The organism is Pseudoalteromonas sp. SR45-4, from assembly GCF_014163535.1.
Taxonomy (GTDB): Bacteria; Pseudomonadota; Gammaproteobacteria; order Enterobacterales; family Alteromonadaceae; genus Pseudoalteromonas; species Pseudoalteromonas nigrifaciens.
The window spans coordinates 1-57,671 of the sequence record NZ_JACJDO010000020.1 but is presented as its reverse complement, the minus strand read 5'-3'; the positions used below and the strand labels follow the sequence as shown (position 1 = coordinate 57,671).

At 39.7% G+C, this 57,671-nt stretch carries 45 protein-coding genes and 1 pseudogene (1 of these 46 running past the window's edge); 29 read left to right on the top strand and 17 right to left on the bottom strand.

Annotated features, from left to right (window positions below):
- The 5 genes from H5058_RS10265 to H5058_RS10245 form a co-directional block, all read left to right on the top strand.
- On the top strand, nt 1-911 hold the 3' portion of the coding sequence (locus tag H5058_RS10265; RefSeq protein WP_011329947.1) for a hemolysin family protein. 391 nt of this gene lie to the left of the window's left edge; the window shows 911 of its 1,302 coding nt (coding positions 392-1,302); its start codon lies beyond the left edge, outside the window; its stop codon occupies nt 909-911.
- A gap of 909 nt (nt 912-1,820) precedes the next feature.
- Entirely contained in the window at nt 1,821-2,984 is a 1,164-nt protein-coding gene (locus H5058_RS10260) for an efflux RND transporter periplasmic adaptor subunit (RefSeq protein WP_182677987.1), read from the top strand.
- Between the two features lie 12 nt (nt 2,985-2,996).
- A complete protein-coding gene (locus H5058_RS10255; RefSeq protein WP_182677985.1) occupies nt 2,997-6,128 on the top strand; it encodes an efflux RND transporter permease subunit in 3,132 nt (1,043 codons plus the stop codon).
- Nucleotides 6,128-7,540 (top strand): efflux transporter outer membrane subunit, encoded by a 1,413-nt coding sequence (locus H5058_RS10250; protein ID WP_182677983.1) that lies wholly within the window; start codon nt 6,128-6,130, stop codon nt 7,538-7,540. Before H5058_RS10255 ends, H5058_RS10250 begins: the two co-directional genes overlap by 1 nt.
- 151 nt (nt 7,541-7,691) lie before the next feature.
- Nucleotides 7,692-8,327 carry a TetR/AcrR family transcriptional regulator gene (locus tag H5058_RS10245; protein WP_011329955.1) on the top strand — a complete coding sequence of 212 codons (636 nt, stop codon included), beginning with the start codon at nt 7,692-7,694 and terminating at the stop codon, nt 8,325-8,327.
- A gap of 70 nt (nt 8,328-8,397) precedes the next feature.
- Here H5058_RS10245 and H5058_RS10240 read toward each other — a convergent pair.
- Nucleotides 8,398-8,751, bottom strand: a pseudogene (locus H5058_RS10240) (HupE/UreJ family protein); the annotation flags it as partial.
- 309 nt (nt 8,752-9,060) lie between these two features.
- Here H5058_RS10240 and H5058_RS10235 point away from each other — a divergent pair.
- Nucleotides 9,061-10,689: a diacylglycerol kinase family protein gene (locus tag H5058_RS10235; RefSeq protein WP_182677981.1), complete on the top strand. Its 1,629-nt coding sequence runs from the start codon at nt 9,061-9,063 to the stop codon at nt 10,687-10,689.
- Between the two features lie 42 nt (nt 10,690-10,731).
- Here H5058_RS10235 and H5058_RS10230 read toward each other — a convergent pair whose 3' ends face one another.
- Nucleotides 10,732-11,040 (bottom strand): VF530 family DNA-binding protein, encoded by a 309-nt coding sequence (locus H5058_RS10230; protein ID WP_182677979.1) that lies wholly within the window; start codon nt 11,038-11,040, stop codon nt 10,732-10,734.
- 54 nt (nt 11,041-11,094) lie between these two features.
- Nucleotides 11,095-11,397 (bottom strand): YnjH family protein, encoded by a 303-nt coding sequence (locus tag H5058_RS10225; RefSeq protein ID WP_182677977.1) that lies wholly within the window; start codon nt 11,395-11,397, stop codon nt 11,095-11,097.
- 206 nt (nt 11,398-11,603) lie between these two features.
- Here H5058_RS10225 and H5058_RS10220 point away from each other — a divergent pair, with 206 nt between their 5' ends.
- Complete coding sequence (locus H5058_RS10220) at nt 11,604-11,837, top strand: TIGR02647 family protein (protein ID WP_011329965.1); 234 nt, start codon at nt 11,604-11,606, stop codon at nt 11,835-11,837.
- A 35-nt stretch (nt 11,838-11,872) separates the two neighbouring features.
- Here the strand turns inward: H5058_RS10220 and maiA are convergent, their stop codons facing one another.
- Complete coding sequence (maiA, locus tag H5058_RS10215) at nt 11,873-12,505, bottom strand: maleylacetoacetate isomerase (RefSeq protein ID WP_089369210.1); 633 nt, start codon at nt 12,503-12,505, stop codon at nt 11,873-11,875.
- Nucleotides 12,506-12,511: 6 nt separating this feature from the next.
- Nucleotides 12,512-13,813 carry a homogentisate 1,2-dioxygenase gene (hmgA, locus tag H5058_RS10210; protein ID WP_182677975.1) on the bottom strand — a complete coding sequence of 434 codons (1,302 nt, stop codon included), beginning with the start codon at nt 13,811-13,813 and terminating at the stop codon, nt 12,512-12,514.
- Nucleotides 13,814-13,979: 166 nt separating this feature from the next.
- On the opposite strand from hmgA, the gene H5058_RS10205 reads away from it, so the two are divergent.
- Nucleotides 13,980-14,411, top strand: a complete 432-nt coding sequence (locus H5058_RS10205; protein WP_182677973.1) for a MarR family winged helix-turn-helix transcriptional regulator — start codon at nt 13,980-13,982, stop codon at nt 14,409-14,411.
- A gap of 53 nt (nt 14,412-14,464) precedes the next feature.
- Here H5058_RS10205 and H5058_RS10200 read toward each other — a convergent pair whose 3' ends face one another.
- Nucleotides 14,465-17,626 (bottom strand): TonB-dependent receptor, encoded by a 3,162-nt coding sequence (locus H5058_RS10200; RefSeq protein WP_182677971.1) that lies wholly within the window; start codon nt 17,624-17,626, stop codon nt 14,465-14,467.
- Between the two features lie 234 nt (nt 17,627-17,860).
- A complete protein-coding gene (locus H5058_RS10195) occupies nt 17,861-18,727 on the bottom strand; it encodes a S1/P1 nuclease (RefSeq protein WP_182677969.1) in 867 nt (288 codons plus the stop codon).
- Between the two features lie 212 nt (nt 18,728-18,939).
- Between H5058_RS10195 and H5058_RS10190 the strand changes: the two genes are divergently transcribed.
- Together H5058_RS10190 and H5058_RS10185 are read left to right on the top strand one after the other, a co-directional pair.
- A complete protein-coding gene (locus H5058_RS10190) occupies nt 18,940-19,830 on the top strand; it encodes a PhnD/SsuA/transferrin family substrate-binding protein (RefSeq protein ID WP_182677967.1) in 891 nt (296 codons plus the stop codon).
- Nucleotides 19,827-20,774, top strand: a complete 948-nt coding sequence (locus tag H5058_RS10185) for a hypothetical protein (protein WP_182677965.1) — start codon at nt 19,827-19,829, stop codon at nt 20,772-20,774. The genes H5058_RS10190 and H5058_RS10185 overlap by 4 nt, the downstream gene beginning before the upstream one ends.
- A 32-nt stretch (nt 20,775-20,806) precedes the next feature.
- On the opposite strand, the gene ushA is transcribed toward H5058_RS10185, so the two are convergent.
- Nucleotides 20,807-22,423 (bottom strand): bifunctional UDP-sugar hydrolase/5'-nucleotidase UshA, encoded by a 1,617-nt coding sequence (gene ushA, locus H5058_RS10180; RefSeq protein ID WP_011329974.1) that lies wholly within the window; start codon nt 22,421-22,423, stop codon nt 20,807-20,809.
- An 82-nt stretch (nt 22,424-22,505) separates the two neighbouring features.
- Complete coding sequence (locus H5058_RS10175; RefSeq protein ID WP_041454917.1) at nt 22,506-22,685, bottom strand: hypothetical protein; 180 nt, start codon at nt 22,683-22,685, stop codon at nt 22,506-22,508.
- Nucleotides 22,686-22,934: 249 nt separating this feature from the next.
- On the opposite strand from H5058_RS10175, the gene H5058_RS10170 reads away from it, so the two are divergent.
- Nucleotides 22,935-23,675 carry a peptidylprolyl isomerase gene (locus H5058_RS10170; RefSeq protein ID WP_182677963.1) on the top strand — a complete coding sequence of 247 codons (741 nt, stop codon included), beginning with the start codon at nt 22,935-22,937 and terminating at the stop codon, nt 23,673-23,675.
- Between the two features lie 71 nt (nt 23,676-23,746).
- Here H5058_RS10170 and H5058_RS10165 read toward each other — a convergent pair whose 3' ends face one another.
- Nucleotides 23,747-24,166: an MAPEG family protein gene (locus tag H5058_RS10165; protein WP_086995727.1), complete on the bottom strand. Its 420-nt coding sequence runs from the start codon at nt 24,164-24,166 to the stop codon at nt 23,747-23,749.
- A gap of 176 nt (nt 24,167-24,342) precedes the next feature.
- Between H5058_RS10165 and H5058_RS10160 the strand changes: the two genes are divergently transcribed.
- The gene (locus H5058_RS10160) at nt 24,343-27,225 is read left to right on the top strand and encodes an insulinase family protein (RefSeq protein WP_182677961.1); all 2,883 of its coding nucleotides are present in this window, start codon (nt 24,343-24,345) and stop codon (nt 27,223-27,225) included.
- A gap of 89 nt (nt 27,226-27,314) precedes the next feature.
- Here H5058_RS10160 and H5058_RS10155 read toward each other — a convergent pair whose 3' ends face one another.
- Nucleotides 27,315-28,697, bottom strand: coding sequence for a Na+/H+ antiporter NhaC family protein (locus H5058_RS10155; protein ID WP_011329979.1), 1,383 nt, complete (start codon nt 28,695-28,697; stop codon nt 27,315-27,317).
- A gap of 338 nt (nt 28,698-29,035) precedes the next feature.
- On the opposite strand from H5058_RS10155, the gene H5058_RS10150 reads away from it, so the two are divergent.
- The gene (locus H5058_RS10150; protein ID WP_089369217.1) at nt 29,036-29,542 is read left to right on the top strand and encodes a GNAT family N-acetyltransferase; all 507 of its coding nucleotides are present in this window, start codon (nt 29,036-29,038) and stop codon (nt 29,540-29,542) included.
- A gap of 16 nt (nt 29,543-29,558) precedes the next feature.
- Here H5058_RS10150 and H5058_RS10145 read toward each other — a convergent pair whose 3' ends face one another.
- The 4 genes from H5058_RS10145 to H5058_RS10130 form a co-directional block, all read right to left on the bottom strand.
- Nucleotides 29,559-30,173, bottom strand: a complete 615-nt coding sequence (locus H5058_RS10145) for a PqiC family protein (RefSeq protein ID WP_182677959.1) — start codon at nt 30,171-30,173, stop codon at nt 29,559-29,561.
- Nucleotides 30,173-31,828 carry an intermembrane transport protein PqiB gene (gene pqiB / locus H5058_RS10140; RefSeq protein ID WP_179807142.1) on the bottom strand — a complete coding sequence of 552 codons (1,656 nt, stop codon included), beginning with the start codon at nt 31,826-31,828 and terminating at the stop codon, nt 30,173-30,175. Before pqiB ends, H5058_RS10145 begins: the two co-directional genes overlap by 1 nt.
- Nucleotides 31,825-33,054 (bottom strand): paraquat-inducible protein A, encoded by a 1,230-nt coding sequence (locus H5058_RS10135; protein ID WP_011329983.1) that lies wholly within the window; start codon nt 33,052-33,054, stop codon nt 31,825-31,827. Before H5058_RS10135 ends, pqiB begins: the two co-directional genes overlap by 4 nt.
- A 157-nt stretch (nt 33,055-33,211) precedes the next feature.
- Nucleotides 33,212-34,027 carry an acyl-CoA thioesterase II gene (locus H5058_RS10130; RefSeq protein ID WP_089369220.1) on the bottom strand — a complete coding sequence of 272 codons (816 nt, stop codon included), beginning with the start codon at nt 34,025-34,027 and terminating at the stop codon, nt 33,212-33,214.
- Nucleotides 34,028-34,281: 254 nt separating this feature from the next.
- Between H5058_RS10130 and dnaK the strand changes: the two genes are divergently transcribed.
- The 10 genes from dnaK (at nt 34,282) to H5058_RS10080 (ending at nt 46,275) form a co-directional block, all read left to right on the top strand.
- Nucleotides 34,282-36,198 (top strand): molecular chaperone DnaK, encoded by a 1,917-nt coding sequence (gene dnaK / locus H5058_RS10125; protein ID WP_011329985.1) that lies wholly within the window; start codon nt 34,282-34,284, stop codon nt 36,196-36,198.
- 189 nt (nt 36,199-36,387) lie between these two features.
- On the top strand, nt 36,388-37,530 hold the full coding sequence (dnaJ, locus tag H5058_RS10120) for a molecular chaperone DnaJ (protein WP_182677957.1): 1,143 nt from the start codon (nt 36,388-36,390) through the stop codon (nt 37,528-37,530).
- A 76-nt stretch (nt 37,531-37,606) separates the two neighbouring features.
- Nucleotides 37,607-38,068, top strand: a complete 462-nt coding sequence (gene ybaK / locus H5058_RS10115; RefSeq protein ID WP_086995751.1) for a Cys-tRNA(Pro) deacylase — start codon at nt 37,607-37,609, stop codon at nt 38,066-38,068.
- A 56-nt stretch (nt 38,069-38,124) separates the two neighbouring features.
- Nucleotides 38,125-38,376 (top strand): hypothetical protein, encoded by a 252-nt coding sequence (locus tag H5058_RS10110; RefSeq protein WP_041454920.1) that lies wholly within the window; start codon nt 38,125-38,127, stop codon nt 38,374-38,376.
- A 164-nt stretch (nt 38,377-38,540) separates the two neighbouring features.
- Entirely contained in the window at nt 38,541-38,804 is a 264-nt protein-coding gene (locus tag H5058_RS10105) for a hypothetical protein (protein WP_041454922.1), read from the top strand.
- A 149-nt stretch (nt 38,805-38,953) separates the two neighbouring features.
- Complete coding sequence (locus tag H5058_RS10100) at nt 38,954-40,684, top strand: ATP-binding protein (RefSeq protein WP_089369224.1); 1,731 nt, start codon at nt 38,954-38,956, stop codon at nt 40,682-40,684.
- Nucleotides 40,677-42,041: a sigma-54 dependent transcriptional regulator gene (locus H5058_RS10095; RefSeq protein WP_011329990.1), complete on the top strand. Its 1,365-nt coding sequence runs from the start codon at nt 40,677-40,679 to the stop codon at nt 42,039-42,041. Before H5058_RS10100 ends, H5058_RS10095 begins: the two co-directional genes overlap by 8 nt.
- 187 nt (nt 42,042-42,228) lie before the next feature.
- A complete protein-coding gene (locus H5058_RS10090) occupies nt 42,229-43,188 on the top strand; it encodes a porin (protein ID WP_182677993.1) in 960 nt (319 codons plus the stop codon).
- 11 nt (nt 43,189-43,199) lie between these two features.
- The gene (locus H5058_RS10085) at nt 43,200-44,675 is read left to right on the top strand and encodes a DASS family sodium-coupled anion symporter (protein ID WP_089369226.1); all 1,476 of its coding nucleotides are present in this window, start codon (nt 43,200-43,202) and stop codon (nt 44,673-44,675) included.
- A gap of 178 nt (nt 44,676-44,853) precedes the next feature.
- A complete protein-coding gene (locus H5058_RS10080; protein WP_089369227.1) occupies nt 44,854-46,275 on the top strand; it encodes a coniferyl aldehyde dehydrogenase in 1,422 nt (473 codons plus the stop codon).
- A gap of 118 nt (nt 46,276-46,393) precedes the next feature.
- Here the strand turns inward: H5058_RS10080 and H5058_RS10075 are convergent, their stop codons facing one another.
- Complete coding sequence (locus H5058_RS10075) at nt 46,394-47,119, bottom strand: tetratricopeptide repeat protein (RefSeq protein ID WP_086995764.1); 726 nt, start codon at nt 47,117-47,119, stop codon at nt 46,394-46,396.
- A 511-nt stretch (nt 47,120-47,630) separates the two neighbouring features.
- Here H5058_RS10075 and H5058_RS10070 point away from each other — a divergent pair.
- A complete protein-coding gene (locus tag H5058_RS10070; protein ID WP_089369229.1) occupies nt 47,631-48,494 on the top strand; it encodes a DUF6279 family lipoprotein in 864 nt (287 codons plus the stop codon).
- A gap of 131 nt (nt 48,495-48,625) precedes the next feature.
- The gene (locus H5058_RS10065; protein WP_182677955.1) at nt 48,626-49,657 is read left to right on the top strand and encodes a diguanylate cyclase; all 1,032 of its coding nucleotides are present in this window, start codon (nt 48,626-48,628) and stop codon (nt 49,655-49,657) included.
- A gap of 3 nt (nt 49,658-49,660) precedes the next feature.
- On the opposite strand, the gene H5058_RS10060 is transcribed toward H5058_RS10065, so the two are convergent.
- The gene (locus H5058_RS10060; RefSeq protein WP_011329997.1) at nt 49,661-50,599 is read right to left on the bottom strand and encodes a LysR family transcriptional regulator; all 939 of its coding nucleotides are present in this window, start codon (nt 50,597-50,599) and stop codon (nt 49,661-49,663) included.
- 118 nt (nt 50,600-50,717) lie between these two features.
- On the opposite strand from H5058_RS10060, the gene H5058_RS10055 reads away from it, so the two are divergent.
- Genes H5058_RS10055 through H5058_RS10040 form a run of 4 tightly spaced genes read left to right on the top strand, consistent with a single transcriptional unit; the run spans nt 50,718 to nt 57,492 of the window.
- Nucleotides 50,718-51,887, top strand: coding sequence for an efflux RND transporter periplasmic adaptor subunit (locus H5058_RS10055; RefSeq protein WP_086995775.1), 1,170 nt, complete (start codon nt 50,718-50,720; stop codon nt 51,885-51,887).
- A gap of 9 nt (nt 51,888-51,896) precedes the next feature.
- Complete coding sequence (locus H5058_RS10050) at nt 51,897-55,049, top strand: efflux RND transporter permease subunit (RefSeq protein WP_182677953.1); 3,153 nt, start codon at nt 51,897-51,899, stop codon at nt 55,047-55,049.
- The gene (locus H5058_RS10045) at nt 55,042-56,454 is read left to right on the top strand and encodes a TolC family protein (RefSeq protein WP_182677951.1); all 1,413 of its coding nucleotides are present in this window, start codon (nt 55,042-55,044) and stop codon (nt 56,452-56,454) included. The genes H5058_RS10050 and H5058_RS10045 overlap by 8 nt, the downstream gene beginning before the upstream one ends.
- Nucleotides 56,455-56,463: 9 nt before the next feature.
- Nucleotides 56,464-57,492 carry a zinc-binding dehydrogenase gene (locus tag H5058_RS10040; RefSeq protein ID WP_182677949.1) on the top strand — a complete coding sequence of 343 codons (1,029 nt, stop codon included), beginning with the start codon at nt 56,464-56,466 and terminating at the stop codon, nt 57,490-57,492.
- Nucleotides 57,493-57,671: the final 179 nt, after the last annotated feature.

Sequence of the window (57,671 nt, the reverse complement as noted above, 5' to 3'; positions counted from 1 at the left end):
TTGCTGTGCGCGTGGTAACAATAATGCGCTGGGTTACCTATGCCTTAACGCCCTTGGTATTATTTTTTAATGGTTTAACAAATATTATTTTGCGTATTTTTAAAGTACCAAGCGAGCGCGAAGATATTGTAACCACAGAAGACATTGTTGCCATGATGGATGCAGGTGCAGAATACGGTAGCCTACAGCAACAAGAATACGATTTAATCGGTAACGTATTTGACCTAGAAGCGCGCTTTATATCGAGTGTGATGTCGCCGCGAGACCAAATAGTTTATTTTGATATTAATGAGTCGAGCCATGATATTGCTAACAAAATAATAGAGCATCCACATAATCACTTTTTAGTGTGTAACGATAATTTAGATAAATTAATCGGCTCTGTAGAATCAAAAGATATTTTACGCCAAGTACTTAAAGGCGATGCAGCGAATATTAATAGCGAAATGCTCGAAAAAGATATTTTTTATCTGCCCGAAACCCTCAGTTTATCAGAGGCATTAAATGCGTTTAAAACAGCCGTACAGCCTTTTGCTGTGGTAGTTAACGAATACGCATTAGTGGTAGGCATAGTAACGGTAAAAGATTTAATGAAAGGCTTTATGGGCGACTTAATTACTCACAGCGATGATGAGTTAATTGTTGAGCGCGACCAAAACTCCTGGTTAGTTGATGGTTTAACCCCCATAGTTGAGTTGGCTAAAGTACTTGATATTGATGAGTTTCCTCATCAAAGTCATTACGAAACCGTGGCCGGATATTTAATTTATACCATGAAACGCATTCCAAAACGTGCAGAATACATTCAATACGCCGGCTTTAAATTTGAAGTGGTCGATGTTGAAGGCATTCGGGTTGAGCAGTTACTGGTATCAAAAATAGTACCCACGCCCGAGCCACCGCAAAGCTAAGTACAAACTAAGTTAGCTCGCTATTAGCAAGTAAAAAGTAGCAAGTAAACAGTCAAAATCACAAAGTAAAAACACCTTATTTTATTATTTTAAGGTGTTTTTACTTGGGTTGGTTTGAGCGCAGAGAAGCCCAACGAAAAAAGGCAGCCTCAATTAACATTAGCGTTTTGTATTATCGATTACCTAAAAAGTACCGAATGTAGGTCGGATAAGCGAAGCGCCATCCGACACAGTAAAATACCTTTCCAATTATTATCAGCATTTTATATTGTCAAATTGCTAGAAAATGCCATGAACGGGCCTTCAAGGCGTGAATCTGAAACTTTGTTGGGTGGCGCCTTCGGCTTAACCAACCTACCTTTTGACGTTGATTGAGGTAGGTTGGTTTGAGCGCAGCGAAGCCCAACGAAAAAAGCAGCCTCAATTAACATTAGCGTTTTGTATTATCGATTACCTAAGGAAGCACCGAATGTAGGTCGGATAAGCGAAGCGCCATCCGACACAGTAAAATATCTTGCCAATTATTATTATCATTATGTTATCGAATGGCTTGAAAGAGAATCGAAGGGGTCAAATCTTGACTTCAGAATCGAAGGGGTCAAATCTTGACTTCATACATCACAATTCTTGACTGACCGTTTATCGTTCTATGCAGCTCAACTAAATGTCTATACCAATCACCATTCAAAGCATAACCACGCTGAATTCAGCCCTATTTGGGCTTTACCCAATGCCCTCGGGGAGTTTTGACTGTAAGCAAATAGTCGCTTTAGTCAACCAAATTTACATATGTTTACAGCATTAAATCTAGTTAAAAATAATTCTTAATTAGCATTGGAAAGTGCATGCAAATAATTTAGAATGAACGTTCATTCTAAAGTTTAAATTCAAGTTAAAAGGTAATTTAATATGCAGCGTTCCCGCATCGCGCTATTGGTATTTTCGGCCCTCGTTGGTTCTGTCGTTTTAACTGGTTGTGATCAGGCTGCTGAGCAACCTAAAGCTACTGCTTCTCAAGGCACTCCAGTAGGTGTAGTTACGATAAAAAGCCAAACACTTACACTTAAACAAGAATTACCAGGGCGTGTAAGTGCATATCAAATAGCAGAAATTCGTCCTCAAGTTAGCGGTATTGTGCAATCTCGTTTGTTTACAGAAGGTACGCAAGTAGAAAAAGGCCAAGCGCTATATCAAATAAATCCAGCCATTTTTGAAGCTGAGCTTGCAGCAAGTGAAGCAGCTGTAGCCCGTGCTGAGGCGAGTATTTCCAGCAGTAAATCAAAAGCTGCGCGTTATAAAGAGTTATTGGCAATTAAAGCTGTAAGTCAGCAAGACTTTGACGAAGCAGATGCAACTGCTAAACAGGCAAAGGCTGAGTTACTTACTGCGAAAGCGCAATTACAGGCTGCACAAATTAATTTAGATTACAGCCATGTGGCATCGCCTATTAATGGTCAAATTAGTAAATCGAGTGTGACTGTTGGTGCTTTGGTAAGTGCTAATCAAGCAATGGCATTGGCAACAGTCACGCAGCTTGATCCAATTTATGTTGATTTAACACAATCGAGTAATGAGTTAACCAAGCTTAAAAAAGCGTTGTCGTCGGGCTCGTTAAGTGTTGATGCAGATATTCAAACCGAGGTTGAGCTTTATATGGAAGACGGTTCGGTTTATCCGCATAAGGGCACCTTACAGTTTTCAGAAGTAACGGTTAATCCAAGTACGGGTTCGGTAACATTGCGAGCTAAATTTTCTAACCCTGAGAAACTACTTTTACCGGGTATGTATGCCCGTGCATCTATTGTTGAAGGGGTTCAAGAAAATGCTGTTTTGGTTCCGCAGCGTGGTGTAACGCGTAATACCAAAGGCCAGCCAACGGCTATGGTGGTAAGTGAAAATAATACAGTAGAGAGCCGAGTACTAGAAGTTGATAGAACAATAGGTTCGAACTGGTTAGTGACTAAAGGTTTATCTGCTGGTGATAAGTTAATTGTTGAAGGCTTACAAAAAATTCGTCCTGGCGCGCCAGTGATTGTCACTGAAGCAACACCTTTAGCCACTCAAGCGCAATAACGGAGAGTTTAAATGTCACGATATTTTATCGATAAACCGATATTTGCTTGGGTACTCGCTATTATTGTTATGTTAGCGGGTATTTTAGCAGTTAAAAGTTTACCTATTGCACAGTATCCTTCTATTGCACCGCCTGCGATTAGTATTACTGCAAATTACCCAGGTGCATCAGCGCAAACCTTAGAAGACTCTGTAACTCAAGTTATTGAGCAAAAAATGAAAGGGCTAGACGGCTTGTTATATATGTCGTCAACGTCAGAGTCGAGTGGCTCAGCAACGCTTACATTAACGTTTAATGCTGATACAGACCCTGATATTGCTCAGGTTCAAGTACAAAACAAATTAGCAACCGCAACGCCGTTGTTACCAGAGGAAGTACAACGCCAAGGTGTTGTAGTAGCCAAAGCGGCGCGTAACTTTTTATTAGTATTAGGTTTTGTGTCTAAAGATGGCAGCATGACTAATATTGATATTGGTGATTATGTAGCCTCAAACGTGCAAGATATTGTTTCTCGTGTTGATGGTGTAGGTGAAGCGCAGTTATTTGGCTCGCAGTACGCTATGCGTATTTGGTTAGATCCAGCAAAATTACAAAACTTTAAGTTAACGCCAAACGATATTGGCGCGGCAATTACTGCACAAAATGCGCAGGTTTCTGCCGGCCAACTCGGTGGTATGCCTGCGATTGCAGGGCAGCAGTTAAATGCGACAATAACGGCACAAAGCCGTTTGCAAACACCTGATCAGTTTGAAAACATTTTAGTTAAAACCAATAGTGATGGCTCAGTAGTACGACTAAAAGATGTAGCGAGAGTAGAGCTAGGCGGTGAAAACTATGGTGTAGTCGCACGTTTTAATGGAAAACCCGCATCGGGCTTAGGGATAAAACTGGCCAGTGGTGCGAATGCGCTAGATACGGCAAATGGTGTTAAAAAAGCCCTTGAAGAGCTTAAACCGTTTTTCCCTCAGGGCTTAGAAAGTGTTATTCCTTACGACACCACACCATTTGTATCTTTGTCGATAGAAAAAGTAGTACACACGTTAATTGAAGCTGTGATACTTGTGTTTGTTGTAATGTATTTGTTTTTACAAAACTTTCGTGCGACGTTAATTCCGACTATTGCAGTACCTGTTGTATTACTGGGTACGTTTGCAATTTTGTATACCTTTGGTTATTCAATCAATACGTTAACTATGTTTGCTATGGTACTTGCCATTGGCCTGTTGGTTGATGATGCGATTGTTGTAGTAGAAAACGTAGAGCGTTTAATGACTGAAGAAAAACTCTCGGCATTAGATGCAACACGTAAATCAATGGACGAAATTAAAGGCGCATTGGTAGGTATTGCTATGGTGCTGTCGGCAGTATTTATTCCGATGGCGTTTTTTAGTGGCTCTACCGGTGTTATTTACCGTCAGTTCTCTATTACTATTGTGTCGGCAATGGGCTTGTCGGTATTAGTGGCGCTTATTTTAACGCCTGCATTATGTGCAACCTTACTTAAGCCAAGCCATGTACACGATAAAACATCATTTATTGGACGTTTTTTCTCTGGCTTTAACCGTGGTTTTGATAAAACAAACCGCGGTGCACAAGGTATTGTTGGGCGTATGATCAGCCAATCAAAGCGCTACTTACTTATTTATGGTGTGCTTGTGGGTGGTATGGTATATGTGTTTTCAAGCTTACCAACTGCTTTTTTACCAGACGAAGACCAAGGTATATTATTTAACCAAGTAATGTTGCCTGCAGGCTCTACCATTGAGCAAACGTTAGGTGTAGTGGAAAAAGTAGAAAACCATTATTTGAATGATCAAGCCGAAGCGGTAAGTTCTATCTTTACGGTAACAGGCTTTAGTTTTGCCGGTTCTGGGCAAAACTCAGCAATTGGTTTTGTGAGCTTAAAGCATTGGGATGAGCGCCAGCGTGACGACTTATCGGTAAATGCAGTAGCAGGTAAAGGGATGGGGTATTTTTCAACCATAAAAGAAGCGTTTGTATTTGCTTTCCCACCACCGGCAATTGTAGAGCTTGGTACAGCTAATGGCTTTAATATGTTTTTACAAGACCGCGTAGGCTTAGGCCATGACGAGCTATTAAATGCACGTAATATGCTATTGGGTATGGCAAGTAAAAGCCCTGTTTTAGCGGGTGTGCGTCCAAATGGCCAAGAAGACATGCCAGAGCTGCAACTTGATATTGACCTTGCAAAAGCGGAAGCATTGGGCGTTACTCAAACCGATATAAATAGTACTTTGTCTACCTCATGGGGTAGCCGCTATGTCAATGACTTTATTGACCGCGGCCGCGTGAAAAAGGTATACATGCAAGGCGAAGCTGATTCGCGCATGGTGCCAGAGGACTTAAATAAGTGGTACGTGCGTAATAATAATGGCGATATGGTGCCGTTTGCAGCATTTGCTAGTTCGCACTGGTCTTACGGCTCACCACGCTTAGAGCGCTACAATGGTTTTTCTGCGATGGAAATTCAAGGTAGTGCAGCACCTGGCTATAGTACAGGGCAGGCTATGGATGAAATGGAGCGTTTAGTTAAGCAATTGCCAAACGGTATTGCTTCTGAGTGGTCGGGTATATCTTATCAAGAACGCTCAAGTGGTGGGCAAGCGCCTTTACTGTATGGCTTGTCGCTGTTGTTTGTATTTTTATGTTTAGCTGCGTTATACGAAAGTTGGTCAGTACCATTTGCTGTAATGATTATTGTGCCACTGGGTATATTTGGTGCGATTATGGCGGCATTAATTGGTAACTTATCAAACGATATTTACTTACAAGTAGGCTTGTTAACCACCATAGGTTTGGCTTCTAAAAACGCTATATTAATAGTTGAATTTGCTATTCATAAAATGGAAGAAGGCCTGAGCTTAGTGGATGCTGCAATAGCTGCTGTTAAACTGCGTTTACGCCCAGTATTAATGACCTCGCTGGCCTTTATTTGTGGTGTTGTACCTTTGGCTATTGCGTCGAGCGCAGGGTCGGGTGCACAAAATGCGCTGGGTATCTCTATTATTGGTGGTACATTAGCTGCCTCTACCTTAGTGGTGTTATTTGTGCCTTTGTTTTTTGTTTTAGTACGTAAAACATTCTCAAGTAAATCGGCAGTAGCAACGAAGGAGAGCGAATAATGAACTTAAAAACATTAGGTTTAAACGCACTTACTTTAGCTGTATTAACGGGGTGCCAACTTGCCCCAGAGCAACAAGAAATAGCTTTACCTGTGCCTGATGCGTATGCATCGGGTGCAGAGCAAGCGCAAGCTATGCAGCTAAATTGGCAACAGTTTTTTAACGATGAAAAACTGCAAGCGTTAATTGCACAGAGCCTTGAGCATAATAAAGACTTACAAATTGCTGCATTAAATGTGCAGCGCGTGCGTGGCTTATATCAAATAGAAGACTCGGCATTATTTCCATCGCTTGATATAAATGGCTCTGGATCGCGTCAGCGCTTGCCGGGTGATTTATCGAGTACTGGTGAGCCGCGTATTAATTCGCAGTACAGTGCTACCGTAGGTATTACCTCGTATGAGCTTGATATATGGGGCAAGGTGCGCAATCAGTCAGCGCAAGCACTGCAAACCTTATACTCTACGCAGCTGAGCCAATACAGTATGCAAGTGTCGCTTATTGCTGAGCTTGCTAATGCCTGGCTTAACTATGCAACCGACCAGCAGCTATTAGCACTGGCCGAGGAAACCCTAACGTCGCAACAGTCGTCGCTATCACTTACTCAACAAAGTTTTGATTTAGGTGCTGCATCAGCAATTACCCTAGAGCAACTTAAAAGTACGGTTGCTACAGCTAAAGTTGATATAGCAAAGTATAAGCGTTTATTAAAACGCGATAAAAATGCGCTTGATTTACTAGTAGGTAATAGCGTTGCCAGTGATTTACTGCCAAATGCGTCACTTAATCATTTACTCGACTTACCAGAAGTACCAGTTGGTTTACCGTCTGATTTACTCACGCAACGCCCTGATATTAAAGCGGTTGAGCATCAGTTGTTAGCGGCTAATGCAAATATTGGTATTGCGCGTGCTGCGTTTTACCCAAGTATTAGTTTAACCGCTAATGCGGGTACTGCATCAAGCGACTTAAGTGGTTTATTTGATGGTGGCTCGGGTACGTGGAGTTTTGTACCTACTATTAATTTGCCTATTTTTAATATGGGCCGTAACCAAGCTAATTTAGATGTTGCTAAAGCGGCGCAACAAATAGCGCTTACCACCTATCAGCAAAAAATTCAGCAAGCGTTTCGTGAAGTTGCTGACGTACTTGCAGATAGAGAAGGTTATAACGCCCAGCTAAGCGCACTTGAGCAGTTAGTGCAAAGCCGTCAAGCAACCTTTGATATTTCGCAAGCGCGTTACGACAAAGGTGCCGACAGTTACTTGCAAGTTCTTGATTCGCAAAGAACTTGGTACAGTGCCCAACAGCAGTTAATTACGGGTAAGCAGGCATTACTTGCCAGTAAAATTAACTTATACAAAGCAGTTGGCGGCGGCTGGCAAATTACCTCACCAGCGGTGCAAGATTAAGTAGTCTATATGGTCTATAGCTTTTGCTATAGGCCATCACTAGAATGTTAAATTTATAATACTTCTAATTTAACAGCGCTTTATTTGCTGTAACTAAATATTTAGATGCAATTGGTTTTTATGATAGACAGGTTAAATAGTGGAGTTGTAAGTGACCCATAAAAGTAAAAGACATGCAGATCCTGCATTAGTCGAAGCACGGCGCACACAAGTACTAGATGCTGCAGCAGACTGCTTTCGTCGCAAAGGCTATCATGGGGCAGGCATGGCTGAAATTGCAAGAACTGCGGGTATGAGTGCCGGCCATATCTATAACTACTTTGAAAGTAAAGAAGCAATAATAGAGAGTATTATTGAGCAAGATATGCAAGAAATGTTTTCTATATTTCAAGAATTTGAAGAGCAGCCTGGCGATATCCTCACAATACTTTTAGGCAGTTTGCACAAAGGAGTGCAAAGGCATATGGATACCGGGGCGTGTGTAATCGATTTAGACATGATGGCAGAAGCGGCCAGAAACAATAAAGTGGCTACGTTACTACACGAGGCTGATACCCAAGCGCGCGATAGAATGAGACAGTTATTAATTAGCGATAGAAGCTTGTTAAAATCACACTCAGAGCAAGAACTCGATAGCCGTATTAATGTTATTTTTTCGATGATGGCGGGCTTATTTCTTCGAAAAATGCTCTACCCAGAACTCACCGAAGAAACAGTATTAATAGCACTTCGCCCAGCGATGAAAACGCTACTCATGCCTTTTGAAGTGCATGACGAAGTACTGTAAAAAGTACTGTAAAAAGTACTGTAAAAAGCACTATAAAAAGTGCTCAAATTGGTATTAGGGCGGTTACAGGTTAAAACCGCTCGATTGACCATTGTAATGCAATCAGTGCTATAGCAAATGAACCCACCGGCATTAACCATTTCTTATACCACTGATAGCCTCTTATGCTGATTAACACCGGCAATGCTATGAGTAAAATACTGAGCTGACCAATTTCTACCCCTAAGTTAAATGCTACAATACTCAATAGCTGATAATCGCTCGACAGCCCCAACTCACCCAATACACTGGCAAACCCCATGCCGTGCAATAAACCAAATGCAAATGTTACCCAGCCTAAGCGCAATATCAGTGGCCACACATTATTAAGTGCAGCAAAAAGTACTGACAGGGCAATACCTAGCTCTACCCAGCGGCTATTAGGGTATGTGTTTGATAGGGTGCGTTATGGCAAGTTTTTATAAATGCTTCTACAATCCAGCCCAATACAAGTAAACAAAGTGTATTGCTGTTACTTTATACCAGTGTGAACAATTAGCCTACTATAGTGTAAAAACAGCAACGTTTTATAAGTGGACTAAAAAAGGCTTAATAAATAAAAATTAAAATGTTAATTATCAATAATATAACTAACGAGGAGTAAGTAAATGCTGGCGTGAAATTTGCTTTTACAATATTAAGGCATGATTAATAAATATAACAACAACGAGCATATATTATAAAAGGAGAACATATGTGGGCTGCAATTAGTTACTTACTATTGGCATTTATACTCATATTTATTGGCTGGGAAGTTAACTCAATTTACTTTTCGATTGTATTTTATTGGAGTGCATTGTCAGTACTTTTAGTGGGGGGCGCTTATATATTCGATATAGCAAAAGTGTTTAGAAAACGAGAAAACGGCGTTATCCCTTTTTATATTCGCTGGGCGTTTATTCCTTTTTTATTTGGCGCACAATTATACAATGCGTGGGCTCGTAAGCACGATAAAGTGCCGCCTATTCAAAAGATTAATGAACATTTGTTTTTGGCATGTCGATTATTTCCCTCTGACATAGATACACTAAAAGAAAACGGTATTACCGCAATACTCGATGTAACGTGCGAGTTTGACGGTTTAGAGTGGAGCTCTACGCAAGAAAACATTAATTATTTAAACATTCCGGTACTCGATCATAGCGTTCCTACGCATTCGCAGTTAAACCAAGCAATTAATTGGATCCATCATCATGTACAAAAAGATCGCCGTGTGGTGGTGCATTGTGCTTTAGGGCGCGGGCGCTCTGTGTTTGTAATGGCGGCCTACTTGCTTAGCCAAAATAAAGATGCCGATGTGCATCAAATACTGGCACAAATAAAAGAAACTCGCGAGACAGCTAATCTTAATAAACGCCAATTACATCACTTAGCTAAGCGCCATAAAAAAGGTGAGTTAGTAATTAAAAACAAAGCATTTTTGATTGCAAATCCAGTGTCGGGCACAAAAATGTGGCAAGACAAACAACACCTAATTATTGCTAGTTTATCGGCTTATTACGACTTAACCGTATTAACAACCTCAAAAGAAGTTAACGGCGTAGCGCTTGCTAAACAGGCAATAAAAGAGCAGCCAGATATTATTATTGCTTGTGGTGGTGACGGCACAGTGACAGAAGTGGCCAGTGTATTAGTGCACACTAAATGCAGGTTGGGTATTATTCCGCTAGGCACGGCTAACGCATTAGCGCATGTGTTAATGGGCATAAAATCAAAATTTATCCCTGTTGAACAAGCCTGTGATTTAATTATTGATGGGCAAACAAGTTTAATCGACACAGCTTATTGTAACGACGAGCTAATGTTACTACTGGCAGGAATTGGCTTTGAACACTCCATGATTGAAAAAGCCGACCGTGAAGCTAAAAACAAATCTGGGCAACTGGCCTATTTAAATGGTTTTTTACAAGCTTTTGGTGAACAAAAAGCACAAGTATTAACAATAAAGCTTGATGATAACGAACCAACGCAAGTAAGTACCAATAGTTTTATTGTTGCTAATGCCGCACCCTTTACTACTTTGCTAGCTCAAGGTGGCGGGCAGCCTGATCATAGTGACGGGCTTCTTGATGTGAATTGGTTAATACCCAATAAAGAAAATGGCACTACAGTACTGAGTATTGCCGAGCTGATGTTTAGCAGCATTACACAAACACATTTAGCTATTAATTCGCATCATACAAATGCTAAAAGAGTGGAAGTAAGTGCAGAGCAAGAGATTAAATACGTAGTAGATGGAGAGGTGAAAACTTCTAACAAATTAGTTATTACAATCTCACCTGGATCATTAAACGTTATTTGCAAAGAACAGCTAGATAAATAATACACGGCTATAAAACGGCGTTATTACACGCCGTTTTATTATTTATTTTTTCATCGAAGGCCAAACAAAGCCCGATGTATCAGGTGCTCTATCGGAAGTGGGCCTTGGTGCACTTTTGGGTCTACGAATTGGCTTGTTATTTATGGTATGAATATAAAGCGCTTCTACTTTATCTCGTGCCCATGGGGTTTTACGCAAAAATTTTAAGCTCGATTTAATGCTTGGTGCATCAGTAAAGCATTTAATTTTAACCTGTTCACCCAAAGTTCTCCAGCCAAGTCGTTGCTCTAACTCAACAAGTATTTGTTCTAACGTTACCCCATGTAAAGGGTTTTTAGGTTGATTATCCATAGCTACACTACTTATTTAAACTGCGCATAGTGTAACTTAATTCACTCGTAGAGGCTAATTCACTGTAATTGTAGTGGGCTTAGTAGGGTAAATTGCATTGCCTTGTTTATCGAGTTTAAGCCAAATTAGTTGACTGTTGTTATGTTGTACAAATTTAGCCCCGCAAATAAGCGTAAATGAGTGTATTTGTATTAACGCTCCTTCGCTGTAGCGTTTATTGTCGTACCAACAACTTGTGTCGGTATTTACAAACTGATTAGCATCGATAACAGAGTGGGTTTTAATTGTATTAGCATGGCTGAGTAGCGAATAGCTTAAGCAGCTAATATAAAAACATAAGATTAATAAATGGCGCATTTTAGTCTCAAATTGTCGAGGGTTTAAAAATAATACACTAAGCTAAAAAACATGCTAGGGTAAGGTATACACAAACACCATAAAAATGCGTAATTGGGTATTTTATAGCACCTTAACATTAGACAGCTGCTTATAAAAAAGGCGCTTTCTTGATTTGGGTATATTTATATTTAGTAAAACACAGAACAATAAATAGGTGAAAATATATGCAATTTAACCAAACAATGATCGATGAATTTACACTATTAGCTAAATTTCCGCGTGAAAGTAAAATGCAGGGAATTAAACTTCATTCAGACGCAGAGCCTAGCTTGTTAAGCGCCGCACAACGTTTATTTGATAAAGGAATTATAGATAGCCCAGATGGCGGTTATTTAACTGATCTGGGCTTAGAATTAATTGACCATGTAACTGTGGTGCACAGTGCCTTACAAGGCTAATTTTCTGGGTTAATTACCTAGGCTAATTATTTAGACTAGGTTGCATCAGGTTGATTTTGTGGTGCGGCATCAATAAATGCATCGAGCTTATTACAACGCTCATAAATGGCTGCTATTTTAGGATATGCGGCCATATTTACATTAAAACGAATAGCATTAAATACCTGCGGTACTAAGCACACATCGGCAAGGCTTGGTTGCTCACCCACACAAAAAGCGTTATTACGATCAAGTAGATGCTCTACTTTTTCAAACCCTACTTCTACCCAGTGGCGATACCAAGTGTTTTTAGCCTCATCGTCTACCCCTAGTTCGTTACTTAAATACTTGAGTACGCGTAAATTATCTAACGGATGAATGTCGCAGGCTATGGCGTAACTTAAATTACGAATTTGTGCTTTTTGCCACGCGTTACCAAATAATAATGGCGTTGTGTTTGGATGGCTTTCTTCAAGATACTCTAAAATAGCCAGAGATTGCCCAAGCACACCGTCAGCTGTTTCAAGTGCTGGGAGGAAACCTTGTGGATTTTTATCTAAGTAGGCTGCACCTAATTGTTCAGACTTTAGTAAATTAACACCAACCAATTCGTGATCAATGTTTTTTAAGTTAAGCGCAATACGCACCCGGTATGCGGCAGATGAGCGAAAATAACTATAAAGTTTCATGGTTTATTATCCTTGTGATCCAGTAAATTGCTTTTTAATTGTGCGCCAGCAATCAGTGTAGTTAGTTTGGCGCTCTTTGCCCTCAAGAGCGTATTTAGTTGGGGATATGACATAACGTGATTCAAACATAAATGCCAGCGTATTATCATAACGTTGTGGCTCAAGCTGGGCATTAGAGGCTTTGTCGAACACGTCGGCTTCAGGTCCATGTGGCGACATACAATTGTGTAGACTCATACCCCCGGGAACAAAGCCATGCTCTTTAGCATCGTAAACGCCTTCTATTAAGCCCATAAATTCACTCATTATATTGCGATGAAAGTAAGGAGGGCGAAAGGTGTTTTCGGCCACCATCCAACGTGGAGGAAAAATAGCAAAATCAATATTAGCCACGCCTTCAGTACCTGATGGCGATGTAAGTACGGTAAAAATAGAAGGATCTGGGTGATCAAAGCTCACTGTATTCATTACATTAAAACGTGCTAAGTCATATTTATACGGCGCACTGTTACCGGTCCACGCAACTACATCTAGAGGCGAGTGGCCGATATCACAACGAAACATGTTGCCGTTAAATTTAGCCACTAATTCAAACTTACCTTCTATATCTTCAAAAGCAGCAACTGGGTATTGAAAGTCACGATCGTTGGCAAAACCGTTAGAGCCGACCGGGCCACGCTCAGCTAATTCATACTGATGGCCATAGTTTTCACAAATATAACCGCGCGCAGTCGCTGTTAATAGTTGTACCTGAAACTTTATACCACGGGGAATAACCGCTATTTCGCCCGCTTTTATGGTTAAATTACCACACTCAGTTTTGAGCAATAATTCACCTTGCTGCGGTACAAACAACATTTCGCCATCGGCATTATAAAAATAACGTCCGTCCATCGATTTATTAGCAACATAAACATGAATACCAATACCGGTTTGGCCATTTGCACTACCATTAGCGGCCATAGTAATTAAGCCATCAATAAAATCAGTTGGTTGCTGCGGAATATCGATAGGGTCCCAGCGTAGCATAGTTGGTGGAGTTACTACTTCGGTAATAGGCGCAGTGCGAATTAAGCCATTATCCATTGCGATATAATCGCCTTGAATAACAGAGGGACGAATACGGTACAGCCAACTACGACGGTTTTGTGCACGCGGCGCAGTAAACGCGGTTGTACTAAATTGCTCTGCATATAAATCGTACTTTACTTTTTGCGGACTAAATTGTCCGATAGGCAATGCACCAGGCAAAGCTTCGGTTTCAAACTCATTACCAAAACCAGTCATGTATTTTAATTCGGTAGCCATTAGTAACTCCTGTGAGAGTGGGGTAGTTTAATCTTGTTATTATTTAGGTTAAGATACTCTCAAGTGAGACTAATTTCAAATTGCGTAAGTTAATTCACTGTAAATAATAATGAACAGTCATTTCCAGTTGAATTAAAACGCAGGCCCAACAAGTGATGCCACAACGATGAAGATCAATTTAGATACGTTTTTACCTTATCAATTAACCAATATAGCTACGCTTGTGAGTAACGACTTTGCCAAAGTGTATAAACGTGAATTTGGCTTAAATATTCCGCAGTGGCGCATACTCGCTAACTTAGCGCAATATGGGCAAAGCACAGCTAAACAATTATGCACGCAAGCTGATATGGATAAATCAACGGTATCGAGAGCGGTAAAAGCATTGATTGAAAAGCAATTGATCAGCAGTAAAACCAATCAACAAGATAAACGCGCAGCGTTACTTATGCTAAATGAACAGGGGAAACAGTTGTATGCTGATATTGCAACTCAAGCACTTGAGTGGGAGCAGCAATTTCTAAGCGAACTGAGTTGTGATGAGTACCTTACTCTCATGCGCTGCTTCGATAAGTTAACCATTAAACTACAGCAATAAAAAAAGCCCAGCTAAAGTAGCTGGGCTTTAATATATACTAACCAATGGTTAGGTTAGAACGTGTAACGAACACCAAGCTTAATTTTATAAGTTGAATCTTCAGCTTCAAATGTATAGTCATCATTGATTGGTTTACCGATAATGTACTGCCCAGTATCTTTATCGATATCCATTTCAATTACATTGCGAGTGCCAAAATCTTGGCGATATACTTTACCTTTAGACGAATCGATTAAATTTAAAAGGTTATCTACAATAAAGTAAAATTCACCGCGGTGGCCTTTAGAAAACCCTGGTACTTCTTGAGCGACGTATAAGTCCATCGTTGTTACCCAAGGTGATTGACTTTGACTTCTATCTACAAAACCTCCAGCATAACCAGAAAGTCCTAACTGTTCAAAATGCGCTAGTACTTCTTCTTCAGTTGCGCCATTTTCATATCGTACATTAGGATCATTAGCGGTAGGAACATATGCTAAATAGTTACCACCATAGGTATTACCACCTGATGGCTGAATAAGATCTTGGTCAAAGAATCTGCCACCGGTTAAGTTTCTTAGGTTTGCTAAGTGACTATAAGCAGAGCCAGAACGACGTTCTAAGAATAGGTTAAAGCTTGTTTTATAATCTTCAATAAATTCTGTAGAGTAGCCTAAGTTAAGTACAAACCTGTGCTCAGTCTCATAACTTGAAGTACCAATTTGAGTTTGTTGGTGATCACCAAAATGGCCATAACGATAGTTACTTCTTGCAGTTGAAGATCCACCAGGGTTACCTTCAGTAACGTCTTGATAAGTATATGAAGCATCAAACTTGAAGCCATTTAAGTATGATTTTGAAATGCCTGTACTTAAAATAATAGAGCGCCCATCTTTATCAGCATTTTTCAGCATGATTTCAAGCTCTCTAGTATCATAGAAAGGCAGTTGACCATCAATGGTCGAGCCTACAACATCACCTTCTTGCAGGAGTGCTGCATTAACCCACTCAGCAGTGTTCTCTTTCTTTGTATAAATAGCTGTTGATGTCCAAGCAAAGCCATTACCAAGGTATGGAATATCGAGTGTTACATCAGAATTCAACATATATGTCCACTGAGATGGTATGTCAAAATTAGGGTCAATAAAATTCGATGGTGAACCACTTGTACCACTATTAATTGCATCAATAGCTTCTGGTGTTGGTGTTGTTAGAGCATTGGTAGGAAGCGTAACATTTCTATCGGAGTAGCTTTGAGAACTGATACCATCATTAGAGTATGAGTTTGAAATCCAAACATTAGGATTGCCGCCAGCATATCGGCCTGCGCTACCACGTATTGTGACATCATCAGTAGCTCTATAAGTAAAACCCAGACGCGGTAATAATATATCTACACCATCAAGATTATTAGTATTGCTATACCCTGTTCTATCAAAAACATCTTGGTTAAATGTTGGTTTATCATCAGAGCCTAAGCGTTCATAACGTAAGCCTGCTGTTAGCGTTAAGTCATCGCTATAGTCCCAAGTGTCATTAATATATAAAGCGATATCTTTTCTTGTAAACTCAGCAGCTACAGCTAGTGGATCGTTTCCTACACCATTTGCATAGTTATATGTTGATGCGATTCTGTTCTGAAAATCGTCTAGGCTATCGAAGGCAATAACCCCTTTTGATTGAGGTAAGTATTGATTTTCAATATCTAACACATCATATTTAATACCAAATTCGAAGGTGTGTTCTTCAAATAAATAGGTACCATCAAATTTAATAGTTAAAAGGTCGTTTTCTAATGAATTTGAATGACGCGACTCATCAGAACCAAATGCAATAGATCCTTCTTCACCATCGCCATCAACATCAAGGTTTCGGATTGTGATATCACTAAGGCCTAGCTCACTATTTAAAGAAACTTGGCCTGTTTCTACAGACTTTTTAGTAATGCTAACTTGAGTAGTGAATTCATTAGTCCAGTCAGAATATAAGGTTGTACTAAAGTTGTTTAGCTTTTCAAATTTATTATACCAATGCGTATCAAGCTTTAATTCTCTACTACTACTTGTCATGTTGCGAGTATTATTACCTTCACTATGCATATAAACCAAATTAGCACGGTGGTTGTCATTTATATTCCAATCAATTTTTGCAATGTATTTTTCATCTTCTAGTTCAGGTTGAGTGTCAGTATTACCAATGTTATCGACACCATAAACTTCTTTTGCAATTTTCCTTACTGCTTCTAAATCGCTACTAGTTACAGTTGTTTTATTAGTACCAACATTACTTCCCGCTACGCCATATTCTAATTGTTGTGGTGATTCAAATTTTTCATATGCGCCGAAGAAAAATAATTTATCTTCGATTAATGGGGCTCCGAATGAAAAACCATAGTTTTTTTCTTCAAAATCCAGTTCTAGCTCTTCACCATCTGAATTTTTGGGAGTGCCAGCCCAATCACTACTTAATTTTTCATAAAAAACCTTACCATGTAATTCATTAGTACCTGACTTAAATACAGCGTCAACATTACCACCTGTGAAGCCACTAGACTTGGCATTAACAGGAGCAACTGACACTGAAACCTGATCTAAAGCATCTAATGGGAAAGGGTTACGTTGAGTTGGGTAACCATTATTATTAAGGCCAAAATCATCATTTAACGGTATACCATCTACCGTAATTGAGTTAGTACGTGGGTTTGAACCTGCAATAGTCATTGAGCTTTCACTGCCAGGCTGTACAACAACTAAAGGATTGTTTCTTACAATATCTTTAATGTCACGACCAATACTTGGTACTGATTGAATAGCATCTTCACCAAAGTATGAATCATTAGCAGATGAATTAAATAAAACAGCCGTACCAGTTACAACAATTGATTCTATCTCATTGCTGGCCAGTTGTTGATCTAAACGTCTAGTTTCACCTAGAGAAAGGTATACATCATTAATTTCAACGTCGCGGTAAACATCAGAATCTATTGTGATTTTATATGGGCCACCTACCCGAAGGCCTGCGGCATTAAACGTACCAGTATCATTTGTAGTTACAACACGTTTTGTACCGGTTGGCTCATGCACAATTATTAACTTAGTATTGATAGCGGGTGCGCCGTTAGGACCTGATATTTGCCCTTTCACTGATGATGTCGTGTTTGCCATTGCTGCGCCACTAACACCAACACATGCAGCGATAGCAAGTGAGAGTGCTGTTTTACGAAGTTGAATTTTCATGTTTATTCCCGTGTAGTTAAATTAAACTGTTTATATTTTGTTGACGTAATGTTATGCGACTAAAATATTATCAAGTCGCATAATGCTTTTATAGCTAATATACCTAAATATATTAGCTATAAAATATGGTTAACTTTTAAGGCTTGTTTACTTGCTTAAAGTCTAATAGCAAGTAGCCCTTATAAAAGTGGTATTATATAACGCTTGCTAGGCGTTCGGTACTTTAACGCTTATTTAATATATTGCTTTTGCGTTAGTTTGCATCTTAAGTACACTGACTAACGGTGTTGCTGATTCATCAAATAAACTATTTAATAAACCGGCGAGTCTTATTCCGCTTTGTTGCAGTCGAGTTTTAATTATTGGCATATGGTTAAAAATGTAACTATAGCTAATATCTGTTTCATTTTTATTATAGATTGATTCTGCTAAGTTGTTTGATTCTACTAGCCAACTAGTAGGGGTACTGGTTAGGTACTCACTAATTAAAGTTTGATTATTAGTATTGATAAAGTCAGCAAATTCAGTATATGAGAGGTTTTCGCCTTCAATTAACTTACTGTCCCACAAACTGTGTAGGTTGGTTTCTTGACCAAAATATTGCACCTTTATACGGTTACCGCCGCGGTCATCTGCACGCCCAGCATGAAAAGGCTGATGGCTGTCGCCTACCAGATGCACTAAAAAGCGTAAACTAAACTGCTTAGCATCTAATGAACTTTGCTCGTTTTGAAGTACTTTAATTGAGTAATGAATGCCTTCAAGGATGTTGGTAACAGATTCTTTATTTTTTGTATGAGAATGATTGAGTGAAATAGGTTTGTTTGCAGATGTATTTATATAATGCCAGCGTGATGATTTTCTTTGCCAAAAATCACCAGGAGCAGAGCGCATTTCATCTGGCCAAGTAGAAACTTGTGCTAAAGATTCATTATTTAATAACGGCAAAAGTTTTGTTTTTGTTGTTTCACTAAGGTGAGACTCTGCAATTTTAGCTATGATCCTGTGTCCATTTTGACCCCATGCATGAGCATTAGTACAAACAAGTACAGCGCTGACGACCAGCGTTGCTTTAACTGAGGACATTAAGTTGTTACGCATTTGGTTTCCTTCAAATTATTATAGGGTCAAAATCACTAATCCGGTCAATTGTCCTTGTTTATTTGGAATATAGAAAGGTGTTAAGAGCATTCATATTAACTAGTAGGTAAATTAATTAAATCAGCTACTTATAGTTAATAGGTAAAATTACTTATTGCAATAAGTAATTAAAATTGTTCAAATAGGCTAATAATAATATTAGGATGTTTTGTTTGAACATTAAATACGTCATTTATAATAAAATGCTGTTAATTGTATTTTTATATTTGTTAATTGTTTTGGTGTGGGTGTGTGGTCAACTAAGTGTTGATAGCAGTGAGTTACGCTTTGCAAAATTAATAGAAACATCAATTGAATGCCAAACATCTGCAATTAAAAATGAAAACCAGTTAATCATCTTCGCGCCATCAAAAAAAATAGCAGGTACATTAGCACATAGCTTATGTACAGATGATGTGGTAGCTAAGCAGTACGGGGCGGTTGTAAGTTACTGGCGCTATAACACGACGGAAAGCTTTGAATTTGTAGGAAAAGGCATTGCCGATCTCATTTTAACTAAAAACAATATTATGGATGCATTTAAAGCCGAGACTACCTATAGCTACCAGCCTGTAGTTGGGTTTTCTGATTACACTGCATTTTTTATTTCGGCTAAAGAAAAACCTAAAATAACAAAAGAATACTTTTTGGGTAAGCGCATTGGATTATTAGATTATCCAACCAGTCGCTCAGGGCATATATTGCCTAAGCAAGTATTTAAAGAGTTGGATATTAACCTCGAAAACTTAAATATTGTTTATGCTAGCTCTCACGATGCCTTACGTGATTTATTGGCTAACGGAAAAGTAGATATTATAGCTTCATTTTGGCAAGAAAGTGATGCAAAACGCTTTTCAAAAAACTATATTACACCGCTAAAAAATAATATTTCAGGCACGCGGTGGTATTTAAAAATGCCACATAATAATACCGATCTATTATGCTCGGTACAGGCGCATTTATTAGCCATGTCGCAAGAGCAATCTCTTCATTACTATAAAGGTGCGCAGTCATTTTGGCAGTGTGATAATGACGTTGTAACTTATAAGCGAGATGAAATATGAGTAAGCAGTTATTTTCATTTATTACGCTATTCATTTTTTTATTACTTTGTAGCGTATTTTATTACTCAGTAAGCTATAAACAACAGCAAGTGCAAAAGCTTAATATAGCCACGATAGAAAAGCAGATAGCGCTGGACTTACCTTTACTCGAGCTATCTAATGAACTGCTTAAGTACTCCAGTAATATAGATAATATAAATAGTTATTTAGAGCAGTTAAATTCGCAACTAATCGGCACTAATTTGTTATTGTTAAATATTGTCGCTGATAAAAAGCTATCAACCACATTAACCGGAGCGCAGTTTTTTACGCGTTTAACGACTAGTATTGGCCCTGTTTTTTTAGTTTTTGATATAAAACCACAGCCATGGCCGTGGCGTTATATTTATTATTATGTCGCTATTTTTATGTTAAGTGCTTTTGTTAGCCACTGGCTGAAAACGGTTATTACAATAGAGCAAAAAAGTAAGCAGTTAGCTACGCTGCAGCCTGAACCTGTTGAGGAAAGTAAATCACCCGTGTTAGTTATTAATCTAAATACTAAAACGGTGTCAGTTAATATTAATCCGCAATACCAAGTATGTTTAGCAAATAAACCACTTAGTTTTTATTTAGCGCTTATTGAATTTTGTAACAGTAATAGCGATGTTGTGCTCAGCCATAATAAAGATGTGCCTGATGAGCTAATTGAATTAGCTAATAAATATTTTTATCGATTAGTAGAGCTGGGACACACGATCCGCAAGCGCCCTAACTTTAATAATAGCCTTGAAAAAACATTGAGCGAAATACGCGCGGCGTTAGATGAAGTGTTGAGTGAATACCCGCAACAAAAAGAAATTTTTTATCCGCCTAAGGCATTTGGAGAGGGTTCTCGTTCGCGGCTACACAGTTACGGGTTAGTTAATATTGCTAAAGGCGATGTAGAAATAGTAGGCAAGTAATATACTCGTTCCTACTATCTCCAAAAAATAGATTATTTAGGGGCAAACTGGGCCGCATCTATCGGGCTGTGCTCTGCAAAAAAACGCTTTAATGCGTTAGAGTCTGTTTCATCAGTAACTACAAAACCTTTTGCTGTGGTTAGTGCAGGGTAGCCATCACCACCTGAGGCGTTAAAGTTATTAATGCTCATACGGTAAGTTTTACTTTTATCTAATGCTTGCCCATTTATTAATACCTTTACTAAGGTGTTGTTTTTATGCTCAAACGATAATTTGTGGTACTGCATGTAAGCGCCTGAATCAGGCGGGAAACGCGTTACAACTTCTAAATATTGCCATAAATCTTCTCCTGCAATATCGATATAAGCCACTCGATTTTGAAACGGTTGGGCTTTTAAAATATCTTTATAACTTACTTCGCCTGCAGCAATACTGTCGCGTACACCGCCGCCACTCATAATGCCAAAGTCAGCATCGGTACTGTTCATTTGCGCTTGAATAATCACGCGAGCTAAATTTGTTTGTTGGTAGCGTACTTTATTGCGATCGCCCTCAAGTCTGGCATTTACATAACCAATTTTACCTTCAATTTGTTTAGCGCCTTTTTCCTGATACTCGGCTAAAAATGCGTTTAACTGTGGATTAGGCGTAATGTACTCGTTAGCTAATACACTAGAAGTTGTGCCATCCGCGTGTTGTTTATCAACATATAAATTAACGGGTAGCAGTTTATAATTTAAGAGGGTTAGCTGGCCATTTTCAAGTTTAAATTCGGCTTTACCAACATATTTACCCCATTCGTGGGCTTGCATTATCCAAGTGCCATTTTGTTGATCGGGCGTGCAGGCTAGGCCGGGTTTAAAGTTATCGTCATTTACGTTTTTAGCCGCCATACATACAGGCTCTTGAGAGTGACCACCGATGATCATATCTAAGGTGTTAGTTGGCAGTGAGCGCGCAAGTGTTACATCTCCAGGCGCATTAATTGCGTGGCTGGCATCCACATAATGCCCCATATGAGTGAGCGCAATAGTAATGTCGGGGTTATATTGTGCTTTAATTTTTTGTGCTAATTGTGCCGTGATTTCGATTGGATCTTTAAACTCTAATTGGCGAATATATTCGGGATTACCTATTTTGGCTGTATCAGTGGTGGTTAAACCTATAACAGCAATACTCAGCCCATTTTTATTAAATACTTTATAGCTATCAAATACATTTTTACCGGTCGATTTTTCAAATATATTTGCCGATAAAAAAGGAAAGTTAGCCCATTGCTGTTGCTTTTTAAGCACGCTCATCGGGTTATCAAATTCATGATTTCCAAGGGCCATTGCATCATAGCCAATTAACGACATGCCTTTAAAGTCAGGTTCAGCGTATTGTAAATCTGACTCTGGAATGCCGGTATTTATATCGCCACCAGAAAGCAGCAGTACTGCATGTCCCTGCGCGATTGCTTTATTGCGTAGCGAGTCAATCAGGGTTTTACGGGCAGCCATGCCATACTCACCTTTTTCATTGTGCCAAAAGCGACCATGATTATCGTTAGTATGCAGTACGGTTAAATATTGTGGGGTGGGGCTAGTGAGTGTAGTACTACACCCAAGTACACTAAAAGCAATGACAAACAAAAAAATTATGCGCATAAAACACCTATTGATTAAAAGCACTTACGTTTATTGGCGCATAGTTTAACTAGTTTGCTACAAAAACACACTTTTACATTCTTTAATCACACTTTAATTTTTTAGTAGCAGCTAACTCTCTGCGTTTTAGCTCTTCGCTGGCATATCTGGCTTTTTGATGATTAATACCTACCATCCAGATTAAAAAACTAGCGGGTAAGCGTGTGTAGGGCTCTCCCTTATGTAAACCAAAATCACAAATTTGGTTGTTTTTTTCTGACATTACAATTCTCCATTTACGAATTTGCAGAGGAATCATAACAAAAATAAAACAATTTATAAGTGCATTTTCATTAAACAGCGTTTTTACAAGGACAAGCTCAGTAGGAAGGTGATGAAATGTAATTAAGTTGTAACCGACTTGGTTTGAATTGTATCAGGGGCTATTTTGCAGTCGATTTTTAGTCTTACTCGCATTACTCTAAGTATCACTAAACTTTACACTTAAATAAAATAATAATAGGGAAAAACGATGAAAAAGCTTTTATTAGCCTCGTTACTTAGCGCAGTAAGCTTTGCCAGTTCAGCAACCATTGTAGAAGTAAGTACCAGCCAAGGTGTTATTAAAATTAATTTATTTGATCAACAAACACCAAAAACTGTAGAAAACTTTATGAGTTATTTAGATGATGCAGCGTATAACCAAACAGTGATTCATCGCTCAGTCAAAGATTTCATAATCCAAGGTGGCGGTTTTACCTACTCAGATGATTTTGATCGAATTACAACCAAGCCAGCAGTCATTAACGAACCTATTTACTCTAATGTTAAAGGCACGATTGCCATGGCTAAACTAGGTGGAAACCCAAACAGTGCAACTAGCCAGTGGTTTTTTAACTTAAAAGATAATAGTGCCAACTTGGATGTGCAAAACAGTGGTTTTACTGTGTTTGGACAGATTACGGATGATAGCCAAGCGACTTTAGATAAAATAGCTGCTTTAGTACATTGTGGTGAAATACCGGTAGTTGGTATCACTACAGAGCAGTGCTTAAAAAGTGATGTAACCATTAGTAATGCTAATTTAGTGACTATTCAAAGCGTATTAGTTATAGATGACGATCCTAATTCAGCGCAAAACCTTACACCGGCTAAAAACACATTAATTAGCCAAGTAGTGCCACCTTCGCAAAAAGAAGATTCAAGCGGTAGTATGGCTTGGTTACTAGGGGCTTTATTATTAGTGTTACCACGTTTAGAACGCGCTAAATAACAAATACTCAAAATAAAGAAACCCCGCTATGGGTGTTAAATAGCGGGGTTTTTAGTTGTTTAATGTAAGAGTTAAAACAGTAATACCCGCCAAATTATTACCAGCCATAACGCAAATACACTACCACAGCCTATTAAGAATAGATTAAAGCGTATTCTTATTTTATTACTGCCTAAGTGAACAACGCTATGTAAAATACGCGAAATCACAAATAGCCAAGCTAAAACAGCCACCAAAATGCTTGCACTATTGAGTTGCATTGCAAGTAAGCACCCAGCATAAAACAACACGGGTATTTCAAATTGATTGGTAAAGTTTCTATCAGCAACACGCACATTGTCACCTGCATTATCTAAACGCATAGTGGCAAAGTCGGTTAAATTTATGTGTTTATTTTTAGCTGCGGCAAAACGTCTTTTACCCATAATAATCATTACAATGAGTGAGAGTAAAACTTGGGCGAACATAGCTAAAATGATCAACTTTTCCATGGTTTTTCCTTATTATTATTTGAATTAGTTGCAGTATGCAGGTGTTTTTCACAATGTGTTACACAATTAACGGATAAATTGTGGCAAAACATTAATCTAAAATGTTAATTTAGGCTGTAAATAGCTTTTTAAATAAGCGTAGATCGCAGTTGCGACATACTTTTAATGGAAATAAAATGAAAAAAATTATTGGCTTTAGTGCCATTGCACTTGCTGTACTAAGCGGTTGTTCAAATACATCATCTGTATCTCAGGCACCTCAAACTGTTTTATTATCAGACTCGCTGGTTGTAAGCCCTAATGATAATCGCGAATATAAAACGCTTAAATTAGCTAACGACATTGAAGTTATTTTAGTATCAGACCCCAGTGCTGAAAAATCAGCCGCGGCATTAAGTGTTGGAGTGGGTTTATTACATGACCCAATGAGCCAACAAGGCATGGCCCATTATTTAGAGCATATGCTGTTTTTAGGCACAGAGCGCTACCCAGATACTAAAGGGTACTCTGACTTTATGACCAAAAATGGTGGCGCACACAACGCCTATACTTGGCTCGATATTACCAACTATATGTTTAAAATTAACAACGATGCGTTTGATGAAGGGTTAGACCGTTTTGCTGACTTTTTTAAAGCCCCTAAGTTATACCCTGAATACACAGACAAAGAAAAAAATGCAGTAAATGCAGAGTGGTCAATGCGCCGCGAAATGGACTTTTTTGGGCAGTTTAAACTAGCGCGTAAAATGATGGGTGAACACCCAGCTAACCGTTTTTTAATTGGCAACCTAGAAACCTTAGGTGACAAAGAAGGCAGCTCATTACACAAAGAAACAGTTGATTTTTATAATAAATACTACTCTTCAAATATTATGAAAGTAGCGCTTATCTCTAATTTGCCAATTGCGGCAATGGAGCAAAAAGCACAAAAATACTTTGCTGATATTAAAAATAAAAACATCGAAAAACCAACAGTAACCGCCAAGCTTAACTTTGATAATGCCGGTGGTAAGCGCGTGTTCTATGCCCCTAATGAAGATGTAAAACAGCTACAACTTGATTTTACCATTAGCAATAACAATAACGAATTTGCACTCAAGCCTAATCGCTTTGTGGCCTACTTATTAAGTAATGAAATGCCTGGCAGTCCAGCGCAAATATTACGTGATAAGGGGTGGGTATCGCAATTGTCAGCATCGGCAGCGCCAACCCACTATGGCAACTACGGGTCGTTAAACGTTAACGTAGAGCTTACAGATACAGGTATGCAAAATCGTGAAACGATAGTGGCGACTATAATGCAGTATATTGAATTGATTAAAAAAGAGGGCGTTGATAGTAAATACTTTAACGAAATTCGTACCTCGTTAAATAATCAATTTAAGTTTTTAGAAAAAGGCGATGAGTTTAACTACGTAAGTACATTGACTCAAAGCATGCAAGATTATCCATTAAATCATGCCATTAATGCGCCTTATTATTACGCTAAGTTTGATGCAGACTCAGTAAATAAAGTGCTTAAACAATTAAATGCCGACACTTTACGCATTTGGTATGTATCGCAGCAAGAAGAAACCGACTCACAGCTACACTTTTACGACGGTAAATACCGCATTAGTGACATAAGCGAGCAGGAAGTTGCAAGCTGGAACAAAAAAAGCCAGTTTAATTTAGCGCTCCCTAGCGTAAATAACTTACTGCCAGAAAATTTTGCTATTAAAACCCAAACATTTAAACAGCAAAAATCCCCAGAGCTTGCTTATGATAAAAATGGCGTGAAAATATGGCGTCAGGCAAGTCAAAAATTTGCCGAGCAACCAAAGGGACTTGTTGAAGTTTATATAAATACTCAGCCGGGGCTAAACGATGTAAAAGCGGAGGTTTTATACTCTGTTTGGGCCGATCTGTACAACATACAGCAAAGCCAACTAAGCACTGAGGCTGCTATTGCAGGTATGAGCGTAAACCTTGCACCAAGTAATGGTTTAGTTTTGTCTATGAGTGGCTTTACAGATAAGCAAAATGTACTGCTTAAACAAGCATTAAGTGGGTTAAACAGTGATATTAGTGGGCAAGCATTTAACCAAGCTGTAGATCGTTTTAAACGTAATTTACTTAACCAGCAAAAACAATTTCCTTACGCGCAAGCATTTGCTGAATATACAAAATTAAGCCGTACCGGTAGCTTTGATACTGATACTTTAATTAGCACAGCCAACACTTTAACTTTAGCTGATTTTAATGCTTTAAAACAAAACACCTTTGCTAATAACGATTTACGCGTATTTAGTTATGGTAACTATAACCAGCAAGACATAGCAGCAATAGCATCCGAGCTGAGTGTTATTTTGCCAAGTAACTATAAACACACTGAGTTTGCGCGCAGTAAAGCATGGTTACCACAACCAGGTGAAACCATAGTGTTACAAAAAGATATAGATGTAGCCGATGTAGCTGTGGTTGATATGACAGTTCATCCAACACCGGGTTACAAACAAAAAGCACAAGCTGCCGTGCTACAAGGGCATTTTAGAACCATTGCATTTGATAAAATGCGTACCGAGGAGCAACTTGCGTATGCCGTTGGTGCGTTAGCTCGCCCCATAGAGGATTACTCAGCGATTGGTTTGTTTATTCAAACACCAGTAAAAGGGCCAAAAGAAATACAAACGCGTTTTGATCTGTTTAAAAAAGAGTATGCAGTTGAGCTCGACAACATGAGTGAGGAGACGTTTGCACAGCTTAAAAATGCCACGTTAGTATCGCTTAAAGAGCAACCTAAAAACTTAAGTGACGAAATGAGCCCACTATTAAATGATTGGTATCGTGAAAACTTTAATTTTGATTCAAAGCAACAGCTAATAAATGAAGTTGAGAAAGTAACGCTTAGCGATATTAAAGACTATTACCAACAAACAATGCTTAACCCTAATGCGGCACGTTTAAATGTGCAATTACGCGGGACTAAGTTTATAGAAAGTGACTTCGCCGATTTACCAAATCAAACAAAAATCACCACGCTAGATGCCTATTACAATGGTATTAAACTACAAAAATAAGCTTTATTTATACAGCTAAAAATAAACCCCAATGTATTGCTACATTGGGGTTTTTATTTATTTCAGTTAATTTAAGCCATCACTAAAACTTAAGCCATTAGTAAAAAGCCTATCACCGCAAGTGCTGCAGCAATAAGCGTATAAGGCAATTGTGTAACAGCGTGGCTCATTAAGTTACAGCCAGCGCCTTGGGCTGCTAATACCGTTGAGTCTGAATAAAAACATGCTTGGCTGCCAAACGATGATGCTGATAATAACGCGCCAATGACTAATGGAATATTAGCATCTACCGCCGTTGCCAGCGGCATAACAATAGGAATAGACACAGCAAATATTCCCCAGCTTGAGCCCGTTGCAAATGCTAAAACAGACATTGCAATAAATACCACTGCAGGCAAGTAACCCGCGGTCATGTATGGGCTTAAACTATTAATAACATATTGCGGCAAGCCAATTAAATCGCACACATCTTTAAATATAAACGCGGCTATAACCGTGCCTATAGCCGGTATCATGCTTTTAAATCCATCGAGCATACGTTCAATCATTTCACTAAACGACATTAATTTTTGTAACGCATAAAATGGCAAAATTATAGCCATAGTGGCCAGTAAACCTTTATAAACGTCTATCTCAAAGTAAACGGTAAAGCCGACTAATAAAATAATAGGCAATAAAAAGTTATGTAATTTACCTTTAGGATCAGCATCTTCAAAATTTTCTTCTACTGCTTTTACCGCGTACTCGTCTGCTGTTTGTACTTCACTGTATTGCGCCGGATCGACTTGTGCTTGCTCAATTTGTGCCATCTGTTCTGCTTTTTTCATTGGGCCAAAAGCAGGGATCACACCAAGTACCACTAACAGCACAACGAGTACCGCAAACCATGCGTAAAACATATACGGAATAGCCTGAATGTAAACAGCAATGCCTTTGCCTTCTTCAGCAATACCGTTATCTACGAGTAAACCACCAAAAAATACCGCCCACGTAGATAGGGGCACAAGTACGCAAATTGGTGCCGCAGTTGAGTCGACAACGTAGGCTAGCATTTCGCGGCTTACTTTAAATTTATCGGTAATGCGTTTCATGGTTTCACCCACAGTAAGCGCATTTAAATAGTCATCAATAAAAATAACTAATCCAAGGCAAAAGGTCATAAATAATGAAGAGCGTTTGCCCTTAGTGTATTTAAGTGCCAACTTACCAAATGCAGAAGCACCACCGGTACGGACTAATAAGGCGATTAACGCACCAAAACCACCACACACCAATATTAACCAGCCAATGGTTTCGTCACTCATTACTTTAAGTGAGGTGCTGGCAAAATTAGCCAATACCTGCGAGGGATCAGCCATTATGAGCCCAACAAGGGCACCAATTAATAAAGATAAAATAGGGCGGCGTAGTACTACAGCCAAAATAACTACCACTAAAGGCGGCAGTAAGCTTAACGCAGAAGGTTCAAGCATTTAAGTATTCACAAAATTAAAAGCATATTTAAAAATTTAAACTGCTTAACAAAAACAAAGAAGATGATAAGTTAGTTGTCTTATCACTTTCCAAGTCACTGCTTTTGCACGCGATATCACTAGGGAACTGTTATTTTAAATTAATAATCAGCAGTAATATGCGTTGGCTTGGCGCCAGACGGTGCAAGGAAGGAGTGCAACCGCTTTTGTTATGCCTATAAAAACATCGGCGCAAAAGTAATCTGCTTTACATCTTCAGTCAACAAATAAATGCTTTAATTGACTCATTTTTATAATTTAGGTGACTATAGCGCTACAAACCAAAAGGATAACAATACATGCGAAGGCAATTTAATACCGAGCGATTAATTATTCGCCATGCTGTTGAAGCAGATGCTGGCGATTTATTAAAGTTAGTAAATCAAAAAAGTTTTATAAAATACATTGGGGATAAAAAAATTTATACCCTTGAGGATGCTATAACCTATATTAAGCAAGCTTTTAGTGAGGCGCACCAATCGCAAGGGTTTGGCCCTTATGTGATCACTTTAAAAAATCAGCAGTTAGTGGGGGTTGTTGGTTTTTATAGCCGTGCAATGTTGCAGCACCCCGATATAGGGTTTGCGTTATTAACAGCGTTTGAAAAACAAGGGTATATTTACGAAGCTGCAAAAGCGTTAGTTGAAAATAAAAGTATATATGGCATTAATAAATTATGCGCCATTACCTCAATAGATAATAGCGCATCACAAAATGTGTTAATTAAGCTTGGCTTTAAGCCACAAGGGCAAGTAATAATAGATAAAGAAAGCCGCAGCGTTGTTTCTTTATTTTTATATCATTAAATAATTTTAGTAATGATTATTTAAACCGCGTTTGTTCAATTTGCTTGGCTACTGCTAGGTTGATTTCTTGCCAGGTTTTTTCAAGCGTTGCTACCAGCGCATCATAGCCGTCACCGTCGAGCTGCGTTACATTAGCAAAATTATGCAAACTTAATAAGCGTCGGCCTGTTTCGGGGTGGGTATAATATAAACGCCATAGCCCAGATATATCTGCGTTGCCTTGTAGGTCGCCATTAAAATGATGAATTTCATATTCTAATTCATAAAAAGTTTGTTGATCTAGCTCGGTGATCACCGGTAAACCTTTTATTACCATCCAGTTAGGTAGGGCATTAAAGAGTGTTTGTTGTGCACTTACGGTGAGCATCGAATCAGGTGACTCACCCCATAAATGGTAGTTTGCAGCATGAATTTGATTGTGATCTATTTTCATCGCAATGCCGCGATTATTTAAGGCACCTCTTAGTACAACTGTTTGTACTCTTAATTGTGCATCAGTTGCACTTACGTCTCTAGAGGAGGCAACAATAGGTTGTTCAAACTGATAATACGCGATGGTAGTTTGAATTGATGAACTACAACCGCTAAGCAGTAAAGCGAGTAAAATAACAAAAAAAGATGATTTAACCATTATTGCTTCCTTGGTTTTGGATCTGCGGGTAATGCTTTATCAAATATAAACATATTAGGCTGCTCATTTAGGCCTTTAGTTAGCGGCTGTAGCTGCTCACTTAAACGTTTAAACTCTTGCAAGGTTTGCTGTAGCTGATTATTAAACTGCGAACCTGCTTGATAGCTGGCCATGGTTTTATCAAATTGGCGCATAGTGACTTCAAATTGTTCCATACTCTTGGTCATTTTTTTGAAATTTTGATTAAAGTCACCCGGTAAATTTTGTGTGTCTTTTTGGTTTAGCAAATCGCGCATGTCGTTGGCCAACCCTTGGTAGTCGCTAAAAGTGGCTTGCATTTGTGCTAAGCTATCTTCGATTTTTAGCTCGTTTACCTTATTAAGTACATCAGAAACCTGATCGGCTAATACAGTAATACCGCTAGATATACTTGGAAAAACATCATATTGAGCCAGTTTTTCTAGTTTTGCATCAGGCGCATCTGTATAAATGTCAAAGTCGACATACACAGCACCGGTAAGTAAATTACCCGGTTTAAGCGAAGCGCGCATACCATTGTTTACCCAGCCATTTAAACTCGTTTGCCAATACTCTTTAGCTAAATCGTTATCGTGGTATAGGCGCCCATATTCTATTTTAATAAGCACAGGTACAGCCGTATTTTGGTTTTTAAAGTGAGCTGGTTTGCCGTTAATAATCACATTGGCAGGGGCTTCTACTACTGTACCAATTCGAGTTCCTCGGTATTCAACCGGAGCGCCAGCGCGCAGGCCGCGAATTGATTGCTCAAACTCAATAAGATAGTAGTCAAAGTCGTAAAAGCGCTCTTCTAGTGCTTCTTTATAGCTTTGACTAAGCGAAAAGCTATGCTCATTTTGGGCAATATCGCCAGGTGCTTGTTGATCGGGTAAGCCCACCGATATACCGCCTTTTAAAAGTTTACTAAGCGATCCGGTATTAATGTTTATGCCATCAGCAGAAAGGTCAATTTCTATACCAGAGTTAACCCAAAAAATAGAATTTAAGGTGATCAGGTTTTCGTAGGGTGCTTTAATAAAAATACCGTACTTCATGGCTTGGTTTTTCCAATCAAATGTCGCGGTTTCTATTTGCCCAATTTTATAGTTTTTGAAAAATATACCGGTACTTACTTCAAGTACCTCAGCGTTGTAGCTTAATAACTTAAAGCGTCCGCCTTTAACATCTTTACCAATTAAGGCAGGCTCGTCTTGTAGTTCAAACTTTTCTTTTTTCTTTTTACTTTCTCCAGGCGAAAACTCTAAATATACACCTGATAAAAGCGTACTCATGCCACTAATGCCGGTTTCATCTATACGCGGTTTTACCACCCAAATTTTGGCATCTTCGGTGAGTAAGTTATCGTAGTTTTTATCTATTTGAGCGCGGGCAATAACACTGTCTTGCGAGTCGGATAAACGCACATGATCTATTTGGCCAATTTTAACACTGCGTACTTTAATTTCGGTTTTTCCCGCAACTATCCCCTCCGCTTGTGGCATGGTTATATAAATAGTGGGGCCTAAATTAGTTTGGTATTGATAAAGCATCCAAACACCCACAAACAGGGCAATAACGGGAATAATCCAAATTGCAGAAATTTTTGATTTTTGTGTAATATTAGCGGTTTCGGTCATGCATTATTCTCTGCGTTATTATTTTTAGGTGAATCCCATAGCAAACGTGGGTCAAAGGCGTGAGCTGCCATCATTTGACATAGTACCATAACAGTAAAAAAGGCAACGCCTAAGCCGGGCGTTACCGACATTAAGTTACCCAATTGTACCAAAGCAACTAAAATGGCCACAACAAACACATCAATCATAGACCATTTCCCAATAAATTCAGTAAGTTGATAAATACGTGTATACCCTATGGTGTGATCATTTGCGGGTTTGGCAACCATAAAACACAAAAAGCTCAATACTAAAGCCTTTGCAAGTGGGACTACAACACTGGCAATAAATATAATCATAGCAATAGGGTACGAGCCATTTTGCCACAGTGCAATAACACCAGCAATTAAGGTTGAAGGGCTTTCATCACCTAAACTGGTGGTATACATAATGGGTAAAACATTGGCTGGAATATAGCAAATAATAGAGGTAATTAACCAAGCCGTAGCTTTTTGTACACTGTTGGGGTTTCTAAGATAGGTTTTACTATGGCAACGATTACAAACACTTTGCGTGCATAGTTGATGGCACACATGGCAAGCTTTTATATCGTTATCAATGGCGCGATGAGTAAGGTTTATATTTTCAAGTTTTTCTACTGGGCCAATTTGTGCCCACAAGCGGGGGCGGTTTAAATGTGTTAACGCACTAATATATAAAATAACAAAGCCCACATAAGCCCAAAAGCTCACCCCAAAACTAATATCGGCGAGAGACATTATTTTAACCATACTAACAAGTACGCCAATGAGAAAAATCTCCGACATAATCCAAGGTTCAAGCGCTAGGGTAAATTTTAATAATCGTCGAGCAATACCTTGAGGTAGCGCTCTAAGCGCACCTAAGTGTAATGGTATTAGTATAATAAGTAAGCTCATAGGCAAGGCTATAATACTTAAATCAATAAACAGCCCCAACAAGTTACTATCGTAATTAAATAAAATACGCGCGGCATCGGGCAAGGTTATAGTTTGCGTAATACCACTGCTGCTAAACGAAATAAAAGGATAAAACATGCTGCTGAGTAGCATTAGCAAGGCACTAAAGCTCAGCGCTACAACTCGGCTGTCGTGATCTGTATCTGAGTCAGAAACCTTATGCCCGCAATGGGGGCACGTTGCGACATTTTTAGCCTCAACCTGGGGGACCTCAATAATATAGTCGCAACAAGGACACGCTATTTGCAAAGTGTTCGCTTAGAATTAAACAAAGAGTTAAATTTTGCTATAATTATCGCCTAAATACAAATGTTATAACTGTTGTTGAGCGTAATTAATTATTAGTTAAGAGTGCATTGCAGTGGCACTCGCTACATTATATATAGCTAATACCACTGCTTATACATCAATCAAATAATGCCACTGTTTGGCGAGTAAGGGCAATCAGCTCACCCGATTGCGACCAAATACAGCCGTCTTCTAAGCCGTAACCACCTTTTGCATGATGGGTAATTGCTTCAAAGCCCAACCATTGACCAGGAGTTAAGTTAGGCGCTTGCACAAACTCTAGATACCACGACATGCTACTGGCAGGCGCTGGTTGTTTAAACATTTGTAATAAAGTAGGAGGCCATGCATCGGTTAGCGCTATAATATGTGCTTCAGTAATGGCCGCTGGAGTTTCTTTAAAGCGCATCCACCCACCTAAATGGGAGGTTTCTGCACTGCTAAAAGGCATAGCACCTTGTTGTGGGCATAAATCAACATGTTGAAAAAACTCCGGCATTTGCCCTTGTATAAATGGCAATGTATGGCGCTCATTAACTTCTTGTAAGCCTAACGACTTTGCAACGGGTACATTAATAGCTGAGTTGCGATTACTAGCAAAGCAGGCTTGTACAATTACACACACTTGCTCGTTTTGAATTGCTTTGGCCAGTACTTGAGTACTACTTTTGCCTTCACGCAGTATTTCTACCGATAAAGAAAATGGCGTATCGGCAAGCAGCGGGCCAACAAAGTTAGTACTTAAAGATAATAACCGGCGCTCACTATTTACTTGAGCTCTCATTGCTTGATATAAAAGTGCTGCAGATAACCCACCAAAAGCGGTGCGCCCTTGGCACCAATTAGCTTCAAACTGCATGGTGTTTGCCACATTATTAGTGTCGTCTTGATTATTAATATTAGCGGCTTGTTGCAGTAAATGATCGAAATTCATTAGTTAGCGTGTCCTTAAAAGTACGAATTACTAAATATATAACACAGCCAAACTTGTCAGACCAGCAATTAAAGTTCAATACAAACGGCGTAAAAACCAGCGTTGCTAGCAAATATTGCACTTTATTTAGCTTATTTTGTAAAAAAATCAAAAAAAATGATATTTTTTTCATTTTTACAGTTGAATTAAGTTTGCAGCATCCCTATTAACTAGTCATCGAACGTATTAACGAATATTGAAGTTGGAGAAATTTCATGGGTAGAATTATTGGAATAGACTTAGGTACTACAAACTCTTGTGTTGCAGTACTTGATGGTGGCAAAGCACGTGTTATTGAAAACGCGGAAGGCGATCGCACAACCCCGTCTGTTATTGCTTATACGCAAGACGGTGAAACTTTAGTTGGTCAGCCAGCTAAACGTCAAGCGGTTACTAACCCAACAAACACAGTATTTGCTATTAAGCGTTTAATTGGTCGTCGTTTTGAAGACGAAGAAGTACAACGCGATATCGGCATCATGCCATTTAAAATTGTTAAAGCCGATAACGGTGATGCATGGGTTGAAGCGGGCGGCGAAAAACGCGCTGCACCACAAATCTCTGCTGAAATCCTGAAAAAAATGAAGAAAACGGCTGAAGACTTCTTAGGTGAAGCAGTAACTGAAGCGGTTATCACAGTACCGGCATACTTTAACGATTCACAGCGTCAAGCTACAAAAGATGCGGGTCGTATTGCTGGCCTTGAAGTTAAACGTATCATCAACGAGCCAACTGCTGCAGCACTTGCTTACGGCATGGACAAAAACCGTGGTGAAAACATTGTTGCAGTATACGACTTAGGTGGCGGTACTTTCGATTTATCAATTATTGAAATTGATGAAGTTGAAGGCGAGCACACGTTTGAAGTACTTGCTACAAATGGTGACACGCACTTAGGTGGTGAAGATTTCGATAACCGCGTAATCAACTACCTAGTAGCTGAATTTAAGAAAGACCAAGGTCTAGACTTAAAAACTGACCCACTTGCAATGCAACGTGTTAAAGAAGCTGCTGAAAAAGCGAAGATTGAACTATCTTCTGCACAATCTACAGAAGTAAACCTTCCGTATGTAACTGCAGATGCAACAGGTCCTAAGCACATGAACGTGAAACTAACACGTGCTAAGCTTGAGTCACTTGTTGAAGACTTAGTAACTAAGTCAATTGAACCATTAAAACGTGCACTTGCTGATGCTGATTTATCAGTAAGCGACATCAACGACATTATTCTTGTTGGTGGCCAAACACGTATGCCTTTAGTACAAAAAACAGTTGCTGAGTTCTTTGGTAAAGAGCCACGTAAAGATGTTAACCCTGATGAAGCTGTTGCAGTAGGCGCGGCAATTCAAGGTGGTGTACTAGCTGGTGACGTTAAAGACGTACTATTACTAGACGTTTCTCCATTATCTCTAGGTATTGAGACAATGGGCTCGGTAATGACAGCACTAATTGAGAAGAACACCACGATTCCTACTAAGAAATCGCAAACTTTCTCAACAGCTGAAGATAATCAGTCTGCAGTAACAATTCATGTACTGCAAGGTGAGCGTAAGCGTTCAAGCGACAACAAATCTCTAGGTCAATTTAACCTAGAAGGTATTCGTCCAGCACAACGTGGTACACCACAAATCGAAGTAACATTCGATGTGGATGCCGATGGTATCTTACATGTATCTGCTAAAGATAAAGATACAGGTAAAGAGCAAAAAATTACGATTCAAGCATCTTCAGGCTTAAGTGATGAAGAAGTTGAACAAATGATTCGTGATGCTGAAGCGCATGCTGAAGATGACAAAAAATTCGAAGAGCTAGTAGCGACTCGTAACCAAGCAGATGCAATGGTTCACGGTACACGCAAGCAAATTGAAGAAGCTGGCGATGCACTTCCAAGTGAAGACAAAGAAGCGATTGAAGCGGCTGTAGTTGACCTTGAAACTGCTATTAAGAGTGACAAGAAAGACGAAATTGAAGCTAAAACTCAAGCGCTTGCTGAAAAGTCTCAAAAGCTTATGGAAATTGCACAAGCTAAAGCTCAACAAGGTTCAGCTGACGCAGGCGAGCAACAACAATCTGCTAAGCAAGATGACGACGTAGTTGATGCAGAGTTTGAAGAAGTTAAAGACGACAAGTAATTGTTGCTTACGCTTCTAGCTAACACAAAGCACTGTAACTTAGTTAAGTGTTTACGTTAGAATGAACGATTGAGGCGCGCAGGCAATAGCTTGACGCGCCTTTTGCATGAGAATTAGGTGGTAAATCGATACGATTTATCGGTTTATCAAGCAGCCTAGCTGCAAATAGAAAAGAGTAGTGTGGTAGATATGTCAAAACGCGATTATTACGAAGTCCTCGGCGTAAGCAAAGATGCGAGTGAGCGAGACATTAAAAAAGCGTATAAACGCTTAGCGATGAAATATCATCCAGATCGTACTTCAGGCGACAAAGAGCTTGAAACAAAGTTTAAAGAAGTAAAAGAAGCTTACGAGATATTAACTGACGCGCAAAAACGTCAAACTTACGACCAATACGGCCATGCAGCTTTTGAACAAGGTGGCGGCGGTGGTGGTCATGGTGGTTTTGGCGGCGGTCATGGCGACTTTGGCGATGTTTTTGGTGACGTATTTGGCGATATTTTTGGTGGCGGCGGTGGTCGACGTCAATCTCGTCAGCAACGTGGATCTGATTTGCGTTACAACATGGACTTAAGCTTAGAAGAAGCGGTTCGTGGTAAAGAAGTCGAAATTAAAATACCAACCTGGGTAGGTTGTGATCCATGTGATGGCAGCGGTGCAAAAGCCGGATCCAAGCCTAAAACATGTACTACGTGTCATGGTGCTGGGCAAGTACAAATGCGCCAAGGCTTTTTTGCTGTTCAGCAAACGTGTCCTACGTGTCAGGGGCAAGGTCAGATTATATCTAACCCTTGTGATAGCTGTCATGGACAAGGCCGCGTAGAAAAAACGAAAACCTTATCGGTTAAAATTCCTGCGGGTGTTGATACCGGCGATCGTATTCGCTTAACGGGCGAAGGCGAAGCGGGAATGCATGGTGCGCCTTCTGGCGACTTGTACGTGCAAGTATCTGTTCGTGAACACCGTATTTTTGTACGTGACGCAAATAACTTACATTGTGAAGTTCCTATTAGCTTTACTACAGCGGGTCTTGGTGGCGAAATTGAAGTGCCAACACTTGATGGTCGCGCTAAGCTTAAAATTCCTTCTGAAACACAAACGGGCAAAATGTTCCGTATGCGTGGCAAAGGCGTTAAATCTGTTCGCAGTGGTGCAATAGGCGACTTAATTTGTAAAGTGGTTATTGAAACACCAATAAACCTGAACGAACGTCAGCGTGAATTATTAAAAGAATTAGAAGAAAGCATGGGCAAAGATAGCTCAAAAAACCGTCCTAAAGAGCAAGGCTTTTTTGATGGTGTTAAAAAGTTTTTTGATGATTTAACTAAATAATTAATGTGTTTTATAATATTAAACGGCGCTTTTTAGAGCGTCGTTTTTTTTGCTTAAAATAATAGCGTAGCAACATATGACACCAGCAATAGAGTTACTGAAAAAACAAAAAATTGGTTTTGAATTATTAAGCTATGAGCACGATCCAAACACCACTAACTTTGGCCTTGAAGCAGCCCAAAAGCTAAACCTTAATAGGGATCAGGTTTTTAAAACCATAGTGCTGGAAAACCAAGATGGACAGCTCATAGTCGCCATTACACCTGTTTCTCAGCAAGTTAACTTAAAGCTGCTTGCCTCATTGTGTGGCGCTAAAAAGGTAGCTATGGCTGCGGCAAAAAAAGTGCAAGCAAGCACAGGTTATGTATTAGGAGGCGTGAGCCCACTGGGACAAAAAAAACGTCTTGCTACTTTTTTGCACAGCAGCGCTGCACAATTTGCATGTATTTATGTAAGTGCCGGTAAACGAGGCTTAGACATTGCAATTAACCCCCATGAGTTAGCCAAATTAACAGCAGCAGTGTTGGGGGAGTTTTAATCAGCATTGATTTTATAACGCTTAGTTAATTAAATTACTGCAAAAATGGAGGACAAATGGCAAAGCCAAATAAAAAAGGGCCAACCAAAACGGTCGATATATTTTGCTCAAGCTGCAGGGCACCTTTATTTAAGTATCGTAAAGGGGGAAAAGGTGCGTTAGTTAAATGTTTTATTGAGCGCATTAGCCAAGATTATACTAAGCAGCCTTGTATTTGCCCAAAATGCGAACGCCCATTTGCGCGGCCTGCAATTATTAAAGGCACAGCTGCATATAAAATGATTGGTGGAAAAGTTACTTTTAAATAAGGCATCTGTTTATTTCAATATTCCGATTAGGGCGGACATAAGCCCTTGATTGAATTTGCTACATTGATAAACTTAACCGGTTTTGCTGTTTCAATGATTGAAAAATACCCTCCCCACGGATCGGGCCAGTCAATTGGGTTTTTAAAATGGAAAAGGATAGACGTGTGATTGCACTTTTATTTGATATTGTAGGTATGACGGGTACTGCTTTAGTAGTGGGTTCATTTTTTTTGTTACAACTAAATAAAGTATCACCAGCGAGTTTGCTTTATAACATGATGAACTTAACCGGCGCTATATTGCTGCTTATTAGTCTTTGTTATAACTTTAATTTAGCCAGTTTTGTAATTGAAATATTTTGGATTGCAGCCTCTTTAATTGGTTTATATAAATATGTTAAAAATAAACCAAAGCTAGGCAAAGCTTAATTATACTTTTATACCGTGAAATTGCCTTATTTCACGGTTTTTATGTTTTTAATACAATTGTTAACAAAAAGTTTATATCTCTCTTTGCATTATGCAGATAAACTATACCCCATTATTAATAGCTAACATTACCCGTTTTATAGGCGTTTATGTTCTTCATTCCTAAAAAAATTATTTTCGCATTTTTATTGCTACTCTTGTTGTTAACAGTCACTTTTTGGTTTGGTCGAATACATGACTTAGAGCAAGCAAAAAAACAAGCCGACCAACAAGTAAGCCAATTAAATAACTACATTGATAATGAGCTTGCTCGATTTGCTGCGATCCCGCAATTACTCACCAATAACAACTTACTCATTCGCTTTACTAATAATGAAGAAGAGCATTATAGCGCTATTAACAACTACTTAGCGGATATACAAAAAGCCAGTGGCGCATCTGATATTTATATACTTAATACTCAGGGCGAGGTCGTTGCGAGTAGCAATTGGCAGGCCGATTATACATTTTTAGGGAGTAACTTTTCATTTCGACCGTATTTTAAACAAGCATTTGCGGGTGAAAAGGTAGCTTATTTTGCGCTTGGTCAGCGTTCAAAAGAGCGTGGATTATATTTTTCGCAGGCTATTTATCATGAAGGTAAAGCAATTGGGGTTGTGGCGCTAAAAGTAAATGTTGCTAAGTTTGAAGACGACAGATCGCTGCTTAATACGGCAGCAGGTAGTCATTTTTATTTACAATTAGCAGATAATGTTATTGCTATGTCGGATGAGCCTAATTGGCGTTTAAACAGTTTTCAAGAGCTGGATATTGCAGCCAGGCGGGAAATAAATCAACGTCGTGCTTATTTAGATTACCAGCCTGGTCTTATTCCTTTACAACAATTTAATAGCCAAGATATTACACAATTTAAAATTGCTAAGCGTTTATATGTAGTGGCCTCTAAGCCATTAAAACATTTTAATGCTCAAATGAGCGTATTAGTAGATGTTTCTAACATAGCGGCCATGCAGTTACCTCGGTTATTATGGTTGATGATTTTTTATTGTGTGTTTATTTTTATTGTTTATAGTTTACTTGCACGCTTTGCCGGTTATAAAAAACTACTTTATTCTAGGCACAGTTTAGAGCAAAAAGTGATTGAGCGTACCCAAGCACTTGAAAAAGCTCAAACCGCTCTAGTGCAGTCTGCAAAACTTGCCACCATAGGGCAATTAAGCGCTGGCATAAACCACGAAATTAACCAGCCTTTGTGTGCCATGAATGCTTATTTAGCCAGTGCAAAGATATTGCTCAATAAAGGTAAGTTAACAGCATTAAACGAAAACTTAGTCATTATTGAGGGCTTAGTAGAGCGGGTGCATAAAATTGTTGCGCAATTAAAACACTTTAGTAAACCTTCAAAAATGCAACTGAGACCGCACCCTTTGTCGGCATTATTAAATAACGCTTTAATGATCACTCATTCACAACTAAAACAAGATGATATTAGTGTTATTCCTCCGCAGTTTGAGCAAAATATTACCGTTTTGGTCGACTCGCTTAAGTTTGAACAAGTATTAGTTAACGTTATTACTAATGCATCGCAGGCAATGAGTAACTGCGCAACGCGGCAATTAAGTTTTGAAGTTGAATGCTTTGATGGACGCGTAAAACTATCGATATTAGATACAGGATCTGGCATAGAACACCATACTTTAGGCTCTATTTTTGAACCATTTTATAGTACCAAGTCGAGTACCGGTTTAGGCCTTGGTTTATCAATATCTAAGCAAATCATCGACTCGTTTGATGGTCGTTTAAGTGCGCATAATCGCCCAGAAGGGGGGGCGCAGTTTATTATTTGTCTTTGGAGTACTGCGGAGTCACAACATGATTGAGCCACTGCTTTGTAAGCAGGTAATGGTTATTGATGATGAGGCGATGATCCGCGATTCGTTAAATCAATTACTCACTTTGGAAGGCTACCAAGTTCAATGTTTTAGTGATGGGGCAACGGCGCTTAGTCGCTTAAGCCGAGGCTATAGCGGCGTGGTCCTTAGCGACATTAATATGCCAGCAATGGACGGGCTTACGTTACTTGAGCAAATAAAAGCGTTTGATAGTGAGTTACCGGTTATATTTTTAACTGGGTATGCCGATGTGTCGGTGGCGGTAAAAGCGATGCAGTTAGGCGCTTATGATTTATTTGAAAAACCCCTTAACGAGCATTTAATAGATTGTATTGCCAGAGCGTGCGATAAACGCAGCCTGGTAATGGAAAACCGCGCTCTTAAACGCGCGGTAGAAAAAACCTCAGCGCCGGGTGTGCGTATTTTAGGTGATACGCCTAAAATGCAGCACATGATGAAGCTGCTTAATACCGTGATAGATACTCCTGCAGATATATTAATTGAAGGTGAAACTGGGACTGGCAAAGAGCTGGTTGCACGTTACTTACACGACCACAGTAACCGTTCAAGCTGTCAATTTGTAGCGATTAACTGTGGTGCTGTGCCAGAGCAGCTCATAGAAAGTGAACTGTTTGGTGCTGTAAGCGGTGCATACACTGGGGCCACAAAAAATAGAAAGGGTAAATTTGAATTTGCCCAAGGTGGCACTGTTTTTTTAGATGAAATAGAAAGCACCCCGTTGTCGTTACAAGTAAAGTTACTGCGTGTACTAGAGGAGCGAAAGGTAACGCCGGTTGGCGCTAATCATACCGTTAACTTAGATATTCGCATTGTTGCTGCTACTAAAGTTGATTTGCTGGCATTGGTGAATGAAGGTGGGTTTAGAGCCGATTTATATTATCGCCTTAGTTTGGTCAAAGTAAGCATTCCAGCGCTGCGCGATCGAAAAGCTGATATTCCTTTATTATTTAAGCATTTTAGCTCAATTGCGGCAACGCGGTTTTATAAACCACTTGGCGCATTAAATGTAGAGTTAGAACAACGTTTATTAGCCTACGACTGGCCAGGTAACGTGCGTGAACTAAGAAACCAAGCAGAACGAGCAGTATTGTTAGGGCCTGAATTAGCATTTGCGCAAAGTGATTCAGCTGATCAACAAGTGTTATCACAAGATTTAAGTTTGGCCGAAAAGGTCAGTTATTATGAGCAATCTTTAATAGAAGAAGCGTTAGAGCGTAACCATGGCAGTATAAAAAACACCATGGGCACGCTGCAAATTGCGCGTAAAACCTTGTACGACAAAATGAGTAAATATGGTCTAAATCGGGATATGTTTACTGATTAGGGCATGTAGTAGTGTGCGATAAAGGTGATGTTTTTAAATAAAAGCGTGCGGATATCCGCACACTTTTTTGCTTTAAAAACAGTGTTAATCATTTAACTTGCTGAAATTTATGTTTATTTAGTAGTTGGCCATCATTTTGCTTAATGGGTGTACAACAATAAGTAGATTCTAATTTTTAGGACACATGATGATAAACAACACACACGTTAAACGCTCTGCGCTTACTTTATTGTGTAGCATAACTGCCTTACCTAATATGGTATTAGCTGCTGAATATTCTGTGTATGGTAAAGCAGAAGTACAAATAGCTAAAACCGATACAGGCGTTATGCGCTACGCCGATGAAGGCACACAAATAGACGCGCCATTTTCACGCATAGGGATCAAAGGACAACACACACTTAACGAGTACGTTAGCGCAGTATTTAAATACGAAGTACAAGTAAAGGGCTTTGAACATGACGATACTAACGAGCCGTTTGCAGCGCGTAATACCTATTTAGGTTTAAAAGGAGCGTTTGGTGAAATAGTTGTCGGTAGAAACGATACCCGCTTTAAATACTCAGAAGGTAAGCTGGATAATTTTAACGAAACACAAGCCGATATAGCACAAGTTATTGCTGGGCAAGACCGCCTTGGCGATACCATCACTTACACTTCAAGCTATTGGCATAATGCTCAGTTTTCATTTACTTATGCCCCCAAAGACGATAATAAAGATAACCAAGCGGGTTTTGCCGCTACACTTATTTACGGTGATCGTAATTTAAACAATACGCCATATTATATTTCTTTAAGCCATGTTGACTCACTTAATAATATTAAAGCGAGTCGGATTGCAGGTGTTTATAAGTTTGAGCAGTTACAGCTAGGTGCTTTGTATCAACACTCAGAGTCAATAGATGGCACTAAATCAGGCAATGGCTATGTACTAAGTGCAAGCTATACCTTAGATAAATGGGTTCCTAAATTACAGTTTGCAAAAGATGACTCAGCACTGCGTCAAGAGTCAGAAGCCACTCAGTGGAGTACAGGTTTAGACTATGTATTTGATAAACAAACCACGGCTTATCTTTTATATACAGACTTAGACTTAGAAGAAAACGCCGATAGCAGCTTAGCGCTTGGTCTTAGGTACAAATTTTAAGGTTTGGATAAATGACACAACAAATTTTGCAAAATAACGCGCCTAAAAACCAATTTAAGCAATGGTTATTACTGCTACTTGGGCCAAGCATAATGCTATTGACCTGTTTACTCGATCCCCCTACGGGCATGTCCAGTGCAGCGTTTAAAACTGCTGGGTTAGCATTTTGGATGGCGTCGTGGTGGGTAAGCGAAGTAGTGCCTATTCCGGCGACTGCTTTATTGCCACTTGTTATATCGCCACTGGCTGGTATAGCAGGTATGAAAAGTGTAGCCGCGCCTTATGCTCATCCATTAATATTTTTATTTTTAGGTGGGTTTTTAATTTCTATCGCAATGGAGCGCTGGGGGTTACATAAACGCATAGCACTGAGCACTATGCTGTATGCAGGCACTAAGCCTAGCTTGCAGATTTTAGCTATGATGCTAGTTACGGCCTTTTTATCTATGTGGATGTCAAACACAGCTACCGCAGTGATGATGTTACCAATAGCCTTGTCTATTACACATTTAGTAAAGCAGTCAGATCCTAGCAATGAAGGGTTTGGTAAAGCTTTACTACTTTCTATTGCTTATGGTGCCAGTATTGGTGGTATTGCAACATTAATCGGTACTCCGCCGAATGCATTAATGGCGGCTTATTTGTCCGACAGCTACCAAATAGAAATTGGCTTTGCACAATGGATGCTAGTGGGTGTGCCACTGGCGGTAAGTATGCTGTTTATTAGTTGGATTTGGCTTACAAAGTTTGCTTATAAAGTAGACGCAGGTATTAAAAATAATCAAAAAATAGACACCAAAGCTGTATTTACTGAACAATTAAAAGCACTTGGTGAAATGCAACGCGCCGAAAAAGGCGTGTTATTTGTATTTGTGCTTGCTGGTGCGTGTTGGATATTTAGACCTTTGCTAGGCGAGTTTAGTGGTTTGAGTATTTCAGACACCACTATTGCGATTGCCGCGGCGCTATTATTATTTGTATTACCTGCAAATAAAGGCACTAACGAGCGTATTTTAGATTGGGAAAGTGCTGCTAGAGTACCTTGGGGCGTATTATTATTGTTTGGTGGTGGCTTAACACTTGCCTCGCAAATAAAGTCATCGGGCTTGGCGCAATATATTGCACAAATGATTCAAGGTGCGAGTGCTATTCCTCTCGTTATGAGTATTTTAGTGGTCGTTGCATTAATTACATTTTTAACCGAAATCACCAGTAACACCGCCACCGCGGCTGGTTTTTTACCCTTACTTGGCCCCGTTGCAGAATCGATTGCAGGCTCACCACTTGTGTGGGTTATTCCGGCGGCGATTGCCTGTAGTTGTGCATTTATGATGCCAGTAGCCACCCCGCCAAACGCAATTGTGTTTGGCTCAGGGCAAATACAAATGCGCGACATGATACGCGCAGGCTTTGTGCTTAATATTGTGGCAATTGTTTTAATTACTTTAGTAACAATGACAATTGCAGCGCAAGTATTTGGCTTTTAAATTACGCAGCTATTGGCTGCTAAACAACAGCCAATAGCTGCAACAGTTACCACTTAGTTCCAACCAAAACCAGAGTAGTTTTGTATATAGTTCAATACTATGCAAAATTACTCTTTATTGCTCGTATTACAGAACAAGGTTATAGTCTCAAATAACTTTAAAATTTGAGTAATCTATTTTGACTATCGACGCACCGCAAACACCTTCGTTAACTGCACAATTTGATGAGTTACAACAGTACTTTATAAAAACTCCTTACTTGTCGATTAATAAACGCATCACAGTGTTAAAGCAATTGCGCAGTCGTGTTGTAGAGTTTGAGCAAGAGCTGATAGACGCAGTATCAAAAGACTTTGGTTATCGCACCGCATTTGACACCTTGCTAGGCGATATATTACCCACCATGCAAGCCTTAGCGCACACCATAAAAAAACTACCAAAGTGGTCTAAACCAAGCAAGCGATCAGTAGGTTTAAGCTTATGGCCTTCAAAGGTGAGCGTAACATACCAGCCTAAAGGCGTGGTTGGCATTATAGCGCCTTGGAATTACCCAATACAGCTTGCCATTGTGCCTGTTATTACCGCATTGGCAGCGGGTAATCGTACAATGTTGAAGCTCAGTGAGTTTACCCCCCACACCAATCAAGTGCTTGAAAAGCTATTTAGTGGTGAACTAGAGCAGCATTGTAAAATAATACAAGGGGGGAGTGACGTTGCTAGTGAGTTTTCATCGCTGCCATTTGCACACCTGTTTTTTACAGGCTCAATTGCGGTAGGTAAGTTAGTAATGGGCGCTGCAAGTGCTAATTTAACGCCAGTTACCTTAGAGCTTGGCGGTAAATCGCCTGTTATTATTACTGAAAAAGCAGATATTAAAAAAGCGGCGCAAGCAATACTCTTTGGTAAAATGGCCAATGCTGGTCAAATTTGTGTTGCCCCCGATTATGTATTTGTACCCAAAGAGCTTGAGCATCAGTTGGTGCAACACTTGTGTGAATTATATAAGAAACACTACAAACAAGGGGTAGAAGGTAAAAATTTAACCTCTATTGTAAGCGATGCTCACTATGCACGCTTATCTGGCTATTTAGAACAAGCACAGCAGCTAGGCGCAACCATAATTAAACCTCTTGAAGATAACCAGCAAGACCCAGATAAACATCGAATGGGGCTAAATATTGTCACCCAAGTAACCGATGAAATGCAATTAATGAAAGATGAGCTATTTGGCCCAATATTACCTGTAATGAGTTACACCAACTTAGAGCACGCAATAAGTTATATAAAGCAGCATCATCACCCATTAGCCTTGTATATTTTAGGGCAAAATAAACAAATTCAAGAATATATTATAAAGCAAACACTAAGTGGTACTGTTGCGGTTAACGACACCTTAGTGCAAGTAACTGCCGATGATGCGCCGTTTGGTGGAGTGGGGCATTCTGGAATGGGGCATTATCATGCTAATGAAGGGTTTTTAACCTTTAGCCATGCTAAAAACACGCTGGTTTCTGGATCATTCAATCCACGTATCGGCATGCTACTTAAACAAAGCAAAGTACTAATTAAGTTATTAAAGTGGCTTTATATTAAAAAGTAGTGAATATAACAAAAAGGCTAAACTCATCTTACTGCATTAGTTAGTATTAGCGAGCTTAGCCTTGTTATTTAAACGCTGTTTTAGAGCAATTAATTAAAACAGCGTTTAAAGCAGTTTATTAAAACAACCGCCCTTCACCAGCGTAAGTGCCGGCTAAAATTCTGGCATAAATAGCGTCGGCTTTTTCTTTTGCTTCTTCAACTTCTTTAGGCAGCATTTTTTGCTCGTCGAGCTTGCGACTATGGCTTGCTTGCATATTGCCGTTATACTCGGCAATGGTGTTCCAAATATATGACTTTTCTAAATTCTTAGGCATGCCTAAGCCTTCAAAGTACATTAAAGCTAAATTAAATTGCGCCAAAGTATAATTATTGGCTGCAGCTTTTTCATACCACGTTTTAGCAAGTTCATAATCTACGCTTACGCCATCACCATTGGCATACATAACGCCTAGGTTAAATTGTGCAGCGGGTAGGTTTTTGTTTGCCGCTTGTTCAAATAACTTTATTGCCATTTGTTTGTCGAGTTTTACCCCGTTGCCTTCATCGTATAAAACAGCGAGAGCAAACATAGAATCAGGGTGGTTTTTTGCTACCCCTTGTTGGTAAAGTTGAGCAGCTTTACGGTAGTCACGCGTTACACCATAACCACCTTCATATAATTTACCCAGCTCATAAATACCAGGGGCAAAGCCTTTATCTGCTAGGTAATTAAACTCTTTTAGTGCTTGTGCAAACTCGCCTTCATTAGCGGCTTTGATCCCTTCCTCCAACCCGGCATGAGCGAAAGGGCTGCTAAGTAAAATGCCAGCTAGGAGTAAGGTTTTTAAATTAAACTGTGACATAAGAATGTCTCCAATAAGTGATAGTTGCAATGTGTATTATTTAAACATTATTCTATTTAAAATTTTTGTGCTAAATGAGGTAATGCAACGTTTAAAGATTAAGTGCAAAGTTTATTGCTTGTTATGTTTTACGCTGGCCTTAGTATTAAGCACCGCATTAGCAAATGCAAAGTACGCTTATTATAGCCTAAAGCCGAGCAGAGTTGTTTTAGCAGTGTAAGATACAGATATTACAAAAAATTTAAAGCAGTAAAAAAGCCCTTTCGGGCTTTTGGGTCATATCAACCGTCACTAATATGAAAAATGAAGATGTAGGCTAAGCTTTGTTTATTACAACCCGAGCAACATAAGTATTACGGGCTTATAAAAATAACAGCATCCGTGCTGAAAGTTCATCCTTGGGCACTGAGGTCGGCACATTTAACTTATGCGAGTGATTATCAGTTAGATTTAAATTAAAGTCAAATGCAAATAAAAACTATTATCAACTTTGTGTGTGCGCAGGAGAGTTATGTTAATTAAAATAAATACAAAAAAAATAATACATTTAATGATAGCCGTCAGCTTTGTACTTTTAGCTAGCTGCTCTACTTCTTTTGCTTATAACAATTTACCTTGGCTATCATCATTTTGGGTAGATGACTACATAGACCTAAACAGTAGCCAAGCAAAACAACTTAAAATTATAATTAAACAAACCCGTAATTGGCATCGTCAGGTAGAGCTGCCTAAGTACAAGCAAGATCTTATCAAGTTACAAAAAACATTTAATAGTGAGTTTAATATCAGCGATTTAACACAGCAGGTTACTGTAGCTAAATTGCATTGGAGCAATTTATTAATACAGGTTAAAGCGCCTTTAATCGAATTGGCTAAAACACTTAGTACTAAGCAACAACAAGAGCTTGTAACTAACATACAAGCTAACTTAGCTGACGAGTTAAAACAGTATCAAGAGCAAACGGCGCAACAACTAAGCGAGGAGCGCCTAAAAGAGCAGCTTAATTATTATAAAGATTGGTTAGGGAAATTAACTAAGCAGCAAACCCAGCTTATAACATTGGCTAACGAGCAGCATATTAATACCTTTGTGCTTTGGCAGCGCTATAAGCAAAATAGGTTAAACGCACTGCAACACGCTTTTAATTATGAATTACGTAATGTTGAGCAGTTTGATCAGCAAATGGGCATTATAATTACCGAGCGTGAATATTTTATTAGTGAAGAATTAGCGGCCAAAAACCAAGCTAATTTAATGGCTCATGTAAATTTACTTGTTAGTTTAAATAGTACTTTATCGGATAAACAACGCCGCCACGTAAATAAGCACTTTGCTGAGTTGATAGAGACTGTGGATGATCTTATTGCTGATTAGGTTTTTTGCGCAGTACAGTAACGAATTTTTATATAATTATTTACCAGCAGGGCTGCTATTGTAGGTAAACTATTTTGTTATATTTATGTTTCACGCTAAACTAATTTTTTATTTTTTATCAAGTTTCATAAATGGATATAGCAGCACTTAATAGTACAGAGTTTTTAAGGAAAAATGTTCTCAAATGGGTCAGCTTATGCTTTGGTTGCTTGGCGTTGGTATTTTCAGGTTTTAATCTTGCTGTGAATAATTTAAGTGTGCTTGGTTATTTTGAAGCTGTTTTTGCGCTGTATTGTTTTTGCATTTATTTTCGTTTGGGTAAACACCCGGTGCAAGTTTGGCAGTCTGTTGTTATGTGTGCCTTTATTTCTTTTATTGTGGTTTTTGGGGCTTATATAGCCACGCTTAATAATGCGGTGTTTGTTTGGGCGTTGGTGCTGCCTACTATGTATTATTTATTGCTAGGAAAAAACTATGGATTTATTTTTTCTATGGTTTTGCTTAGCTTACAAAGTATTGTATTAATGAATAAATCCTCGTTAGCTCCTTTTACTTCTCTGAATTTATATTTAAATATATTATTTGCTTATATTGTTATTTGGGCTATTTCACATACATTTGAAAGCAACCGCGCACAGTTTTCAAAAAGACTTAAAAACCTTGCCATGCTTGACCCTCTGACCGGAGCGGGTAATCGTTTGGCAATGAATCATTATTTTTCGGTTGAGTTACATGAGCGTACCCAGCTTTACTTATTTTTAGTTGATTTAGATTTTTTTAAGCAAATAAATGATAAATACGGCCACGATGTGGGCGATAAAGTACTGATAGAAGTAGCCACGCTATTAAAGGTCACTTTTGCTAAAGGTTATGTTTTTAGGATCGGGGGCGAGGAGTTTGCACTTATAAGCTCGTTTAATAGTGAGCATGCAGCGCTTGCTGTTGCCGAAAAAGTAAGAGCAGCACTGGAAAATAAATACATAAACGTTGATAACTATAAAATAAACCTAACAGCAAGTATTGGCGTTGCACGTTATAAACCCCAACAATCACTCAATGAATTGCTTAAAGCAGCCGATAAACAGCTTTATAAAGCCAAAGATTTAGGGCGCAATAGCGTTTATTATCCAGCGGTTAAAAGTGACAAAACAGCGCTTATATAACGATTAATACATGTGATCAAAATTTGGGATACTGTTTTCCCAAATCGGTTTATCTTTGCCTAAATACTCGCGCACAGCATCAAAAAATAGTCGCGTTCTGACCGGTAAGTCGCGGTGCGGATATAGCGCATACATAGCACTGTGGTCCATTATTTTTATATTGGTAAGTAATGGCACTAACTCGCCATCAATAACTTCGTTATCGAGTAAAAATGCAGGCGCCAAAAAGTAACTGGTGCCAGAGAGTGTTTTCATTAGCAATACTTCAGCGTCGTTAGCCCGAAACACACTCCTTATTTTTTGCTCGCAAGCCTCACCTTTATCGTTATAGTAATTTATTGCATCCACTCTAAATGCATTGCTTTTATAGCTTGCCGCCGGTAATTGAGCCAGATCGCTCATAGTTTTAGGCATGCCATAGGTTTTTACAAATTCAGGTGTTGCTAATATTAATAAACGATTACGGGCAATTTTACGCGCAATGAGCGATGAATCTTTTGGCTCGCCAATTCTAAATGCTAAATCAAACCCTTCAGATACTATATCGACCAAGCGGTCATCTAAACGTAATTCTACTTCTACTTGTGGAAAGCGTTTTTGAAAATCATTAATAACAGGTTGTAAATAACGGCGACCAATAATGGTTGATGCTGTTATTTTTAATAATCCACGCGGCTCTTGGTGATAGTTTTCGGCCATGCGCAGGGTTTCACCTAGCAGCTCTCTAAGGTCGGCTGCTTTTTTTATCATCTCGGCGCCCGCTGCAGTAAGCGAAAAAGAACGTGTTGTTCTGTTTAACAACCTCACGCCAAGCTCATCTTCTAAGCGGCTAATTTGTTTTGATATAACGGAGCGGTCAATATTACGTATTTCAGCTGCTTTGGCAAAAGAGCCTTGTTCAACCACTTCAAGTAACATTAAAAGTCGACTAGTTGTATCCATAATATTACCTAAAATAGTTTATTGATGCCATTTTGGCATTAATGAATTTAGAAATCTATTATTTTTGTCAGCACGATTGTTCCGTACCATGCAACGCTAATTATAAAGGAGCGTCGTAATGAACAAACATTTAATTGCTGTAGCACTGGCTACAGCATCCTTAACACTTACAAGTTGTGCCGATGAAAGCACGGCTCAGTCGGCTCCAACAGCGCAACATCAGCCAATAGATGTTGCCAAGGTTATTGTTAAACCGGTACAAAGCTGGCACACCTACACAACTCGCTTAGAATCGCCTCAAGAAGTTGCTTTAATGCCACGAGTATCGGGTGTTATCGACAGCATCGAGTTTAACGAAGGCGACTTGGTAAATAAGGGCGACGTGTTATTTCAATTAGATAACCGTTCATTTACAGCCAAGGTTGCCAGCCTTGAGGCGCAAGTTAACAGTGCAAAAGCAGCGCTTGAACAAGCAAGCAGTGAAGCAACCCGTGCGGTACGCTTAACGCAGCGTAAAGCTATTTCAACTGAGCAAGCACAAGCACGTACTTCAACACTGCGCCAACGCGAAGCGCAACTAGCGGCGCTACAAGCACAGTTAACATCGGCGCAGCTTGATTTAGAATTTACCTCAGTTGTATCGCCTATAGATGGCATTATTTCGCGCGCTAATATTACTAAAGGTAATAATATTTTAGCGGGGCAAAGCGTATTAACGTCGATTGTTTCAAATGAAAAAATGTACGCTTATTTTGATATAGACGAGCGCACTTGGAATTCATCGTTTAATGATGTTAGTGCAGCAAGCCGCCAACCTGTGGTAATGCAAAAGGTAGGTCAAGATGATTTTGCTTATTCAGGTTACATCAACTTTATTGACAACCAAATTAACGCCGCTACGGGTACTTTACGCGTGCGAGCAGTGTTTGCAGATAATAGCGGGCAGTTACGTGCAGGCTCGTTTGCACGTATTAAGTTAGCCGCAAACGCCATTACTGACACTGTAATAGTGCCAGATAGAGCAATAGGTACAGATTTAAAAAATCGCTTTGTACTTACGGTCGGCGAAAACAATGTTCTGCAATATAAATTAGTAACCGTTGGAGAGCGTTATGGCTCATTACGCGCGATTACTGCAGGCCTTACAGAGGGTGATGTGATTGCTGTAAATGGCCCCGCTCGCGTCGGACCTGGTATGCCAATTTCTCCTAATACCGTCACTATTGATACCAGTGGAATTGCATTTACTTTAGGTAATAGCAACAACCAGTTAGTCGCTAAACAATAAGGTTTATTGATGAAGTTTTCGCACTTTTTTATCCAGCGCCCAATATTTGCGGCGATGTTGTCGTTAATCATTTTAATAGCAGGGGGAATTTCATTATTTCAACTGCCAGTAAGTGAATACCCGGAAGTTGTTCCACCTACCGTAGTGGTAACAGCCAGTTACCCGGGGGCAAACCCAACCGTTATTGCACAAACGGTAGCAACGCCATTAGAGCAAGAAATTAATGGCACCGAAAACATGTTGTATATGTTTTCACAAGCCACTAGTGATGGTCGTATGACCTTAACGGTGACGTTTGCGCTTGGCACTGATTTAGACCGAGCACAAGTACAAGTACAAAACCGAGTAAATAGCGCATTGCCGCGTTTACCACAAGAAGTACAGCGCTTAGGCGTGGTAGCCGAAAAGTCATCGCCCGACTTAACCATGGTGGTGCATTTATATTCTCCTGAAAACACCCACGATACAGCGTATCTATCAAATTATGCCGATTTAAATATTAAAGATGAAATAGCACGCTTATCGGGCGTAGGTGATATTCGCCTGTTTGGTGGCGGTAAATATTCTATGCGTGTGTGGCTTAATCCCGATGCTTTAGCATCGCGCGAGTTAACCGCATCGGATGTCGTAAGTGCACTGCGCTCACAAAACCAGCAGGTTGCTGCGGGTAGCTTAGGCGCTCAGCCAATTTCGAACGACAGCCAGTTTCAAATATTGTTAAATGTTAAAGGTCGTTTAAACAGTATTGAAGAATTTGAACAAGTTATTATTAAAGTAGGTGAGCAAGGGCAGTTAACCCGTTTATCTGATATAGCTCGTGTAGATTTAGGGCAAGACACTTATGCACTGCGCGCTGAGCTTGATAATCAACCAGCACTGGCTATGCCAATATTCCAACGCCCGGGTTCTAATGCAATTGAGCTCTCTGATCAAGTACGCGAAACCATGGCGCGTTTAGCGAAAGACTTTCCTACCGGTGTTGAATACGACATAGTGTACGACCCTACAGTATTTGTACGCGGCTCTATCGATGCGGTAATTACTACCTTGCTAGAAGCAATCGCATTGGTTGTTATTGTGGTGATTGTATTTTTACAAACATGGCGTGCATCTATAATTCCATTGATTGCGGTGCCTGTTTCACTCATTGGTACTTTTGCAGTGATGCAGTTGCTGGGAGTGTCTATTAATACCTTGTCGCTGTTTGGTTTAGTATTGGCCATAGGTATTGTGGTAGATGATGCCATAGTAGTGGTAGAAAACGTTGAGCGTAATATTGAAAAAGGTCTGTCGCCACTTGAAGCAACCCGCGTTGCCATGAGTGAAGTAACCGGCCCTATTATTGCAATTGCTTTGGTACTTAGTGCGGTATTTATTCCTACGGCGTTTATTACCGGGTTGTCGGGGCAGTTTTATAAGCAATTTGCCTTAACCATTACTATTTCTACTATTATTTCAGCTTTTAACTCGCTGACTTTATCTCCTGCACTTGCTGCATTATTACTAAAACCCCATGACGCAAAGCCAGACGCTTTTACGCGGTTGTTAAATAAACTATTTGGCCGTTGGTTATTTGCACCCTTTAATCGCGTGTTTAATCGTGGCGCTAAAGGCTACGAAAAACTGGTACAAAAGCTGATCCGCATGAGCGTGGTGGTCATGGTTGCTTACGTTGCTTTAGTGGGCGGTACTATTAAGTTATTTGACTCTGTACCCGGTGGCTTTATTCCACAGCAAGATAAACAGTATTTAGTGGCAATTGCACAGCTCCCTGATGCTGCGAGCCTAGATCGTACCGAAGCGGTTATTAAACAAATGCAACAAATAGCGCTAGAAGTGCCCGGCGTTGCACATACGGTTGCCTTTCCGGGGTTATCGGTTAATGGTTTTACCAACAGCCCTAACAGCGGTATTGTATTTACGCCCTTAGCTCCTTTTAGCGAGCGTACCGATCCGAGCCAGTCTGCCATGGCAATTGCAGCGCAACTTAATCAACGCTTTGCAGCAATTGACGAAGCATTTGTAGCGGTATTTCCGCCGCCGCCTATTCAAGGTTTAGGCACCACAGGTGGCTTTAAATTACAAATTGAAGATAGAGCAAACAAAGGTTTTGAAGCATTATTTAATAGCCTACAAGCGGTAATAACGAAAGCGCAACAAGACCCAGCATTAGTTGGCCTGTACTCAAGTTTTCGTATTCAAGTCCCACAAATGGATATAGATATAGACCGTGAACAAGCGCTTATTCAAGGCATACCGCTGGATGAAGTGTTTAATGCGTTACAGATATATTTAGGCTCAGTGTATGTAAACGACTTCAACTTATTTGGCCGTACTTACCAAGTAAATGCGCAAGCTGACGCCGATTATCGCGTTGATCCAGAACAAATATTGCATTTAAAAGTACGTAATCGTGCGGGTAATATGGTGCCATTAGGCTCGGTGTTAACGGTAACTCCTACCATAGGCCCAGACAGAGTAATGCATTACAACGGCTACCCAAGTGCAGAGCTTAACGGCAGCCCAGCGCCAGGTTATAGCTCAGATCAAGCACAAGTTGCGATTGAAAAAGTACTTGCCGATACGCTACCTTCAGGTATTGAATACGAGTGGACCGAAGTAACCTATCAGCAAGTGCTTGCGGGTAATACTATGGTGTATGTATTTCCGTTAGTGGTACTACTGGTATTTATGGTGCTGGCTGCACAATACGAAAGCCTACGTTTGCCATTGGCAATTATAATGATTGTACCTATGACCATATTTTCGGCGCTAATTGGCGTGTGGTTTGTGGGCTCAGACAACAACATATTTACGCAAATTGCATTAATTGTGCTGGTGGCTTTGGCCTCTAAAAACGCGATACTTATGGTGGAGTTTGCCAAAGATCAACACGAAACCGGTTTATCACATTTAGATGCCATGTTAGCGGCATGTCGAATGCGCTTACGCCCCATATTAATGACCTCAATAGCCTTTACCGCGGGCGTTGTACCATTAGTATTAGCAACGGGTGCGGGAGCCGAGATGCGCCACGCTATGGGTAATGCTGTATTTGCAGGCATGATAGGAGTAACCGTATTCGGCTTATTATTTACCCCGGTATTTTATATGTTAGTAGCCAATAAAAAGCAAAAAGCACAGCAGGTATCACATGATTAAATTAGTGCAAAAAAACCTTAAAACGTCGCTTACCACAAGCGCTATATTAATTGCTGCTATGTTATCGGGTTGCGCCGCTAAAATTGACGCTGCCAGCGAGCAAAACGTGGTTAGTGAGTTTATAGCTAGTGCCAATATAGCCAGCGAGCTTAATAATATTGATGAGACAAACTGGTGGCAAAAGCTAGAATCAGCTCAGTTAAATCAGTTGGTTACAGACGCATTAGCCAATAACCACAACTTACAAACCAGTCAGTTAGTACTTAAAAGCGCCTTGGCGCGCTTAGGCGAGCAACAAGCGCAGTATTTACCGCAAGGCGGGGTAGAAATTGGCGCGCAGCGCAGTGGTTTAGGCGATACTAACAGTCGTCAATCGAGTGCTAATTTAGCACTTAATTGGCAGCTCGATTTATTTGGTCGTATTACGGCATTGGTTGATGCAGCGAATGCATCGGCCATGAGCCAAGCCGAGCAAGTGCGTTTATTGCAAATTGAAGTGGTTTCGTCGGTTGTTAAAGGCTTTGTGAGCTATCAAGGTAATGTACAAAAGCAGCACATTGTTACGTTGCAAATAGACGCACTAGAGCAAAGTATTGCGGTACTTCAAGCCCAGGTTGATGAAGGCGTAGCAAACGAGCTTGATTTAAACCGTACTATGGCACAACTTAAGCAACAACAAGCACTAATGCCGGCAATTGAATACGCTAAGTATCGTGATTTATCTACACTGGCTGTGCTTAGCGGACGGCTAGCACAAAATGTTAAACTCACTAATGAGCAAGCCATTTTAGAGCATAAATTTACCGTATCGTTAAATGATGCTAATGAATCTATCGCACTTAGGCCCGATATTAGCCAAGCACTTTATGCATTTAGCCAAGCAAATAGTTTAAGTGTTGCTGCAAGTAAAGCGTTATTACCAGATATAAGCTTAAGTGGTTTTGCAGGCGTGCTTAGTATTGGTAGTAATAGTTTTAGTAATACGCAGCAGCAGTGGCAGGTGGCTCCGCAAATTCAGTGGTCAATACTGAGCTACCCGTCACTCATAGCGCAGCGCGATGCACAGCAACTTTTAACTCAAGCGGCTTATAGCGATTATCAACAAGTGATACTCCAAGCGCTGAGCGAAAGTGAACTTTCTTTGCAATTGTTGGTCAACCAAGCTCAGCAAAAGAGCTTTGCTGAGCAGCGTTATCAGTTTGCTAATAATGCATTTTTACAAGCGCAAGCAATGTACGAAGAAGGGCAAATTCCTTACTTAGAGTTGTTAGATGCGCGTCGGGATGTTCTAATAGCTCAAGAAAATGCTGTTGATTCAACGATTTCATCACTGCTCGCTAAAGTAAATGCTTACCAATCATTTAACGGGCGATGGAGTTATGCGTTAAATAATACTAACCAGTAGAGTTTTTTGATGTCTGATACTGATATTTCACCGCAATATACGCTACCGCAGACTATGCGAGCAATTGTATTGCCTGAGCCTAATGAAAAAATTTGTTTAGTCGATGTTGAGTACGCTGTTCCTGAGTGTGCAGACAACGAGCTGCTTATTAAAGTTGAATATGTTGGCTTAAACCCAGTTGATGGCTTGTTTGCTAAATCGGGTTTTTGTAAGTGGCAATATCCACATATTTTAGGGCTTGATGCCGTTGGCGTAGTGGTAAAGGCTGGTAAAGGTGTTTTTCCGGGTGTTGGCACGCGTGTAATGTGGCATGCCAGTATTGGCGATCAAGGGGCGTTGAGTGAATATACTAAAGTAGCTAACTATGCTGTATCGGTTGTTCCTGCTGAGCTTGCAGGCGATATGGCGGCTACTTTACCTTGTGCCGGTATGGCTGCACTTATAAGCCTAGATAAAATTAATATTACCGAGGGCGATACCGTATTAATTGACGGTGGCGCAGGGGCTGTAGGGCAGTTTGCCATTCAGTTTGCAAAGCAGCGCGGTGCCGACGTATTTACCACAGCAGCTAAGCGTAATCATAAATTGGTGAAACAATTAGGCGCCGATGTGGTATTTGCTTACCAGGATAAAGACTTATGCGAAAAAATTCGCCGAGAGCTTGGCCCACAAGGCTTTGATGCGGTAATAGACACCGTTGGTGGCGCCTCTACAATACGCAATATAGAACTAATGCGTTTTTGTGGGCGAATTGCTTGTTTAAACCCATTGCCACATTTTGAACAAGAGCTAATGTATCGTCGAGCACCCAATATTGGTGTTGTATCCTTAGGAGGTGCTTGGTTGGCAAATAGTTTATGTGCCCAGCAACGTTTAAGTTTTATGGGTAACTTATTAATAGAAGGTGCTTTGAGTGGTGACATTAAAACACCCAAAATTACAGCTGTCGACTTTAACGCACAAGCAGTATCAGCAGCACTGCATAAACAATTAGACGGCGGTTTTACCGGCAAACAAGTGGTTAAAATAAGCACTTAGTTAATTTTATAATTGAGCGGATACTAATTAACGCAGCATATAATTATGCTGCGTTTTTTTGTTTGCCCAGCGAAGCTGGCAAACCCGATAGGCTGAAAGATGCCTTATCACCCTGACTAAGGGGAAGATAATCTGAATGGCAAGGGCGTCACTGGCCAACGGTGGGGTCTGAAGGAAGC

Bases quoted from the DNA above. Each gene is read 5' to 3' on its own strand.
- H5058_RS10260 (WP_182677987.1), top strand. From the start codon at position 1,821: ATGCAGCGTTCCCGCATCGCGCTATTGGTATTTTCGGCCCTCGTTGGT.
- H5058_RS10255 (WP_182677985.1), top strand. From the start codon at position 2,997: ATGTCACGATATTTTATCGATAAACCGATATTTGCTTGGGTACTCGCT.
- H5058_RS10250 (WP_182677983.1), top strand. From the start codon at position 6,128: ATGAACTTAAAAACATTAGGTTTAAACGCACTTACTTTAGCTGTATTA.
- H5058_RS10235 (WP_182677981.1), top strand. From the start codon at position 9,061: ATGTGGGCTGCAATTAGTTACTTACTATTGGCATTTATACTCATATTT.
- H5058_RS10230 (WP_182677979.1), bottom strand. From the start codon at position 11,040: ATGGATAATCAACCTAAAAACCCTTTACATGGGGTAACGTTAGAACAA.
- H5058_RS10225 (WP_182677977.1), bottom strand. From the start codon at position 11,397: ATGCGCCATTTATTAATCTTATGTTTTTATATTAGCTGCTTAAGCTAT.
- H5058_RS10220 (WP_011329965.1), top strand. From the start codon at position 11,604: ATGCAATTTAACCAAACAATGATCGATGAATTTACACTATTAGCTAAA.
- maiA (WP_089369210.1), bottom strand. From the start codon at position 12,505: ATGAAACTTTATAGTTATTTTCGCTCATCTGCCGCATACCGGGTGCGT.
- hmgA (WP_182677975.1), bottom strand. From the start codon at position 13,813: ATGGCTACCGAATTAAAATACATGACTGGTTTTGGTAATGAGTTTGAA.
- H5058_RS10205 (WP_182677973.1), top strand. From the start codon at position 13,980: ATGAAGATCAATTTAGATACGTTTTTACCTTATCAATTAACCAATATA.
- H5058_RS10200 (WP_182677971.1), bottom strand. From the start codon at position 17,626: ATGAAAATTCAACTTCGTAAAACAGCACTCTCACTTGCTATCGCTGCA.
- H5058_RS10195 (WP_182677969.1), bottom strand. From the start codon at position 18,727: ATGCGTAACAACTTAATGTCCTCAGTTAAAGCAACGCTGGTCGTCAGC.
- H5058_RS10185 (WP_182677965.1), top strand. From the start codon at position 19,827: ATGAGTAAGCAGTTATTTTCATTTATTACGCTATTCATTTTTTTATTA.
- ushA (WP_011329974.1), bottom strand. From the start codon at position 22,423: ATGCGCATAATTTTTTTGTTTGTCATTGCTTTTAGTGTACTTGGGTGT.
- H5058_RS10175 (WP_041454917.1), bottom strand. From the start codon at position 22,685: ATGTCAGAAAAAAACAACCAAATTTGTGATTTTGGTTTACATAAGGGA.
- H5058_RS10170 (WP_182677963.1), top strand. From the start codon at position 22,935: ATGAAAAAGCTTTTATTAGCCTCGTTACTTAGCGCAGTAAGCTTTGCC.
- H5058_RS10165 (WP_086995727.1), bottom strand. From the start codon at position 24,166: ATGGAAAAGTTGATCATTTTAGCTATGTTCGCCCAAGTTTTACTCTCA.
- H5058_RS10160 (WP_182677961.1), top strand. From the start codon at position 24,343: ATGAAAAAAATTATTGGCTTTAGTGCCATTGCACTTGCTGTACTAAGC.
- H5058_RS10155 (WP_011329979.1), bottom strand. From the start codon at position 28,697: ATGCTTGAACCTTCTGCGTTAAGCTTACTGCCGCCTTTAGTGGTAGTT.
- H5058_RS10150 (WP_089369217.1), top strand. From the start codon at position 29,036: ATGCGAAGGCAATTTAATACCGAGCGATTAATTATTCGCCATGCTGTT.
- H5058_RS10145 (WP_182677959.1), bottom strand. From the start codon at position 30,173: ATGGTTAAATCATCTTTTTTTGTTATTTTACTCGCTTTACTGCTTAGC.
- pqiB (WP_179807142.1), bottom strand. From the start codon at position 31,828: ATGACCGAAACCGCTAATATTACACAAAAATCAAAAATTTCTGCAATT.
- H5058_RS10130 (WP_089369220.1), bottom strand. From the start codon at position 34,027: ATGAATTTCGATCATTTACTGCAACAAGCCGCTAATATTAATAATCAA.
- dnaK (WP_011329985.1), top strand. From the start codon at position 34,282: ATGGGTAGAATTATTGGAATAGACTTAGGTACTACAAACTCTTGTGTT.
- dnaJ (WP_182677957.1), top strand. From the start codon at position 36,388: ATGTCAAAACGCGATTATTACGAAGTCCTCGGCGTAAGCAAAGATGCG.
- ybaK (WP_086995751.1), top strand. From the start codon at position 37,607: ATGACACCAGCAATAGAGTTACTGAAAAAACAAAAAATTGGTTTTGAA.
- H5058_RS10110 (WP_041454920.1), top strand. From the start codon at position 38,125: ATGGCAAAGCCAAATAAAAAAGGGCCAACCAAAACGGTCGATATATTT.
- H5058_RS10100 (WP_089369224.1), top strand. From the start codon at position 38,954: ATGTTCTTCATTCCTAAAAAAATTATTTTCGCATTTTTATTGCTACTC.
- H5058_RS10095 (WP_011329990.1), top strand. From the start codon at position 40,677: ATGATTGAGCCACTGCTTTGTAAGCAGGTAATGGTTATTGATGATGAG.
- H5058_RS10090 (WP_182677993.1), top strand. From the start codon at position 42,229: ATGATAAACAACACACACGTTAAACGCTCTGCGCTTACTTTATTGTGT.
- H5058_RS10085 (WP_089369226.1), top strand. From the start codon at position 43,200: ATGACACAACAAATTTTGCAAAATAACGCGCCTAAAAACCAATTTAAG.
- H5058_RS10075 (WP_086995764.1), bottom strand. From the start codon at position 47,119: ATGTCACAGTTTAATTTAAAAACCTTACTCCTAGCTGGCATTTTACTT.
- H5058_RS10070 (WP_089369229.1), top strand. From the start codon at position 47,631: ATGTTAATTAAAATAAATACAAAAAAAATAATACATTTAATGATAGCC.
- H5058_RS10065 (WP_182677955.1), top strand. From the start codon at position 48,626: ATGGATATAGCAGCACTTAATAGTACAGAGTTTTTAAGGAAAAATGTT.
- H5058_RS10060 (WP_011329997.1), bottom strand. From the start codon at position 50,599: ATGGATACAACTAGTCGACTTTTAATGTTACTTGAAGTGGTTGAACAA.
- H5058_RS10055 (WP_086995775.1), top strand. From the start codon at position 50,718: ATGAACAAACATTTAATTGCTGTAGCACTGGCTACAGCATCCTTAACA.
- H5058_RS10050 (WP_182677953.1), top strand. From the start codon at position 51,897: ATGAAGTTTTCGCACTTTTTTATCCAGCGCCCAATATTTGCGGCGATG.
- H5058_RS10045 (WP_182677951.1), top strand. From the start codon at position 55,042: ATGATTAAATTAGTGCAAAAAAACCTTAAAACGTCGCTTACCACAAGC.
- H5058_RS10040 (WP_182677949.1), top strand. From the start codon at position 56,464: ATGTCTGATACTGATATTTCACCGCAATATACGCTACCGCAGACTATG.